Source organism: Microbispora catharanthi, assembly GCF_006334915.2.
Classification (GTDB): Bacteria; Actinomycetota; Actinomycetes; order Streptosporangiales; family Streptosporangiaceae; genus Microbispora; species Microbispora catharanthi.
Window position 1 is genome coordinate 228449 of the sequence record NZ_VDMA02000010.1, and the last position, 52438, is coordinate 280886.

General features: G+C 71.9%; 41 protein-coding genes (1 of these 41 only partly in view). 18 read left to right on the forward strand and 23 right to left on the reverse strand.

Annotated features, from left to right (window positions below; translation table 11 throughout):
• From FH610_RS20695 to aceB, 13 genes are all read right to left on the reverse strand, one after another.
• Positions 1-247, reverse strand: the 5' end (the start) of a protein-coding gene (locus tag FH610_RS20695; protein ID WP_139576171.1) for a hypothetical protein. Its footprint begins 1226 nt before the window's first position; the window shows 247 of its 1473 coding nt (coding positions 1-247); it begins with the start codon at positions 245-247; its stop codon lies beyond the left edge, outside the window.
• Between the two features lie 64 nt (positions 248-311).
• On the reverse strand, positions 312-3380 hold the full coding sequence (locus FH610_RS20700) for a DUF6493 family protein (protein WP_139576172.1): 3069 nt from the start codon (positions 3378-3380) through the stop codon (positions 312-314).
• Positions 3377-4750: an SWIM zinc finger family protein gene (locus FH610_RS20705; RefSeq protein ID WP_139576173.1), complete on the reverse strand. Its 1374-nt coding sequence runs from the start codon at positions 4748-4750 to the stop codon at positions 3377-3379. Before FH610_RS20705 ends, FH610_RS20700 begins: the two co-directional genes overlap by 4 nt.
• A 54-nt stretch (positions 4751-4804) precedes the next feature.
• Entirely contained in the window at positions 4805-5833 is a 1029-nt protein-coding gene (locus tag FH610_RS20710) for a CU044_5270 family protein (RefSeq protein ID WP_139576174.1), read from the reverse strand.
• A complete protein-coding gene (locus FH610_RS20715) occupies positions 5833-6555 on the reverse strand; it encodes an RNA polymerase sigma factor (protein ID WP_240809083.1) in 723 nt (240 codons plus the stop codon). The genes FH610_RS20710 and FH610_RS20715 overlap by 1 nt, the downstream gene beginning before the upstream one ends.
• Before the next feature lie 105 nt (positions 6556-6660).
• Positions 6661-8622: an FHA domain-containing protein gene (locus FH610_RS20720; protein ID WP_139576175.1), complete on the reverse strand. Its 1962-nt coding sequence runs from the start codon at positions 8620-8622 to the stop codon at positions 6661-6663.
• A 243-nt stretch (positions 8623-8865) separates the two neighbouring features.
• Positions 8866-9534, reverse strand: a complete 669-nt coding sequence (locus FH610_RS20725) for a hypothetical protein (protein ID WP_139576176.1) — start codon at positions 9532-9534, stop codon at positions 8866-8868.
• 74 nt (positions 9535-9608) lie between these two features.
• Positions 9609-9827 (reverse strand): DUF2277 domain-containing protein, encoded by a 219-nt coding sequence (locus FH610_RS20730; protein WP_139576177.1) that lies wholly within the window; start codon positions 9825-9827, stop codon positions 9609-9611.
• A 29-nt stretch (positions 9828-9856) separates the two neighbouring features.
• Positions 9857-10591 carry an IclR family transcriptional regulator gene (locus FH610_RS20735; RefSeq protein ID WP_240809084.1) on the reverse strand — a complete coding sequence of 245 codons (735 nt, stop codon included), beginning with the start codon at positions 10589-10591 and terminating at the stop codon, positions 9857-9859.
• Positions 10592-10619: 28 nt separating this feature from the next.
• Entirely contained in the window at positions 10620-11870 is a 1251-nt protein-coding gene (locus FH610_RS20740; protein WP_139576178.1) for a (Fe-S)-binding protein, read from the reverse strand.
• The gene (locus FH610_RS20745; protein ID WP_139576179.1) at positions 11870-13225 is read right to left on the reverse strand and encodes an FAD-binding oxidoreductase; all 1356 of its coding nucleotides are present in this window, start codon (positions 13223-13225) and stop codon (positions 11870-11872) included. The genes FH610_RS20740 and FH610_RS20745 overlap by 1 nt, the downstream gene beginning before the upstream one ends.
• A complete protein-coding gene (locus FH610_RS20750) occupies positions 13225-14676 on the reverse strand; it encodes an FAD-linked oxidase C-terminal domain-containing protein (RefSeq protein ID WP_139576180.1) in 1452 nt (483 codons plus the stop codon). The genes FH610_RS20745 and FH610_RS20750 overlap by 1 nt, the downstream gene beginning before the upstream one ends.
• 24 nt (positions 14677-14700) lie before the next feature.
• Positions 14701-16290, reverse strand: coding sequence for a malate synthase A (aceB, locus tag FH610_RS20755; RefSeq protein WP_139576181.1), 1590 nt, complete (start codon positions 16288-16290; stop codon positions 14701-14703).
• Between the two features lie 147 nt (positions 16291-16437).
• Here aceB and FH610_RS20760 point away from each other — a divergent pair, with 147 nt between their 5' ends.
• Complete coding sequence (locus FH610_RS20760; RefSeq protein WP_139576182.1) at positions 16438-17118, forward strand: DUF4097 family beta strand repeat-containing protein; 681 nt, start codon at positions 16438-16440, stop codon at positions 17116-17118.
• Positions 17119-17124: 6 nt separating this feature from the next.
• Here FH610_RS20760 and FH610_RS20765 read toward each other — a convergent pair whose 3' ends face one another.
• Complete coding sequence (locus FH610_RS20765; protein WP_240809085.1) at positions 17125-18477, reverse strand: FAD-binding oxidoreductase; 1353 nt, start codon at positions 18475-18477, stop codon at positions 17125-17127.
• Positions 18478-18629: 152 nt separating this feature from the next.
• Between FH610_RS20765 and FH610_RS20770 the strand changes: the two genes are divergently transcribed.
• The gene (locus FH610_RS20770) at positions 18630-21935 is read left to right on the forward strand and encodes an ATP-binding protein (protein WP_139576183.1); all 3306 of its coding nucleotides are present in this window, start codon (positions 18630-18632) and stop codon (positions 21933-21935) included.
• Positions 21936-21942: 7 nt separating this feature from the next.
• Here the strand turns inward: FH610_RS20770 and FH610_RS20775 are convergent, their stop codons facing one another.
• Positions 21943-23307, reverse strand: a complete 1365-nt coding sequence (locus FH610_RS20775; protein WP_139576184.1) for an FAD-binding oxidoreductase — start codon at positions 23305-23307, stop codon at positions 21943-21945.
• Between the two features lie 171 nt (positions 23308-23478).
• Here FH610_RS20775 and FH610_RS20780 point away from each other — a divergent pair, with 171 nt between their 5' ends.
• The 6 genes from FH610_RS20780 to FH610_RS20805 all read left to right on the forward strand — a co-directional run bounded on the left by FH610_RS20780 (position 23479) and on the right by FH610_RS20805 (position 35106).
• Positions 23479-26820: an ATP-binding protein gene (locus tag FH610_RS20780; RefSeq protein WP_161628040.1), complete on the forward strand. Its 3342-nt coding sequence runs from the start codon at positions 23479-23481 to the stop codon at positions 26818-26820.
• 105 nt (positions 26821-26925) lie between these two features.
• A complete protein-coding gene (hflX, locus tag FH610_RS20785; protein WP_240809086.1) occupies positions 26926-28329 on the forward strand; it encodes a GTPase HflX in 1404 nt (467 codons plus the stop codon).
• Positions 28330-28781: 452 nt separating this feature from the next.
• Positions 28782-29990: an imidazolonepropionase gene (gene hutI, locus FH610_RS20790; protein ID WP_139576187.1), complete on the forward strand. Its 1209-nt coding sequence runs from the start codon at positions 28782-28784 to the stop codon at positions 29988-29990.
• A gap of 63 nt (positions 29991-30053) precedes the next feature.
• The gene (locus FH610_RS20795) at positions 30054-30908 is read left to right on the forward strand and encodes a DegV family protein (RefSeq protein ID WP_139576188.1); all 855 of its coding nucleotides are present in this window, start codon (positions 30054-30056) and stop codon (positions 30906-30908) included.
• A gap of 353 nt (positions 30909-31261) precedes the next feature.
• Complete coding sequence (locus FH610_RS44550) at positions 31262-32362, forward strand: ComEA family DNA-binding protein (protein ID WP_240809087.1); 1101 nt, start codon at positions 31262-31264, stop codon at positions 32360-32362.
• Between the two features lie 230 nt (positions 32363-32592).
• Positions 32593-35106: a ComEC/Rec2 family competence protein gene (locus tag FH610_RS20805; RefSeq protein WP_240809088.1), complete on the forward strand. Its 2514-nt coding sequence runs from the start codon at positions 32593-32595 to the stop codon at positions 35104-35106.
• 145 nt (positions 35107-35251) lie between these two features.
• Here the strand turns inward: FH610_RS20805 and FH610_RS20810 are convergent, their stop codons facing one another.
• Positions 35252-36100, reverse strand: coding sequence for a helix-turn-helix domain-containing protein (locus tag FH610_RS20810; protein ID WP_139576189.1), 849 nt, complete (start codon positions 36098-36100; stop codon positions 35252-35254).
• Positions 36101-36246: 146 nt separating this feature from the next.
• Here FH610_RS20810 and FH610_RS20815 point away from each other — a divergent pair, with 146 nt between their 5' ends.
• The 4 genes from FH610_RS20815 to holA all read left to right on the forward strand — a co-directional run bounded on the left by FH610_RS20815 (position 36247) and on the right by holA (position 39550).
• Positions 36247-36513 carry an Atu4866 domain-containing protein gene (locus tag FH610_RS20815; protein WP_139576190.1) on the forward strand — a complete coding sequence of 89 codons (267 nt, stop codon included), beginning with the start codon at positions 36247-36249 and terminating at the stop codon, positions 36511-36513.
• A gap of 98 nt (positions 36514-36611) precedes the next feature.
• Positions 36612-37370, forward strand: coding sequence for an SDR family NAD(P)-dependent oxidoreductase (locus FH610_RS20820; RefSeq protein WP_139576191.1), 759 nt, complete (start codon positions 36612-36614; stop codon positions 37368-37370).
• Positions 37371-37478: 108 nt separating this feature from the next.
• The gene (locus FH610_RS20825; RefSeq protein WP_139576192.1) at positions 37479-38246 is read left to right on the forward strand and encodes an SDR family NAD(P)-dependent oxidoreductase; all 768 of its coding nucleotides are present in this window, start codon (positions 37479-37481) and stop codon (positions 38244-38246) included.
• A gap of 338 nt (positions 38247-38584) precedes the next feature.
• Complete coding sequence (gene holA / locus FH610_RS20830) at positions 38585-39550, forward strand: DNA polymerase III subunit delta (protein WP_205825922.1); 966 nt, start codon at positions 38585-38587, stop codon at positions 39548-39550.
• 106 nt (positions 39551-39656) lie between these two features.
• Here the strand turns inward: holA and FH610_RS20835 are convergent, their stop codons facing one another.
• Entirely contained in the window at positions 39657-40154 is a 498-nt protein-coding gene (locus tag FH610_RS20835) for a MarR family winged helix-turn-helix transcriptional regulator (protein WP_205825923.1), read from the reverse strand.
• A gap of 66 nt (positions 40155-40220) precedes the next feature.
• On the opposite strand from FH610_RS20835, the gene FH610_RS20840 reads away from it, so the two are divergent.
• A complete protein-coding gene (locus FH610_RS20840) occupies positions 40221-41429 on the forward strand; it encodes an MFS transporter (RefSeq protein WP_139576194.1) in 1209 nt (402 codons plus the stop codon).
• Positions 41430-41499: 70 nt separating this feature from the next.
• Here the strand turns inward: FH610_RS20840 and rpsT are convergent, their stop codons facing one another.
• Both rpsT and FH610_RS20850 read right to left on the reverse strand, forming a co-directional pair.
• The gene (gene rpsT, locus FH610_RS20845; protein ID WP_139576195.1) at positions 41500-41772 is read right to left on the reverse strand and encodes a 30S ribosomal protein S20; all 273 of its coding nucleotides are present in this window, start codon (positions 41770-41772) and stop codon (positions 41500-41502) included.
• A gap of 138 nt (positions 41773-41910) precedes the next feature.
• A complete protein-coding gene (locus tag FH610_RS20850; RefSeq protein WP_240809089.1) occupies positions 41911-42987 on the reverse strand; it encodes a glycoside hydrolase family 18 protein in 1077 nt (358 codons plus the stop codon).
• Between the two features lie 119 nt (positions 42988-43106).
• Here FH610_RS20850 and lepA point away from each other — a divergent pair, with 119 nt between their 5' ends.
• The 3 genes from lepA to FH610_RS20865 all read left to right on the forward strand — a co-directional run bounded on the left by lepA (position 43107) and on the right by FH610_RS20865 (position 46395).
• Positions 43107-44930 carry a translation elongation factor 4 gene (lepA, locus tag FH610_RS20855; protein WP_240809090.1) on the forward strand — a complete coding sequence of 608 codons (1824 nt, stop codon included), beginning with the start codon at positions 43107-43109 and terminating at the stop codon, positions 44928-44930.
• A 68-nt stretch (positions 44931-44998) separates the two neighbouring features.
• A complete protein-coding gene (locus FH610_RS20860; RefSeq protein WP_139576197.1) occupies positions 44999-45646 on the forward strand; it encodes an MOSC domain-containing protein in 648 nt (215 codons plus the stop codon).
• A 227-nt stretch (positions 45647-45873) separates the two neighbouring features.
• Positions 45874-46395, forward strand: a complete 522-nt coding sequence (locus tag FH610_RS20865; RefSeq protein ID WP_139576198.1) for a hypothetical protein — start codon at positions 45874-45876, stop codon at positions 46393-46395.
• On the opposite strand, the gene FH610_RS20870 is transcribed toward FH610_RS20865, so the two are convergent.
• Both FH610_RS20870 and FH610_RS20875 read right to left on the reverse strand, forming a co-directional pair.
• Positions 46376-47059, reverse strand: a complete 684-nt coding sequence (locus tag FH610_RS20870) for a DUF4097 family beta strand repeat-containing protein (RefSeq protein ID WP_240809097.1) — start codon at positions 47057-47059, stop codon at positions 46376-46378. The two genes, FH610_RS20865 and FH610_RS20870, sit on opposite strands and share 20 nt — an antisense overlap.
• A 148-nt stretch (positions 47060-47207) precedes the next feature.
• Positions 47208-48320, reverse strand: a complete 1113-nt coding sequence (locus tag FH610_RS20875) for a glycoside hydrolase family 18 protein (RefSeq protein ID WP_240809091.1) — start codon at positions 48318-48320, stop codon at positions 47208-47210.
• A 462-nt stretch (positions 48321-48782) separates the two neighbouring features.
• Here FH610_RS20875 and FH610_RS20880 point away from each other — a divergent pair, with 462 nt between their 5' ends.
• The gene (locus tag FH610_RS20880) at positions 48783-51044 is read left to right on the forward strand and encodes an NACHT domain-containing protein (RefSeq protein ID WP_139576200.1); all 2262 of its coding nucleotides are present in this window, start codon (positions 48783-48785) and stop codon (positions 51042-51044) included.
• A gap of 266 nt (positions 51045-51310) precedes the next feature.
• On the opposite strand, the gene FH610_RS20885 is transcribed toward FH610_RS20880, so the two are convergent.
• Together FH610_RS20885 and FH610_RS20890 are read right to left on the reverse strand one after the other, a co-directional pair.
• The gene (locus FH610_RS20885; protein ID WP_139576201.1) at positions 51311-51610 is read right to left on the reverse strand and encodes a hypothetical protein; all 300 of its coding nucleotides are present in this window, start codon (positions 51608-51610) and stop codon (positions 51311-51313) included.
• A gap of 13 nt (positions 51611-51623) precedes the next feature.
• Positions 51624-51965 (reverse strand): hypothetical protein, encoded by a 342-nt coding sequence (locus FH610_RS20890; protein ID WP_139576202.1) that lies wholly within the window; start codon positions 51963-51965, stop codon positions 51624-51626.
• A gap of 131 nt (positions 51966-52096) precedes the next feature.
• On the opposite strand from FH610_RS20890, the gene FH610_RS20895 reads away from it, so the two are divergent.
• On the forward strand, positions 52097-52366 hold the full coding sequence (locus tag FH610_RS20895) for a GntR family transcriptional regulator (RefSeq protein ID WP_139576203.1): 270 nt from the start codon (positions 52097-52099) through the stop codon (positions 52364-52366).
• Positions 52367-52438: the final 72 nt, after the last annotated feature.

The following is a 52438-nucleotide window of genomic DNA, read 5'->3' on the forward strand; positions in this document are numbered from 1 at the left end:
GCCGCGGCGCACGCGGGGGGAAGGTGAAGACCTGGCGGAGCATCCAGGTCTTGAGCGCGAGGATCGTGAAGAGACCCACCGCGGCCGCCGCGGCGAGGCCGTCCGAGGAGTAGTCGTCGAGCGGATACCACAGGACGGCCGCCCAGAGGGCGTCGAGACGCCCGGTGACGGCCGTGCCCACGGCGCCGACGGCCGAGATCGCCAGGTAGGCCCCGGCCGCGATCCACCCCGCACGCTGTCGTAACACTCGGCGCCCCTCCCGGGACAAAGAAGGACGATCTTAGGGGAGATCGCTTCCGGCGGCGCCTGCGTCATCCGGCGAGCAGGTCGCGCAGGCGCGCGCACTCCCGGGCGAAGCGGCTTCCCCGGCTCGCCCGGCCAGTGGCGGCGTGCGCCGACACGACCGGGATCTCGCCGCGGGCGCCCACCCAGACGGCCAGGTCGGCGGCGAGCGTCACCGCCTCGGTATGAGTGACGTTCGGCCGCTCTCCGGCAGCGGGCAGCAGATCCGGCAGCAGGGCCCTCAAGATCTCCCACACCTGCTCGTGCGCCCCCTGATGCGCGGCCTCCCGCAGCGATGCCAGCACCGGACGGGACTCGAACCAGGTGCGGCGGATCAGTAGCGCGAGCTGACGGCCGACCGCCTCGGTGGGCAGGACTCCCCGGCTCGCCATTCGCAGCAGCAAAGGGACCGGGTCCTGGCGACGCTCGGCCAGGAAGTAGGCCACGATGAGCGCGGTCGCGTCCCCGAGCGGGCCGTCGGCGTCCGCCACGGCCTCCAGGTATGGCGGGTAGACCCCCGGGTGGTTCCACTGGTAGAGCAGGTGGGGCAGATAGTGGACGGAGACGGCCTCACGGTGCGACGGGAGCATCGACGGCCACCAGCCCATGACGTAACCGTGATCGTCCCAGCGCCACTTCGACGGCTCGCGCAGCAGCTCGTCGATGAGAGGGTGCCCGGTCGGCTCCGCGCGCAGCACCGGCACCAGCCGCACCTGCTCGACGTGCCCGGGGGCACGCTCCTCGAACAGGTGCTCGTGCGCGCCCTCGGTGTAGCCCCACTTCAGCCCCGCCTCCGGGTCGGGCAGGCCGCCACCGGCGAGCCAGGCGGCGACGGCCGAGGCCGCCCGTGATCCCACGCGTCCGGCGCGTTCGGCGACGAGGGGGTGAGCCCCCCGCGGCAGCCGCAGCAGCGCCTGCTGCAGGTCGGCGGGCAGCGGTTCCGCGCCCGCGGCGGCGCACAGCTCCAGCCGGTCCACCAGCACGCCGGGGTCGAGGTGCCCGCTCAGCACCGTCGGCGTCGCCAGCAGGACGGCTGGCAGCGTCCCTTCTCGAAGCGCCCGGTAGATCTCGCTGAGCCGGTACAGCAGGAACATGTGCGGCGGAGAGACGTGCGCGGGTTCCGGCAGCCGGTTGCGGCGGCGGAACTCCACCGCGGGGTCCGGCTCCTCCGGTGTGCCGAACAGCGGCCGGAAGCCCGAGTACATGATCTGCACGCGGAACTCAGGCTCGCCGGGATCGCGCGCAGGCGTGGGCAGCCCGTCGCGCATCGCCGCCACCCGCTCGGCGGAGATCCCGATCTCGAGGATCTGGCGGAAGATCTCCTCCCGGACGTGCTCCGGCAGGTCGCCGAAGGCCGGCTCGAGCGCGGCCTCGTCTTCAGCGCCGTCTTCGTCTTCAGCGCCGTCTTCGTCTTCAGATCCTTCTTCGTCTTCCGGCCCGCCCTGGTCTTCCTGCCCGGCCTCGTGGCCGTCCATTTCCTCTGGCGGCACGGCGCTGACGTGCACGGAGAAGCTCGACCCCGCCCAGGGATCGACGGGCTCCGGATCGGGCACGCCGGGATCGGTGCCGGGAGCGATCACCTCCTTCGCCAGGGCGGCGATCCAGGCGTCCGGATCGAGCCAGCGCTCCATGTCGTAGAGGTAGGGAAAGGAGCCCAGGAAGACGGGGGCGAGCGTCTCGCGCAGGGCCGCTCGGTTCCCGCCCACCAACGCGACGAAGCCGGCGAGCCACTGCTCGCACGCCACCCACCCGTGAAGTTCCCCTGTGGTCCGGTCCACCGTCGGTGCGGGGAACGGGCCGGGCTCGGGGAAGACGGGCAGCGGCGCGGGGGAGAACGGCTCCGGTGTCTGTTCGGCGGCGACCTCGCCGCCGAACACCGCGGCGAGCTCCCGGCCGAGATCGGCCGGGAGCAGCGGGACCGCGTCGGCGATGGGCTTCGCGTCGGCGGTCGGCTTCGCGTCCGCGCCGAACGCCGCGGCGTGCTTGAGCGCGATCCGGACGGCTCGCCGCCGCACGTCGTCGGAAGCGTGAGCGAACGCCGTGACGAGCGCGGGAGCCAGTTCGCCGGCGCGTGCGGGCCTGCGCCGCACCTCCTGGTCCAGCCGGGTCAGGCCGGCGCGGGCCAGCTTGGCCTCGGGCCTGAAGGTCAGCGCCTCGATCGCCTCCTGGACGTCGGCGTCGTCGTGAGGGCCGGTGCGGTTGATCTGGGTCAGGGCCAGCTCGGCGACCGGGCCGGGGGCGGCGGGGAGCAGGCGCAGGTAGTCCCGGGCCCGTTCGGCCGCCTCCTGCGGCGCCGGGTCGATCAGCTCGTGCAGGCGCACGAAGAAGCGCAGGTCCGCGGCGTCGCCCCCGCGCAGGAACCGGCTCACGCAGCCGTCCAGGAGCTCCGCCCGCGACACCCGTCCGGCACGCAGGAGCCGCCGGATCAGGGAGAGCCACGGGGTGGGCGACGGCGTGAGCCGTTCCTCACGCAGGGCGGGCCCCGCGCCCTCGGCCTCGAAGATCCGCGGCAGCAGCGGGCCGAGCAGCGGATCGTCGTCCGCCGCCTCGCCGGTCAGCCACGCGACCACGAGCGGGTCGTGCGGGGGCGGTGTCACGCCGGAGGCCCGCAGCAGCGCGAGCACCAGCGGGGCGACCCGGTCGTCGTCGGCCCTGCGAATCTTCCCGGCGAGCCGGCCCGTCACGTCGGCCTGCCACTCGGCCGGGCGCGTGACCAGCACCCGGACCACCTCGGCCGGGTCCGGGGCCGGCGCCCACTCCGGGTAGAGCTCGCGGCGGGTCAGCCAGGCCGCCGCGGCGGCGGGCCCGGAGATCGTCCCCGCACCCGCGATCCGCAGGGACGCGCCGAACTCGGCGAGGGCGCCCCGCACGGTCCGGCGACGCTCCCAGGCGAACCACGGGTCCTCGTCGTCGAGGTCGTGGGTCCCTCGGCTCTCGCGGGCCATCTGTGCGGCGGTGTCGCGCATCTCCGTGAGGAAGCCCGGCAGCCGTCTCGCCACCTCGGCGCGCTCGGCCTCGGTGAGCGCGATCACGCGGTCGGCCAGCGTCTTCGTCTCACGTGCGGTGACGAGGTCGCGCACTTCCTGCCAAGCGCTCATCGGGCCGTCTCCGAGCTCATCTCCACACCGGTCCCCACACCGGTCTCCGTGGTGGACCGCGCGGCGCTCCTGGCCGCGAGCACGTGCTTGCACGGCCCGCGTGAGCCGCGGTGGTCCCACCACCAGGGGCAGGTGCACGACCCGTCGGTCAGGCCGGCCTCCCGCACCCCGCCGTCGGTCCGTACGCGCGCCGTGTCGCCCGTGATCTCCACGGCGCCGGCCTCGACCAGCGCCCGCGCGGCCGTCAGCCGCGGGTTGAGGTGCTGCACGTGCTCCCTGTCGTAGGGCAGCTCGCGGTGGAAGTACGCCGCCTCGGACAGGTCGTAGCCGACCCGCCCGGCCGTGCCGAGCTGGGTGAGGGCGGCCCGCACGCGCGTGGAGGACAGCCCGGCGCGGTCGGCCAGCACGCCGATCTCCACCTCGGGCTCGAAGTTGAGCAGCATCCCCACCACGTCGGCGTCGGCCTCGGCCTCGTCGGTGGCGAGGTCGGCCAGCACCGCGCCCTCGCCGGAGAAGCCGCGCCAGCGCTCCGGCGACAGGACCAGCGTGTAGCGCATTCCGGGCAGTTCCAGCTCCCACGCGCTCGACACCGGGCCGCCGGGAGCGGCCGGGCCGTACACCTTGAGGCTCCTGGCGAAGCGGAGCAGCGGCAGCAGCGTCGCCAGGCGGCCCACGCCGGACAGGCACACCGCTCCGGGGCCGGGCCGGTCGGCGACGCGCAGGTCGCGGCCCGCGGGGGCGACCCACAGGTCGGCCGTCGCCCGCTTGGGCAGGGACCGCAGGAACCGCACCGCGCTCATCCCGTGCAGCTCGGCCCGCAGGTCCATACGCGCCGCGATCACCTGGACCTCGGCGAACCCCCGCAGCCACCGCTCGGGCAGCGGCACCTTCTTCTCCACCACCGCGCCGTCGAGCGTGGTCACCGTGAGCTCGTCCGCGCCGACCCCGAGGTGCAGCGGGTCGCGCGCGCCCACCCGGGCCAGCGCCTCCCGCAGCGGGCCGTTGACGTCGACGTTGGTCGTCCCCCGGTCGAACACCTCGCCGTCCAGGGCGTTCTCGAGCAGGTCGAGCCGGGCGTACACGCCCCCGCAGGCGGAGAACGACTCGAACCGCAGCCGGTCGCCGCCGCATGTGACGACCGGATCGCGCGTCCACCCCGGACGCGGCTGGTGATAGCGGGTGAGGGCCACGTCGGCCACGCCCAGCAGGGCCGCCGCCGCGGGCGCCGCCTGGGTCACCACCCCGCTGAAGAACCTCGGCGCCACGGCGGGGCCGCTCAGGGCCCTGCCGCCGGACGTCGAGAGCCCGAGGCGTCCGTCCACCAGCATCGAAGGCGCGGCGTAGCTGTACGCCTGCGTCGCGTTTGTCATGTGCCGGAGGCTAGAGATCACCACCGACAAATCGCCGCCCGTACGGGCGGGGGGTCAGAGGCAGCCGGAGCGGGGGTCGTTCACCTCGGGCGCGGTGTCGTCGACCGTGACCTCCAGTTGGGCGGTCGAGGCCACCAGGCTGCCGTTGGGCGCCTTCGCCTCCTTCTCGTCCACCACGACGCCGCGCTCCCCGAGCAGCTCGTAGGTGGACGGGTCGAAGATGATCTCCTCACGCACCCCGCCGGAGACCCGGCCGACGCCGATGCCGGTCCGTCCGGCGGCGTCCTCGGTGTTCTCGGTCACCGTAACCCCGGGAATCGTGGCGGCGGCCTTGAACAGCGCCGCGCGCTGGGGCGCCGGCACGTACGTCTCCCGCAGCAGGTCGCCGACGGCCGTCCACGCCCCCGTGTCGGGCGGATTGTCGCCGTGCGGCCGGTCGTACAGGTAGGCGCGCATCTTCTCCGGGTCGTCGGGCAGCTTCTTGAGATTCGTGTAGGCGGTGTCCCGCACGCTGTTGCAGGCGGGCAGCCGCATCCACTCGGTGCCCTTCTCCTTGTACGCCTCCGGCGGGATCGGCCACCCGGGGTAGGCGTGGGGCTCCAGATATTCGATCTTCAGTGCGCCGTCCCTCGTGCCGTCGGCGGACAGCCAGATCGTCCGCTTCGTCCGGTAGAGGTAGCGCGACTCCTTCTCGCCCTCATCGACCACGTCGGCCTCGTACATCGTCTGCGAGCTGACCTTGACGAACTGGTCGTCGCGCGGCGACAGGTCGGTCACCGCGCGGGCCGCCCTGCCCAGCACCTCCTCGGCCGACATGGCCGACACCTTCGGCAGCGTCACGACTCCCGGGCTCACCTTCGCCGGCCGGGCCTCCGGTTCCGTCAGCACGGTGGTGACGGCGACGACGCCCGCCGCGGCGAGCAGCGCCGTCCCGCCCGCCAGAAGCAGGTACGGACGCGGGCGCGGGCGGGCGGGACGGCCCGAGGGGTCGGCCAGCCGCCGCCGTACGGCCGCCTTGGCCGCGAGGGAGTAGGGCGCGACGTCGGGCCGCTCACGCGCCACCAGGTCGATCTCGTCGGTCATCACACGTTCTCCTCGGGAAGGTCGAGATGGCGGCGCAGCTTCCCGCGCACCCGGTGCAGGCGCGAGCGGACCGTGCCGATGGGGATCTTCAGCGCCTCGGCCGCCTCCTCGTAGGAGAGGTCGGCCCAGGCCACCAGCAGGAGCAGGTCGCGCTCGGCGGCCGACAGCCCGGCCAGCGCGGCGGCGAGGGCGGGCCGCAGGGCGGCGGCGCTCGCCCGCTCCGCTCCGCGCTCCTCCTCGTGGGCGCCGCGCTCGCCGGCGTCGCGCGGCGCGCGGGCGAGCGCCCGCAGCCGGCGGACCTCCGACCGGCGGTGCCCGGAGATGAGGTTGCCGGCGATGCCGTACAGCCAGGGCCGGGCGTCCGGCCGGGAGGTGTCGTAGCGGTGCCGCTTGCGGAACGCCACGAGGAACGTCTCGGCCGTCACGTCGTCGGCGTGCTCGGGGCCGAGACGGCGACCGGCGTAGGCGTGGATCTCGTCCGCGTGCCGGTCGAAGACGCCCGCGAACCGCTCGGGCACCGTCAGCGACGCCTCGATCAGCCCGGCGTCGCTCGGTTCGGCGTCGCTCGACCCGGTGCCGTACGGCCGGGTGCCGACGGCCCGGGCGCCGCGTGCCCCGCTGCGGGTCCCGGAGCCTGGGGCCGTGCCGTCGCGGGAGCCGCCGGGCTCGCGACCCGGGGCGACCGTGGGGAAGCGCGTGTCACCGGAGACCGTCCTCACCACCCGATTTGTCCGTTCATAGGGGATCCCTTCCGTGGGCGCCGTCGCGCCCTTCACCCCTACTCCGCCGGACGGCCCGGGCCGGTTCCGTGGTTCGCCGGAGCGACGTCAGCCGGAGGGCGTCCCGCCGGGCCGCCCGGTCTGTCCGTCCGCCTGCCGCGCGACGAGCGCCCCCTCGGCAGGGGACGCCGCGGGGGACGCCACGGGGGACGCCGCGGAGACCGGCTGGTCGAAGATGTCGATGTCGACCTCCTCGCCGCCGACCGTCAGCGTCTCCCAGGCTCCGCTCACCAGCAGGGTACGCAGCGTCTCGCTCCGCAGTTCGCGCAGGTGCCGGATGAGGGTCGCGTCGTCGGGCATGCCGGGAACACGTGGTGACAGGCGGTCGCGGATCTGCCGCAGGCGCTCCATCAGGGCGTCGATGTCCGCTTCCCTGTCCGAGGCGGCGCGGCCCTCCTCGATGCCCTGGACGATCGTGTCCTTGATCGCCCGGGTGACTCCCTGCTCGTCGGTGGTCACCATCGCGTTCCACGCGCGGCTCTTGTGCCGATACTGCAGCATCGACATCGCCGCCTCGTGCCGTACGAAGTCGGCGTCCCGCAACGGCCTGCCGCGCCAGTTGCGGTTGAGCGACCGGGCCAGCGAGATGGCCGACGCCAGCCCGCTGTTGAGGCCCCGCCCCGGCCAGAAGTGGATCGCGTTGGCCGCGTCCCCCAGGAGGAACCCGTACGTCCCCGGGGTGGTCGAGGTGGGGGAGTACAACCGGGCGGTGAACCGCGGCCGCTGCACCATGTCCAGCCGGAAGGCGGTGACCGCGCTCACGTCGCCGTCGGCGACGCCGAAGAGCGCGAGCCCTTCCTTCGCCCGCCTCCACAGTGCCGAACCCCTGATCAGGGCGGGCAGGAACAGCGTGTGGTGGGTTGAGCAGTGGAAGTCCCCGTCCTCGGTGCGCTCCATCAGGCAGGGACTGGAGGCGACGCACTCCTCGAACACGTGCCGGACGGGGTCGATGCCGACGACCTCCGCGGCCTCGTCGTCCGTGAGCCGCATGTTCAGGAAGCCCTCGCCGCGCAGGGAGTTCAGGAGGAACCGGTTCTGCGCCACGGTCAGCAGCACGATCGCCGGGTCGGGCAGGCTGGACTTCACCCGCAGCCCCAGCACCACGTCCTGCAGGTGCCGGCCGTCGAGCGAGAAGATCGAGTCGTCGGCCCGGCCGAATCTGTCGGTGAAGTGCTCGCGGGTCCGCGAGCGCCCTCCCTCGCAGATGGCGAGCACGTGCTCCTTGGCCACGGCGTCCTGGCGCTCCGCGGGGTCGAACAGCTCGGGCACCAGGCGGATGCGGCCGGACCTCTCGTTCGCCATCTCCAGCAGGGTGTCCTCGATGTAGGCGATCCGGATGTTCCGCGGGCGGTGGTCGCGGATCGAGTCCGGACCCGCCGGCCACATCTCGCTGTAGGACCCCTCGGTGAACAGCCGCGACTGGACGTCCTCCGGGAGGTTCAGATACTGGCGGCTCTGCACCGTCACGACCTGCTGCCGCCGGTTGTTGCCCTGCGTGGCGTTCTTCCACACGATCCGCGGCCCGTCCTCGGTCCAGCGGCCGTCGTAGATCGTGATGGCGACCCGGTGCCCCATGAGGTGTTCGAGGAGCAGGGCGAAGGCCAGCCCGACGGGCCCGCCGCCGGAGATGGTGACGTGCAGGACCTGCTCCGGTTCGACGTCAGGGAACGACCGGCGGAACCGTTGCATCAGGGAGGTGTCCATGACCGTCTCGGTGTCGTCGAACACCTCGAAGCGGAACGTCTCCCCTCCGATGGCGATCGTGTCGCCGGGCCGGAGCACATGCGTGGTGACACGCCTGCCGTTGACCAGCGTCCCGTTGCTGCTGCCCCGGTCGAGCAGCACGTAGCCCTCGGCCTCGCGGCGCACCTCCGCGTGGAAGCGCGAGGCCCTCTCGCTCGTTATCACCACACTGTTGTCGCCTCTGCGACCGAAGGTGATCGGCTTGTCGTCGATCGGGAAACGCTGACCGGCAAGTGGACCTTCATACCCGACGATCGCAGGTGGCACCGGTCCGCCCCCTTTCCCTCGGAACCGCCGATGCGATCATTAATCGTGACACGCTTCCCGTCTGCTGCAAAGCGCCGCAGTCAGGACAGGCAATCACCCTGCGCGAACGAGGCGGGGGCCGGCGTCCCACGGACCCGCGGAGACGCGAGAAGTCCGGGCGTGGTCACCGACGCCCCGATCGGCCCGGCGTCGCTCGGTTCGGCGCCCTCCGCCCCTACTCCGCCGGGGTTCCATCCGATGTGCTCACCCGGTGACGAGGAAGCCGTTGTGGTCGCGGGCGACCCCGCCCGTGCGCTCGGCGATCGCGAGGGCGGCCCGCCGGGCGGCGGCCGGAACGTCCGTGCCGTAACCGCCGTCCGCGGACAGCTCGTACGTCACGTCGTCGGCGTCCCATTCGGTGACGAAGACCTCGATCGGGCTCTCGGCGCTGGTGAGCAGCGTCGTGCCGGCGTCGGTCACCGTCGTGACGGCCAGGCCGGGCACGTCGTCCGCGAGCAGGCCGATCACCTCGTCCACCGCGATGAGCCGCCCGCCGGTGACCTCGGCCAGGTCCTCCGGCGGCTCCTGGCACTCCGGGTGCTCCCGGCCGCCGAGCCGCTCGGCGAGGCCCCGCACGAGCAGGCTCGGGCGCGCGAAGTCGCCGCCCGCCTCGCTGTCGATGTTGCGCGCGAAGAACGCGGCCGCCCAGCCTGCCGGCAGGCCCGCCCTGGCCGCCAGCTCAGGGCTCAGCTCGATCGGCCCGCGCAGCTCCACGTTCTCGCCGATCTTGAAGCCCCGCCCGTACGGCCCGGCCTGCGGGTCGTGCAGCCGCACCGTCTCCAGCAGGGTCGCGGGATCGGGCGCGTACGGCAGCAGCAGCGTGGGCCCCTTGCGCAGTCGCCGGGCCGTGAGGAAGTCGGAGATCATACCCATGCGGCCACTGTCCCGCCCGGCACTTGCGGCCGGCTTGGACTCCCCTGCTCGGACCCCCTGCGTGGACTCCGGTGCTATCGGGCGGCCGAGCCGCGGACCTGGAGGGAGGCCAGCAGCGCGGTGCTGGCCTGCGTGATCTCCTCGACCGCACGGTCGAACGCCTCGGCGTTGTGCGCGGCGGGCGCGCGGAAGCCGGAGATCTTGCGGACATACTGCAGGGCCGCCGCCCGGATGTCCTCCTCGGTCACCTCGTCGGTGAACGGCGGGCGCAGGGTCTTGATGCTTCGGCACATGACCCCATACTGGCCGATCCGTGGCGCGGTCAGGAATGGAAGACGGCGGCGCCGAAGTCCTCGGCCACCTTGCGCAGCATCGCGGCGAGCTCCTCGCGGTCGACCGCGTCGATGCGCTCGGCCGGTCCGGACACCGACATCGCCGCGAAGGTCCGCCCGCCGTCGTGGACCGGCACGGCCATGCAGTGGACGCCGCTCTCCTCCTCGCCCAGGTCGAGCGCGTACCCCCGGGCGCGCACCCGGCCGAGCTCCTCCAGCAGCTCGCCGACCGCCGTGATCGTCCGGTCCGTACGGCGGGGCAGCCCGGTGCGCAGGAACACCGCCTCCGCGTCGTCCCGCCCGGCCAGCAGGGCCTTGCCGACGGCCGTGCTGTGCGGCAGCACCCGGCGGCCGACCTCGGCGAACATCCGCAGCCTGCGCGGCGAGGGCACCTGGGCCACGTAGACGACGTAGTCGCCCTCCAGCACGGCGAGGTTGGCGGTCTCGCCGGACAGCTCGACCAGCCTCGCGAGGTAGGGCTCGGCCCAGACCGCGAGCATCCGCTCGGCCACGCCGCCGATCCGCACGAGCGCGCCGCCGAGGGCGTAGCGCCGGTCGGACTCCTGCCGGACGTACCCGCGGGCCAGCAGCGTCTGTAACAGCCGGTGGATCGTCCCGTACGGCAGGCCCGTCGTGGCGGCTATCTCCGACAGACCGGCCTGGCCGCCGTGCTCGGACAGTGCCTCGAGCACGTCCAGCGCCCGGTCGACGCTCTGCACGCTCACCGCGTCCTCCTCTTCGGCGGTGTCATCCTCAATGCGGGGACCGTCCCAGCATGCCGGGTTCGAGGCCGCGCAGCGAGGCGTCGAGCACCTCGGCCGTGTGCGCGACCCGGATCTCCCCCTTGCCCGCCCTGCGGACCGAGGCCGCGATCTGCATCGTGCATCCCGGGTTGGCCGACACCAGCAGGTCGGCGCCGGCGGCGAGCACGCGCTCGGCCTTGCGGTCGCCCAGCTGCCGGGCCGCCTCGGGCTGGAAGAGGTTGTAGGTGCCCGCCGATCCGCAGCAGATGGCGGACTCCTCGACCTCCCGCAGCTCCAGCTCCGGGATCGCGCGCAGCAGCTCGCGTGGCTGGGCGCGCACGCCCTGGGCGTGGGCCAGGTGGCAGGCGTCGTGGTAGGCGACCGTGACCGGCAGCGGGTGGCGCTCGGCGACAGGTCCCAGCTCGACCAGGAACTCCGCCAGGTCGCGGGTCCGCAGCGCCTCGGCACGGGCCGCCCAGGCGGGCTCGCCGGCCAGCACCTCGGCGTAGTCCTTCATGCTCGACCCGCAGCCCGCCGCGTTCACCACCACGGCGTCCACGCCGGCCCGCTCGAAGGTGGCGATCGTGCGGCGGGCGAACCTGCGCGCCTCGGCCTCGCGGCCCGAGTGCAGCGACAGCGCCCCGCAGCAGCCCTGCCGGGGCGGGATCACCACGTCGCAGCCCTCCAGGGCGAGCACCCGGGCCGTCGCCGCGTTGACCCGCGGGAAGAACTCGCCCTGCACGCAGCCCGTGAGCAGCCCGACCCGCGCCCTGCGGCGTCGCCTCGCCCGCACCAGCGGCGGCAGCCGTACGGGCCGGGGGACGCCGGGCGCCAGTTCGGCCATCGCGCCGAGGGAGGGGTGCACCTGTTCCAGGAACGGTTGCAGGCGCCTGCTCAGCCGCATGGGCAGCCGCATCGCCCGCAGCCTGCGCCGGTAGGGGAACAGCGCGAACACCAGCGCGCGGATCGCGCGCTCGTCCGGGCGGCGCACGTGCTCGCGTTCGACGACCGCGCGGGTCTGCTCGATCAGGCGGTCGTACCGCACGCCCGACGGGCACGCGGTGACGCATGCCATGCAGCCCAGGCAGGCGTCGAAGTGGCCGGCCATCGCATCGGTGAGCGGCGTGCCCTCGACGTGCTGCCCCATGAGGTGGATGCGCCCGCGCGGGGAGTCCATCTCCTCGCCCCACAGCACGTACGTCGGGCAGGTGGGCAGGCAGAACCCGCAGTGGACGCAGTCCCTGATCAGCTCGGGGTCCATCAGATGCCTCCCAGGAAGCGGCCGGGGGAGAGCCGGCGATCGGGATCGAACCGCTCCTTGACCCGGCGCATCAGCGGCAGCGCGCCGACGCGTCCCCACCGGTCGAGGCGGCGCGCGGCCTCCGGGGGCGCGGCGAGCACGACGACCCGGCCCTCGCCGTCCGCCTCCATGTGGGCCCGCAGCTCGCCTGTGAAGGCGGCGACCCGGCCGGGCTCGGTGTCCGGCGGCAGGGCGACGTGGAAGACGTGCGAGGCCAAGGAGCCGCGCACCGCCGCGCGCACGCCCGCCTCACGGGCCGCCATGAAGGGACCGACGAAGCTGCCGGCCAGCCGGTAGGGGATGTTCCTGACCTCCAGCAGGATCTCCCCGCCGCCCGCGCCCCCGGTGCCGGGCGGCCCGTCCGGTACCGGCGGCTCGGGCAGGCGCCCCCACCACGGCGGCGGCTCCTCGGCCACCTGCGCGTCGCTCAGCCCACCGCCCATCAGGGCGCACAGCGCCTTGGCGCGCTCGGCCGCGGCGGCGCCCTCGACCAGGACCGCAACCGTGCAGGGACTCTCCACGTCGGGCCAGTCCACCTCCACCGCGCTCGGCTCCAACGGCGACTCTGTGACCGCCGGGATCACCGCGCGCAGGGACGCCGCGACGTCCGTGGAGGTGGTGTCCAGCGTCTTGCCCTCGTACACGTAGGGTTCGACGGTCTCCGTGACCGGGCGTTCCACCGTCGCCGTCACCCAGGCGCGGGCGGCGGGCAGGGGATGGAGGCGGAACGTCGCGTCCGCGATGATCCCGAGAGTGCCGTACGAGCCGGTGAACAGCTTGCCGAGGTCATATCCGGCGACGTTCTTGACGACCTTCCCGCCCGACTTGGCGATCGTGCCGTCGGCGAGCACGACCGTGACGCCGATGAGCAGGTCGCGGGCCGTGCCGTGGCGGAACCTGCGCGGCCCGGCGATGCCGGTGGCCAGCAGCCCGCCGACCGTGGTGCCCGGCACGGGCACGTCGAGCGCGAGCTCCTGGCCGCCCTCGGCGAGAGTCCGCGCCAGCGCCTCCACGGTCACCCCGGCCTGCGCCCGGACGACCAGGTCGCCCGCCGTGTGTTCCGGCACCCGGTTCATGCAGCACAGGTCGACGAGCACGTCGCAACGGGAGGGCGGCGCGCCCCAGTGCAGCTTGGTGCCGCCGCCCGTCGCGACGGCGGCCAGGTCGTGCGCGGCGCACACCCGCATCACGGCCGCGATCTCCTCGGCGGACTCGGGCAGCGCCACCCAGCGCGGCCGCGCGCCCGCGACCTCGTCTCCGTCGCCGGCCGCGCGCACGGCCACGCCGGTCGCCTCCAGTGCGTCCCGCGCGTCCATCAGAACTGCTCCGCCAGACCGGCCTCGACCAGGGGATGGGCGCCCCTGCGCACTCCCGGCACCTCGCCGCACAGGCGGGGGGTGGGGAAGACCTTGCCCGGGTTGGCCAGCCCCCGGGGATCGAACGCGCACCGCACGAGTTGCATGGTGTCGAGGTCGTCCTCGGTGAACATCCGGGGCATGTAGCGGGCCTTGTCCACGCCGACGCCGTGCTCCCCGGTGATCGACCCGCCGTGCTCGACGCACAGGTCGAGGATGCGCCCGCTGACGGCCTCGGCGCGCTCGGCCTCGCCGGGCACGGCGTCGTCGAACAGCACGAGGGGGTGGAGGTTGCCGTCGCCCGCGTGGAAGACGTTGGCCACGCGGATGCCGTACTCCTCCTGCAGCCGGTCGATCCCCGCGAGCACGCGCGGCAGCGCGGTCCGCGGCACCACCCCGTCCTGCACGATGTACGCCGGGCTGATCCGGCCCACGGCGGCGAACGCCGACTTGCGGCCCCTCCAGATGGCCGCCCGCTCCTCGGCGGAGGCGGCCACCCGGATCTCGAAGGCGCCGCTGTCACGGCAGATGCGCTCCACGGCCGCGAACTGGTGCTCCACCTCGGCATGCGGGCCGTCCAGCTCCATCACCAGCACGGCTCCCGCCCCGGCGGGGTAGCGGCAGTGGACGGCGGCCTCGGCCGCCTCGATCGCCAGCGCGTCCATCATCTCGATGGCGGCGGGCACGACGCCCGCAGCGATGATCGCCGACACCGCCCGCCCGCCGGCCTCGATGCCGGTGAAGGCGGCGAGCAGGGTCGTGACCGCCTCGGGTGCCCGCGACAGCCGTACGGTGATCTTGGTGGCGATGCCGAGCGTGCCCTCCGAGCCGATGAACGCGCCGAGCAGGTCGTAACCGGGGTCCATCGCCGACAGTTCGACGATGTCCCCGTCCGGCGTGACGATCTCGGCGGCGAGCACGTGGTTGACCGTGAAGCCGTACTTGAGGCAGTGCGCGCCGCCCGAATTCTCCGCCACGTTGCCGCCGATCGAGCAGACCTGCTGGCTGGAGGGGTCGGGGGCGTAGTAGTACCCCCGGTCGCGGACCGCCTCCGTGATCGCCAGGTTCGTCACCCCGGGCTCTACAACGGCCCGGCGGTTCGGGATGTCGATCTCCAGGATCCGCCGCATGCGGGAGGTGACGATCAGCACCCCGTCCGTGCGCGGGAGGGCGCCGCCCGACAGGCCGGTGCCCGACCCGCGGGCGACGAACGGCACGTCGTGCTCGCCGCACAGCCGCACGACCGCGGCGACCTGCTCGGCCGCCTCCGGCAGCACGACCACCCCGGGGGTCGCCCGGTGGTGGGTCAGCCCGTCGCACTCGTAGGTGCGCAGCCGCACGGGGTCGGTGACGACGGCGTCCGGCGGGAGCACGGCCGCCAGCCGCGCCGTCAGCCGTTCGAGCTCGGACATCGGCTCCCGCTTCCCCTCACATCGTCACGGCATCCGCTCGTACGCAGGAAGCGTAAGGAACTCCGCGAAGTCGTCGTCAAGGGCGACCTCCTTGAACAGCGCCGTGGCCTGCGCGTAGAGCTTCTCGTCGTAGCCCGGCTCGGCGGCGATCCCGGCCAGCTCCTCCTCGATGATCCGCTCGGCGAGCTCCCGTGTCACCACCGCGCCGGTGTCGGCGAGCGTGATGTCGTTGTGGATCCACTGCCAGACCTGCGAGCGGGAGATCTCGGCCGTCGCCGCGTCCTCCATCAGGTTGTGGATCGCCGCGGCGCCGTTGCCGCCCATCCAGGCCGCCAGGTAGCGCAGGCCGACGTCCACGTTGCCGCGCAGCCCGGTCTCGGTGATCTCGCCGGGGGTCTTGGACACCGACAGCAGGTCCTCGGCCGTGACGTGGACGTCCTCGCGCCGCCGGTCGAGCTGGTTGGGCCGGTCGCCGAGCACGCCGTCGAACACCTCGCGGCAGATCGGCACGAGGTCGGGGTGGGCCACCCAGGAGCCGTCGAAGCCGTCGCCCGACTCGCGGGTCTTGTCGGCCCGCACCTTCTCCAGCGCGACCTTGTTGACCTCGGGGTCGCGGCGGGAGGGGATGAAGGCCGCCATGCCGCCGATCGCGTGCGCGCCGCGCTTGTGGCAGGTGCGCACCAGCAGTTCGGTGTAGGCCCGCATGAACGGCGCGGTCATCGTCACCGCGTTGCGCTCGGGCAGCAGGAACTCCCGCCCCCGGGTGCGGAACTTCTTGATGACGCTGAACAGGTAGTCCCAGCGGCCGGCGTTGAGGCCCGCGGAGTGCTCGCGCAGCTCGTAGAGGATCTCCTCCATTTCGAACGCGGCCGGGTAGGTCTCGATGAGCACGGTCGCCCGGATCGTCCCCCGGGGGATGCCGAGCAGTTCCTGGGCCCGGACGAACACGTCGTTCCAGAGGCGCGCCTCCAGGTGCGACTCCATCTTCGGCAGGTAGAAGTACGGCCCGCGCCCCTTGCCGATCTGCCGCTGCGCGCAGTGGAAGAAGTAGAGGCCGAAGTCGAGCAGCGACCCGGACATCCGCGCGCCGTCCACCAGGATGTGCTTTTCCGGCAGGTGCCAGCCGCGCGGGCGGACCACGATCGTGGCCAGCTCCTCGTCCGGGCGCAGCGCGTACGTCTTGCCGCCGGACTCGAAGTCGATCGTACGGTCGAGGGCGTCGCGCAGGTTGAGCTGCCCGTTGACCGTGTTCTCCCAGGTCGGGGAGTTGGCGTCCTCGAAGTCGGCCAGCCAGACCTTGGCGCCGGAGTTGAGCGCGTTGATCGTCATCTTGCGGTCGACAGGACCGGTGATCTCGACCCGGCGGTCCTCCAGTCCCGGAGCGGGCGGGGCGACCCGCCACTCGGACTCGCGGACGTGGGCGGTCCCGGGAAGGAAATCGAGCATGCCGCCCGCGGACAGCTCCTCCTGCCGCGCCTGGCGCGCGGCGAGCAGTTCCCTGCGCCTGAGGTCGAACTCGCGCTGCAAGGTGGCCACGAAGCCGAGGGCCTCGGGAGTGAGGATCTCGTCGAACCGGTCCAGCAGGGGGCCTTTGATCTCGACGCCTTCCGTCATTTTCCACCTTCCGGAAAAATAGTTCTGAATCGTGGAATCGACGCTACTTCAGGGGAAGGCCGGGGGTCAACGCCAGGGCATTCCTCAGGGGGCGCTCGGGGGATTCCCTGATGGGAGACGCCGCACGCATGGCCGAAGATCGAGGACATGAGACACAAGACGATGGCCGTCGCGGGGGCCGTCCTGGGAATGAGCCTCGTCGTGACGGCATGCGACGTGCGGATCGGCTTCGGCGGGCAGCAGGCCGTGGAGTCCTACGACGTGACGGACAAGGTGACCGTCCTCGACGCCCGCACCGATTCCGGCGACGTCGTGGTGAACGAGAGCGACAGGTCCGGCGTCCACGTCACCGAGACCCTGCACTGGCGCGGAGACAAACCCGCGAACGGCCATTCCGTCGACGGGGACACGCTCACGCTGGCGTACAAGTGCGGCAGCTGCTCGGTGGACTACAAGGTGGAGGTGCCGCGCGGTCTCACCGTCAAGATCCACACCGGATCGGGAGACGTCACGCTGCGCGATCTGACCGGCCAGGTGAACGCCTCCACCGGCTCGGGCGACGTCGACGCGCGGGGGCTCGCCGCCAAGCAGGTCAACACCCGCACGGGCTCGGGGGACATCGCCCTCAGGTTCTCGGCCGTTCCCACGGACGTGCAGGCCGTGACCGGGTCGGGCGACGGCCGGGTCTGGGTGCCGGACGGCGCCTACAACGTCAACGCGTCGACAGGGAGCGGCGACCGCAAGGTCGAGGTGGCGCACGACGCCTCGGCGCCGCACACGATCACGATCAGGACCGGATCGGGCGACGCCGAGGTGCACAAGCTGTGATCGCCGTCAGGCGAGCACCGGCTGGTTGGCGCGGAAGACGCCGTCGGGGTCGCGGCGGCGCTTGATCTCACGCAGCCGGGCCAGCGTGTCCGCGTCGAACGCGGAGGCGGCCTTCTCGGCGCCGTTCAGGTAGGTGAACGGCTTGCGGCCGGTCGTGTGCGGCGCCATCGCCCGCGCGATCTCCGCCTGCCGAGCGGTGACCGCCTGCCCGCCCTCGGGCGACATGACCGGCCCGATCATGTTCAGCAGGTACGGCTCGGCGATGTGCCCGCACGCCCCGCCGCCGTCGGCGGGCCCGCTCAGCGCGCCGCCCAGGTGGCGCACCTGCACCGTGGCCAGGGGGGCGACGTCGCCCACGGCCGCGAGCAGATCGTCCGCCACGGCGTCGCCGAGCCCGGTCAGCAGTTCGCCGCGGCCCGCGCCGGGCACCGGCTGCGTCGGCTCGGCGCAGATGCCGCCCAGGGCGTCCAGGGGCATCGCCGCACGGCTGTCGCTCAGCACGCCGGGGATGTCCTCGAACCGCCGGAGCAGGTCGCGCCCCTCCTCCTCGCCGCCCAGGAACGTCGAGTCCACGGCGACCGCGGCGAGTCCGCGCAGCGGCTCGGGCACCTGGGGCACCGGCGGGAACTTCACCATCGCGAACCAGACGGTCAGCTCCGCGGGCGCCGCCGCGGTCACCTCCCGGTAGGCGGCGAGCACCTCGGGCGCCCGCTCGGCGGGCCACAGCATGCGCCCGCCGTACAGCAGCGGCGCCGGGTGCAGGTCCAGCTCCATCGCCGTCACCAGCGCGAAGTCGCCTCCGCCGCCGCGCAGCGCCCAGAACAGGTCGGGGTCGGAATCGGCCGTGACGCGGGCCTGCGTGCCGTCGGCGCCGACCACCTCGAACGCACGTACGGCATCGGCCGCCCAGCCGTGCCTGCGGGCGAACCACCCGAGTCCGCCACCGAGGGTGTAGCCGGTGACGCTGACGACGGGAGAGCTGCCGGGCAGGCCGGTCAGCCCGTGCTTGCCGGTCGCGGTCAGCAACTCGCCCCACTGCACGCCGGCCTCGACGCGGGCGGTCCGCCGCTCCGGCAGGACCTCCATGCCGCGCAACCGTCCGGTGCGCAGCAGGATCGTCCCGTCGAGGCGGGTGGTGGCGCCGTGCCCGCTCGGCTGCACCGCGACGGCGAGGCCGGCCAGCCTCGCGCAGCGGACCACGGCGGCGGCGTCGGCCGCGTCCTCGACCTCCACGACCGCGGCCACCCGCTGGTCGACCGCCCGGTTCCACGGCAGCCGCGCGGCCTCGAATCCGTCGTCGCCGGGGACGAGGACCTGCCCGCGTACCATACGGCGAAGGTCGGTTCCCAGGGTTGTCACGCTCTCCTCCTGCTGCGTCCGGCGGCGCCTGTCGGCCCCGCTCGTGATCAACCCTGCTACATCCCGTTTGCCGATGATTAGGAATCGGCTCGGAATCGTCTGGTTCTACGGTAGGAATCCGATTTCCGGTACATGTCTCGTGATGGGGAGCGATGGACTTTCGCCTGTTCGGGCCGATCGAGGTCACCGACGCCGACGGCCGGGCCGTCGACCTCGGCACGCCCAAGCAGCGGGCCGTGCTGGCCGTGCTCGCGCTGGAGCCGGGCCGCGTGGTCTCCCTCGACCGTCTCATCGACGAGCTGTGGTCGGGCGAGGCGCCGTCGAGCGCGACCGGGACCCTGCAGGCGTACGTCTTCCAGCTCCGCCGGGCGCTCGAACCCGGCCGGCCGCCGCGCACGCCGCCGAAGGTGCTGGTCACCCGCGAGCCCGGCTACCTGCTGGCGGTGGCGCCCGGCCAGGTGGACCTGGTCCGCTTCACCGCGCTGGCCGAGGACGGCGGGCGCGCGCTCGCCCGGGGCGAGCACGCCGCCGCGGCCGAGTCGCTGCGCGGCGCGCTGGAGACGTGGCGGGGCGAGCCGCTCGCCGAGTTCACCGCGTACGAGTTCGCCCAGCCGGTCGTCGCACGGCTGACCGAGCTGCGCGCCACGGCCACCGAGAACTGGTTCGAGGCCCGGCTGGCGCTCGGCGACGCGGGATCGTGCGTGCCCGACCTCGAACGCCTGGTGGAGGACCATCCCTACCGGGAGCGGCTGTGGAGCCTGCTCGTGCTCGCCCTCTACCGGTCGGGACGGCAGGCCGACGCCCTCGCCGCGCTGCGCAGGGTCAGGGCGCTGCTCGCCGGGGAACTGGGCCTGGAGCCCGGCCCCGAGCTGCGGCGGCTCGAGCAGGCCGTCTTCGACCAGTCGCCGGACCTCGGCGGCCCCGGGCCGGTCCCGCTCGCCCCCGCCGCCGCGCCGGTGACGGCCGTCCCGCCCGGGACCGCGCCGCGACCGGTCGTCCACGACGGGCTCGTCGCCCGGCGCGAGCAGCTCGGACGCGTGGCCGCCCGCCTGGCCGAGGCCCGCCGAGGCCGGGGCGGCGTGCTGCTGGTCGCCGGGGAGGCGGGCATCGGCAAGACCCGCCTCGCGGAGGCTGCGGCCGACGAGGCGGCCGCCCTGGGGATGGCGGTCGCCTGGGGTCGCTGCGCCGAGGACACCGGCGCCCCCGCCTTCTGGCCCTGGCTGCGGGTGCTGCGCGACCTCGGCCCCGACGCGGCGGACGCGCTGGCCGCCCTGTCCGGGGGCTCGCAGGGACGGGCACCGGGCGGCGACCCGGGCGCCGCGCTGTTCGAGCTGCACGAGCGGGTGACCGCAGCCCTTCGGGCGGCGGGGCCGTCGCTCGTCGTCCTCGACGACCTGCACTGGGCAGACGCGTCGTCCCTGCGCCTGCTCGCGTTCGCGGCCGGGGAGCTGCACCGGTCGCCGGTTCTGGTGCTGGCGACGATTCGCCCTGAGCCGGGCGGCGACCCCGAGCAACTGCGCGACACGCTAGCCGCGCTCGCCCGCGAACGCGGCGCGGAGCGCCTCACGCTGCCGCCGTTCACCCGGGAGGAGGTGGCCGCCTACCTGGCCGGGCGCGACCTGCCGGACACGCGGCTCGCCGCGCTGCTGCACGAGCGCACCGGGGGCAATCCCTTCTATATGGGCGAGCTGATCCGGCTGCTGGGCAGCGAGCGCCGGCTCGACGCCGCCTCGGTCGGCGTGCCCGACGGGGTGCGCGAGGTCATCGGGCGCCGCGTCGCGCGGCTGCCGGAGGAGACCCGCGCGCTGCTGGAGGCGGCCGCCGTACTCGGCCGCGAGGTGAGCCTCGACGCGCTGGAGGCGGCCTGCGGCGTGGGCGCGGAGGAGGCGATGCTGCGGCTCGAACCGGCCGTGGCGACGGGGCTGCTCGTCGAGGCGCCCGGCTTCGACTACCGGTTCTCGCACGCCCTCGTCCGCGACGCCCTCTACGCCGGTCTCGGCCGGGTGCGCGCGGCGCGGCTGCACCTGCGCACAGGGGAGGCGCTGGAGACGCTTCCGGGGATCGAGACGTCCGTGCTCGCCCACCACTTCGTGGCGGCCGCCCGGGCGGGCGGCGCAGCCAAGGCCGTGGAGTACGCCGTCCTGGCCGCCCGGCAGGCCGCCGCCGGCTGCGCGTACGACGAGGCGGTGGAGTGGTGGGGCAGGGCACTCGCCGCCCTCGGCCCGGCGGACCCCGCCCGGCGGTGCGCGCTGCTGGTTCGCCGCGGCGAGGCGCTGCGCGCCGTCGGCGACGTCGCCGGGGCGAGGTCGGCCCTGCAGGAGGCGATCGGCCTCTCCGCCGGGATCGGCGAACGCGCGACGCTGATCGAGGCCGCCACCGTGTTCGGCGGCATGTCCGTGTGGAACTGGCCCCACTACGGCGTCGTGGACGACGAGTCGGTCGCCCTGCTGGAGGGCCTGCTGAAGGAGCCGCTCGGCGACGCGGAGCGGGCCACCCTGCTGGGCACCCTGGGCCTGGAGCTGTACTACTCGCCGCGCAGGGCCGAGGGGGAGCGGCTCGCGGCCGAGGGAGTGCGGCTGGCCCGCCGCACCGGCGACCCCCGCCTGCTGGCCCGCTCGCTCAACAACTACGCGGTGGCGGCCTGGGTCTGCGAGCGGGAGGACGAGCGCCGCCGGGCGGTCGAGGAGATGCTCGCCCTTCCCCTGGACGCGCCGGCGGAGGCCGTCGCCCGCGTCTTCCGCATGGCGCACCTGCTGAGGGCGGGCGAGCTCGCGGAGTGGGACCGCGACCTGGCGCGCTGCGCGCGGCTGGTGGACGAGATCAGGCGTCCCGAGTTGACGGGGATGTCGCGGATCGCCGAGGCCGCCGGCCGGACGATGCGCGGCGACTGGGCGGAGGCCGAACGCCTCGCCGAGGAGTTCACCGCGCTGATCGCGGGGTTCAGCATGTGGGGCCTCGACTACCCCGGCCTGATCACCCTCTACACCTGCCGCCGCGGGCAGGGCCGGGTGGACGAGATCGCCGACCGGCTCGTGTCCCGGGCGCACGACTCCGACATGGTGCCGCTGCGCCCGGTCGCCGCGCTGGCCGCCCTCGACGCGGGCGACACCGCGCTCGCCCGGCGGCTGGCCGAGCGCTGGAGCGGAGAGATCCGCGACGACTGGACCACCGAGTTCATCCTCGTCGTGTGGGGCCACGTGGCCGCCCGGCTCGGCGTGCCCGACCCCGCCGCCCTCTACCGGAGGCTCGCGCCGTACGGGGAACGGCTCGTGGTCAGCGGCATGGGCGGCGCCGGCTGGGGCTCCACCCATCTGGTCCTGGCCGAGCTGGCGGACGCCACGGGCGAGCGCGGCCTCGCCCTGCGCCACGCCCGCGGGGCCCACGAGACGCACCTGCGCCTGGGGCTGGACCACTGGGCGGGGGAGAGCAGCCGGCTCCTCGCCGAACTGGACGGATGAGCCGCAGTCACCCGAGGACGGGGTGGTTGCCGAGGATCACGTCGTGCGGGTCGCGGCGGCGCTTGACCTGGCGCAGGCGGGCCAGGATCTCGGCCGGGAAGGCGGACGCCGCCGGCTCCCCGTGGCCGAGGAAGGTGAAGGGCGTGCGGCCGCTCGCGACCCCCGCCACCGCGTCGGCGACGGCCGACTGGCGGCGCCGGATCGCCTCCGCCATGCCGGGCGCCGCGAGGACGCCGAGCGTGCTCAGCAGGTAGGGCTCCGCGATGTGGCCGCAGGCCCCGCCCTTCTCGTCCACCCGGGCCAGCGCCCCGCCGAGGTGGCGGATCTGCACGTAGGCGAGCGGCGCGATGGTGCCGGGCCCGGCGGCGGCCAGCAGCGCCGCCGCCTCGGCGTCGCCGAGTCCGGTGAGCAGCTCGGAGCGCAGCATCGCGGGCGTGGGGTCGGTCGGCTCCGCGCAGATGTCCGCGAGGTTCGCCACGGGCATCGGGCATCGGGTGTCGAAGACGGGCTCGGGAATCCGGTCGAACCGGTGCAGCAGGGCCCGCGCCTCGTCCGGGTCGCCGAGGTAGGTGATGTCGATCGTCACGGCCGACAGGCCGCGCAGCGGCTCGGGCAGCTCGGGCAGCGGCGGGAACTGCAGCAGGTGGAACCAGACCGTCAGCTCCTCGGGCGCCTCGGCCGTGGTGGCGCGGAAGGCGGCCAGCACCTCCGCGGCCCGCCTGGCCGGCCACAGGATCCGCCCGCCGTACAGCACCGGAGCCGGGTGCAGGTCGATCTCCATCGCGGTCACCACCGCGAAGTCGCCCCCGCCGCCGCGCAGCGCCCAGAACAGCTCGGGATCGCTGCCGGCCGTGACGGTCGCGTGCTCGCCTGCGGCGTCCACGACCTCGAACGCGCGCACGCTGTCGGCGGCGAAGCCGTACCTGCGCCCGAACCAGCTCAGGCCCCCGCCCAGGGTGAACCCGGTGGCGCTGACGACCCCCGTGCTGCCCGCCAGCGGCGTCAGCCCGTGCTCGCCCGCCGCCGTGAGCACCTCGCCCCACGAGACGCCGGCCTCCACCCGGGCCACCCGCTCAGCCGGCCGTACGGTCAGGCCGCGCAACGCCGTGGTGCGCAGCAGGATCGCGTCGTCGAAGGCGGCCGGGGCGTGCCCGTTCGGCTGGGTGGCGACGCGCAGCCCGGCGAGGCCCGCGTAGCCGACCACGGCCGCGACGTCGTGCGCGTCCCGCGCCTCGACGACCGCCGCGACCCGCTGGTCGACGGCCATGTCCCAGGGGCGTCGGCTCTCGTCGAAGCCCTCGTCGCCCCGCACCAGCACCCGGCCGCGCACCACCCGGCGGAGATCGGCGCCGAGCGCCTTCACCTGGTCCATCTCTTCTCCTCCCCATCGTGGGTTCCTCGTGCGGGACCACCGTGGAACACGGGGATCGGAGCCTGCATGGGCGTGACTTGGAAACCGTCCAAGTCACCCCCAAGTGGACCGTTCCGGTGGGGGTCGTCCCGGCTCTACGCTTGCCGCAGCTATCAGAGGGGTTTTTCGGTCATGAACTCGCTGTCCTTCCGGCTGCTCGGCCCCTTCGAGGTCACCGGCGACGACGGCCACGTCATCGACCTCGGTCCGCGCAAGCAGCGGGCGGTGCTCGCCGTCCTCGCCCTGGAGCCCGGCAGGATCGTCTCCCTCGACCGGCTGATCGACGAGCTGTGGGCGGACGAGCCGCCCTCCAGTGCCACCGCGACGCTGCAGTCGTACGTCTCGAACCTGCGCAAGGTGCTGGAGCCTGGACGGCGCCCGCGCACGCCCCCGGCCGTGCTGCTCACCCGCGAGCCCGGCTACCTGCTGTCCGTCGCGCCCGGCCAGGTCGACCTCGTGCGCTTCGTCTCCTGGGTGGAGGACGGCCGCAGGGCGCTCGCCCGGCGCGAGTACGCCGCGGTGCTCGGGCTGATCGACCGGGCGCTGGAGACGTGGCGGGGCGAGCCGCTCGCCGAGTTCGCGGCCTACGATTTCGCCCAGCCCGTCATCGCGCGCCTGTCCGAGCTGCGGGCGGTGGCGGTCGAGGACCGGTTCGAGGCCAGGCTCGCCATGGGCGACGGGCCCTCGTGCGTGGCCGACCTGGAGCGGCTGGTCGAGGCGTACCCCTACCGCGAGCGGCTGTGGAGCCTGCTCGTCCTCGCCCTCTACCGGTCGGGCAGGCAGACCGACGCGCTCGGCGCGCTGCGCCGGGTGCGGGCCCTGCTCGCCGGGGAGATGGGCCTGCAGCCCGGCCCCGAGCTGCGGCGGCTGGAGCAGGCCGTGCTGGAGCAGTCGCCGGCTCTGGACGCGCCCGCGCCCCTGGAAGAGCCCGCCGTCGCGCGGCCGGCCGCCCCGGAGGAGAGATCCCTCTCGGCGGCCGAGCCGCCGTCGGCCGCGGCCCTCGTCGCACGCGAGCGCGAACTCGCCCGCCTCACCGAACGGCTCGGCGCCGTACGGCGGGGCCGCGGCGGCGTGCTGCTGGTGACCGGCGAGCCGGGAATCGGCAAGACCAGGCTGGCCCAGCTCGCCGCTGAGGAGGCCGAGGCCCGTGGCGTCACGGTCGTCTGGGGCCGCTGCGTGGAGGCCGAGGCGGCCCCGCCGTTCTGGCCCTGGCTGCAGGCGCTGCGCGAGCTGGGGGAGCGGGGCCGGGCCGCCGCGCGGCTTCTCGCGGGCGAGGGCGACGCCGCCGCCGATCCCGAGGCCGCGCTCTTCGAGCTGTACGAGGGCGTGCTGGCCGCGCTCGCCCGATCCGGCACGCCGACGCTGGTGGTGCTGGACGACCTCCACGCGGCGGACGCCGCCTCGCTGCGGCTGCTCGCCTTCCTCGCTGCCGAGCTGCCCCGCAGGCCCGTGCTGGTGCTGGCCACCGTACGGCCGGAGCCGGGCAGGGAGCCCGAGCGGCTGCGCGACACCCTCGCCGCCCTCACCCGCGAGCCCGGCACCGAGCGGCTCACCCTCGCGCCGTTCACCAAGGAGGAGGTCGGCGCGTTCCTGCGGCGGCACGACCTGACCGACCCCGCGCTCGCCGAGGTGCTCTACCGCCGCACCGGCGGCAACCCCTTCTACCTCGGCGAGCTGCTGCGGCTGCTCGGCAGCGAGCACCGGCTCGACGCCGCGTCGCTGGGCGTGCCCCAAGGCGTCATGGAGGTCATCGAGCGGAGGGCCGCGCGGCTGCCCGACCCCACCAGGGAACTGCTGCGCCGCGCCGCCGTCCTGGGCCGCGACGTCAGCCTCGACGTGCTGGAGGCGCTCACGGAAACCCCAGCGGAGGAGGTGATGTCGTTGCTGGAGCCCGCCGTCGCCGTCGGCCTCCTCGCCGAGGCGCCGGGAGGCTTCGACTACCGCTTCTCGCACGCCCTGGTGCGTGACGCGCTCTACGCCGGGCTCAGCCGCCTGGAGAAGGCCAGGCTCCACCTGGGCGTGGCGGAGGCCCTGGAGTCCCTGCCGACGGCGCCGCCCGGCGGCGACAAGGCGGCGCGCCTGCCCGTCCTCGCCCACCACTTCGCCATGGCGGCGCGGGTCGGGGGAGCGGACAAGGCCGTCGGCTACGCCGCCAGGGCGGCCAGGCAGGCGACCGCGCAGCGCGCGTACGACGAGGCGGTCGAGCTGTGGGACAAGGCGCTGCTCGCCCTCGGCACGCGCGACCCGGCCAGGCGGTGCCGCCTGCTGATCGAGCTGGGCCGGTCGCTGCGCGTGGTCGGGGACGCCGTGCGGGCTCGGGCGGCACTCGAGGAGGCCATCGAGCTGGCGGAGGACACGGCCGACCGGGAGGCCCTGGTGGAGGCCGTGGCGGTGTTCGGCACCCTCAGCGTCTGGAACTGGCGGTCGTACGGAGTGGTCGACGACCACACGGTCGCCCTCATCGAGAACCTGCTGGCGGGCCCCCTGGACGACGCCCACCGGGCGGCGCTGCTCGGCACTCTCGGTATCGAGCTCAACTACGGGCCTCGCCGGGCCGAAGGCGAGGCGATGGTGGCGGAGGCTGTGGAGATCGCCCGCGGGATCGGCGACCCGGCCCTGCTCCTCCAGGTGCTCAACAACTACGTGATCGCGTCCTGGGTGCCGGAGCGGGAGAACGAGCGGCGCCGTGCCGCCGAGGAGATGCTCGCGGTGCCGGATCTTCCCGCCGCGGCTGAGATCGTGGCCCGGGTGCACCGGATGGCCTGCCTGTTCAGGGCGGGGGAGCTGACCAAGTGGGAGCGGGACCTGGCCCGCGCCGAGCATCTGCTGCAGGAGGTCAGGAGATCTGAGCTGACGGCGATGGTGCGCATCGCCGAGGCCGCGCGGCTGACCCTGGACGGCCGCTGGGACGAGGTCGAGCGCCTCGCCGGCGAGCTCGGCGAGGTCTTCGGCGACAGCAGCATGTGGGGCCTGGGCGTCGTGCGGCCGACCATGCTCTACGCCTGCCGCCGGGGACAGGGCAGGGTCGCCGAAATCCTCGAGGAGGTCATCGCGGCGGCGTCGCAGCCGCACAACGACCCGCTGCGTCCCATAGCCGTGCTCGCGGCGCTCGACGTGGGCGATCGCGAGCTGGCCGGGAACCTGATCGCCCGATGGGGCACGACCGTCCCCGACGACTGGTCGGGGGAGTTCGTCGCCGTCGTCTGGTCTTACGTCGCGGCCCGGCTCGGCGTCCCCGATCCCTCGGGCCTGTACGCCAGGCTGGCGCCGTACGCCGACCGGCTGGCCCTGCACGGCAGCGGCACGGTCGGCTGGGGCTCCGTCCACCAGGCGCTGGCGATGCTGTCGGTGGCCATGGGCGACCGGGAGCGGGCCCTGGACCACGCGCGCCGGGCCCACGAGATCCACACCCGCCTGGGGCTGGACTACTGGGCGGGGCGGAGCGCGCGACTCCTGGCCGAACTGCGCGTATAAGGGAGTGCGTACGTCCCGGGGGTCGTGTCACCATCGACGGAAGGCACCCGGGGTCCGGGAAGGCATCGGGGTGTCCGACTGTTCTGTCTAGTAGAGATGACATATATGCGAAACGAGCCCGAAGACCTCGCCGTAGGCGATTACGAACTGGAAGAGCGCCAGGCGCTCCGCCGCGTAGCGGGTCTGTCGACAGAGCTCGAAGACATCACCGAAGTCGAGTACCGGCAGCTCCGGCTGGAGCGCGTCGTCCTGGTCGGCGTCTGGGCGGGCGGCACGGCCCTGGAGGCGGAGAACTCGCTGCAGGAGCTGAAGCTGCTGGCCGAGACCGCCGGATCGCAGGTGCTGGAGGGTCTGATCCAGCGTCGCGACCGGCCCGACCCCGCCACCTACATCGGATCGGGCAAGGCGATCGAGCTGCGGGACATCGTGGCCGCCGGCGGCGCCGACACCGTGATCTGCGACGGCGAGCTGACCCCCGGTCAGCTCCGCCAGCTCGAGGAGATCGTGAAGGTCAAGGTCATCGACCGGACCGCGCTGATCCTCGACATCTTCGCCCAGCACGCCAAGAGCCGCGAGGGCAAGGCCCAGGTCGAACTGGCTCAGCTGCAATACCTGCTGCCGCGCCTGCGAGGCTGGGGTGGCAATCTGTCCCGCCAGGTCGGCGGTCGCGCCGCCGGCGGCGTCGGCATCGGCGGCCGCGGCCCCGGTGAGACCAAGATCGAGCTGGACCGGCGGCGGATCCGCGAGCGGATGGCCAAGCTGCGGCGGCAGATCAAGGAGATGTCGACCGCACGGCAGACCATGCGGCACCGTCGGCAGGCCCGCGAGGTGCCGGCCGTGGCGATCGCCGGATACACCAACGCCGGCAAGTCGTCGCTGCTCAACCGGCTCACCGGTGCGGGCGTGCTGGTCGAGGACGCGCTGTTCGCGACCCTCGACCCCACCGTGCGCAAGGCCCGCACGCCCGAGGGCCGCCTGTTCACGCTGGCCGACACGGTCGGTTTCGTCCGGCACCTGCCCCACCAGCTCGTCGAGGCGTTCCGCTCGACGCTGGAGGAGGTGGCGGACGCCGACCTGATCCTCCACGTGGTGGACGGGTCGCATCCCGATCCCGAGTCGCAGATCGCGGCCGTCCGCGAGGTGCTGGCCGAGATCGAGGGCGCGCGGGACATCCCGGAGATCGTGGTCGTCAACAAGGCCGACGCCGCCGATCCCGTCGTGCTGACCCGGCTGACGATGAAGGAGCGGCACAGCGTGGTCGTCTCCGCCCGCACCGGGGCCGGGATGGGCGAGCTGATGTCCGTGATCGAGCGGGAGCTGCCCCGCCTCGACCACGAGGTCAGGCTGCTGGTGCCGTACGACAGGGGCGACCTGATCGCGCGGGCGCACAGCGAGGGCGAGGTCCTGTCGCTGGAGCACACCGGCGACGGCACGATCCTGCACGCCCGGGTCTTCGCCGACCTGTACGCGGAGCTGGACCGGGTGGCCAAGCCCGTCGAGACCGTCTGACGCCTCTCACAGGCGGGCCACCTCCGGCGTGTCGGTGGCCCGCCAGCGGTTGCCCTTGCTACGATAAGGAAAGCCTAATGGGACCTTATGGCGTGGGTAACAACATGACACCAGGCAGTGCGGTCACCCTTTCCAAGGCGTTCGCGGATATCGGATCGGTCTCGTCGATCCTGATCTCGCCGCAGCGTGTGAGACGACTGATGCGCGGCGATGCGCATGAGACCGGCGTACGTTTCTGTCGCTAACCCTGTACATCAAGCCCACCTGTGAAATACCGTAACTGAACTGAATCGCCCGGGTTCGAGACCCCGGCGGTAGGGTCATCGCACAACATCGGTGCGCGATGAGGCAGGAGACCCCCCAATGACGTCCGGACGCGAAGCGGACCCGGCGGGCCAGGCGCCCGCAGGCGGGGGCCGTTCGCCGTCCCGGGGTGTTTGGCAGGTGATCGGATGACCGTTCGCCTTCTCACGAACATCGGCCGGCTCTGGACCGGGCACGATGTGTGCAGCAACGCGGCGATCCTGGTGCACAACGACCGGATCGCGTGGGTCGGCCGCGCCGCCGATCTCCCGCAGAGCGTTCCCGGCGTCGTGGACGACATCGTCGACGTCGACCACGTGGAGAACCTCGGCGGTGCGCTCGTCACGCCCGGCCTCATCGACGCGCACACCCACCCCGTCTACGCGGGCAACCGCTACGCCGAGATGGCGATGCGTTCCGGCGGGTCCAGCGCCTCGGCCATCGCGGCGGCGGGCGGCGGCATCGGCTCGACCGTCACCGTCACGCGGGGCACCGACCCCTGGACGCTGTGCAACGGGGTCCGCGAGCGGCTGCGCGAGTGGTTGCTCGGCGGCACCACGACCGTCGAGGCCAAGACCGGCTACCACCTGACCCGCGACGGCGAGCTGGCCGACGTGCGGCTGCTGCGCGAGCTCGAGAAAGAGCCGATGATGCCGCGGGTCCACGTCACGTTCATGGCCGCCCACGTGGTGCCGCCGGAATACTTCGGCCGCCAGCGCGACTACGTCGAGGCCGTGGCCTCCTGGTGCGCGGACGCCGCCGGCGCCGGGGCCGACAGCGTGGACGTCTACTGCGACGACGGTCACTTCACCGCCGAGGAGGCCCGCTGGGTGCTGGCCTCCGGCCGCAACGTCGGGCTGCTGCCGCGCATCCACGCGGGCGCCTACAACCGGCGCGGCGCCGTCCAGCTCGCGGCCGAGATGGGCTGCGCCTCCGCCGACCTGCTCCACCACGCCTCGGACGAGGACGTCGCCATGATGGCGAGATACGGCGTGCCCGCCGTCGTCTGCCCGGGCGCGGCCCTGCAGGTGGGCCACCTCCCGCCGGTGCGCCGGATGCTGGCCCAGGGCGTGCCGGTGGCGCTCGGCAGCGACCACAACCCCGGCCACTGCGGCATCACCTCGATGTCCCTGGTCATCAGCCTCGCCGTGGCGGCGTTCGGGATGAGCGTCGGAGACGCCTTGCGGGCCGCCACGCTGGGCGGCGCCCAGGTCCTCGGCGCTCCCGACCGCGGCATCCTCGCTCCCGGCCGCCTCGCCGACATCGTCCAGTGGGACGCCGACCACGAGGGCGCGTTCGCCTGGTCGTTCGGCCTCAAGCCGCGTCGCGTCTGGCGGGGCGGCGTACCGGTCCAGTGACCGGTGTGGCCTGAACGTTCACGAAGAGGTTGCCGGGCGATCACCCTTGGGTAATCTCGCGATATGTCACCACCTGTCGCTGTCGTCACCGATTCCACGGCGTACCTGGGCGCCGAGGCGACCGGCAGATGGAACATCACCGTCGTACCGGTTCAGGTGATCCTGGGCGATCGCGAGATCGACGACGTGACCCCGTTCGACGCCGGTCTTCTCGCGCACGCCCTCAAGGGCCGCTCGCCGATCGTCACCTCGCGCCCGGCCCCCGAGCGCTTCGCCGACGCCTACCGGCGGGCCGCCGCGAACGGCGCCGCCGCGATCGTCTCCGTCCACCTGTCCGGCGCGCTGTCCGGCACCGCGGACTCCGCGCGACTCGCCGCGCGTGAGGCCCCCGTGCCGGTCGAGATCGTCGACAGCGGGTCGATCGCCATGGGACTCGGCTTCGCGGTCCTGGCCGCCGCGGGGGCGGCCGGGGCGGGAGCCGCCGCCGCCGAGGTGGCCGACGTGGCCCGTCGGCGGGCCGCTGCCGCGAGCACGTTCTTCTACGTCGAGACGCTCGACTACCTGCGGCACGGCGGCCGCATCGGACGGGTGACCAACCTCCTGGGATCGGCGCTGTCGATCAAACCGCTGCTGCGCATGGCCGACGGCGAGATCGGCGTTCTGGAGAAGGTCCGCACCGGGAGCCGCGCCCTCGCCCGCTTGGAGGACCTGGCCGTCGAGGCGGCCGGGGACCGGCCGGTCGACGTGGCCGTGCAGCACCTGATGGCGGCCGAGCGGGCCGAGGCGCTCACCAAGGGCCTGACGGCACGGCTGCCCAGGCTCGTACGGATGTGGGTGGCCGAGGTCGGGCCTGTCCTCGGCGCTCACGTCGGCCCCGGCATGCTCGGCGTCACCGTCGCCCCCGCCGCCGTGGACTGAGCGTCCGGGCAAGGCCGCACCATCCCCGCCGCGCTGCTGGTTGTGCTGCCCGGCCGTGCGACCGTGTTGCGCCGCCTGGCCGTGCCGCCGCGCCGTGCGGTGCCGCGCCGCTGTGCCGGGCCGCGCAGGCGTCGTCCCGTCGTGCCGTCGTGCCGTCGTGCCGTCGTGCCGTCGTGCCGTCGTGCCGTCGTGCCGTCGTGCCGTCGTGCCGTCGTGCCGTCGTGCCGTCGTGCCGCAGTGTCGCGCCGTGCCCTCGCGCCCCTCGCCTGGCGGGCTCTCCAGGGTTCGCGGGTTGTCCACAGAATCACGTTCGGCAGCGAGCGGGGACCTGGCATGTCCCTACCGTCCATGGCGTGCGAAGCAAGGAGTCTCGCGGGGCCGTCCGCGGCGTCGTCGGCGAGTCCCGCCTGCGCGGGCTGCTGCGTCCGCTCGACCCGGTTCCCCCGTCCGCGCGCCTGCGGTCGACGCCGTCCCCGCCTGGGCCGCCGCCGTCGTTCGGCGCCCCCCACCTCGTCCGTACGGAGACGTACGTGCCGGAGCATCCGGCGGAGACCGAGGACGGCCCTTACCGGGAGGAGACCTCCGGCATGTCCGGCACGCCCGAAGAGGTCGCCGATCGGCGGGAGGGACGAGCGGACGGGCCCGGAACGTCCGTGCGGGACCTGCGGACGCTCGGACGGGGGGCTCTCGGTCGCGCTCTGCCACGGCTCGACCCGGGCATGTCCGGGCTGCGGGTGCTGGTGGCCGCCGGGCTGCTCGCGGCGGTCGTCACCGGGATCCTGGCCTGGCGGTCGAGGCCGGTGGCTGAGCCCGTCGCCCCGCCGCTCCCGGCCGCCGCGGGTCGCGACCTCGGCCCTGCCGCCGACCGCGTCGCAGGCTCCGCCGCCGGCCCAACCGGGGCACCGGGTTCGGCCTCGCCCGCGACGTCGGGTCCTGCGGCCGATAGCGGGCCGGGCGCGACGGCCTACGTCCCGGGCGCCGCTGGTCCCATGGCCACGACCCCCGGTTCATCGGCGCGAGTCGTGGTTCACGTGACGGGCAAGGTCCGCAACCCCGGGGTGTTCGTCCTCGCGTCCGGCTCGCGGGTCGCCGACGCGATCGAGGCCGCGGGAGGTCTGCGGAAGGGCGCGAAGCCGGGTGGGATCAACCTGGCTCGGCGTCTGGTGGACGGTGAGCAGATCGTCGCCGGAAGCCCGGCGACGGCCGGCGCGGGCCCCGCTGCCGGCTCTGAATCGGGCATGGCGCCGGGGGCGCAGGGAGCCGGGGTGGTGAACCTCAACACCGCCACAGCCGAGCAACTCGACGCGCTGCCCGGGATCGGCGGCGTGATCGCGCAACGGATCGTCGACTACCGGGACGCGCACGGAGGCTTCCAGAGTGTCGACCAGTTGAAGGACGTCCCAGGCATCGGAGACAGGAAGTTCGCCGAGATGCGCGACAAGGTCTCCGTGTGACCACCGCCGGCTTTCCCCACGACCTCCCCGAGGGCCGCGACGAGCCAACGCAGGATGAGCCGCGGCGTGACGAGCCAGGCCGCGACGAGCCAACGCAGGGTGAGCCGCGGCGTGACGAGCCAGGCCGTGACGAGCCAGGGCAGGGTGAGCCGCGGCGTGACGAATCGGGCCGCGAGGAGCCGGGGCGCGGCGGGGCGGTCTCCGGGCCGGCTGCTCTGGCCGCTCCTGCGGTGGCCTCCTGGCTCACGGCACTCGTGCTGCTCGGCTGCCCCGCCGCCGCCGGAGCCGCCGTGGCGCTGGCCGCGGCTGTCGCGGGCGCCGTCACATGGGCCGCGGCGCGGCGCCGCAACCAGGTGGCGGACTCCGACCAGGCTCCGGCAGGAGAGCACTCCGCCGCCGCGGGCGGGAAATGGGCAGCTGAGGCACCCCGACACCGCTTGGGAGAGCAGCAGCGGCGGACGGGCGGGGCCGCCGCGAGGATCGCACTGGCGGTGCTCGCGTCCGTGGCCGTTACGGCCGCGGTGACGGCGTTCACGGTCCACGGGGTGACGACCGGGCCGGTGCCGGACCTGGCCCGCCGGGACGTCACGGTGACCGCGGAGGCTGAGATCACCGACGATCCGCGCATCCGGCCGCACCAGGGCGGGGTGTCCCGGCGCGAGACGGCGGTCGTCCGGGCCCGGATGCTGCTGGTGTCGGCCGTTCGGGAGCGGTACGCCGTGGACGTGCCCGTCGTGCTGCTCGGTCCCGCGGGCGGCTGGCGTCCGCTGCTGCCGAGCCAGCGGGTCAGGGTGCGCGGGCGGTTGCGCCCGGCCGAGCCGGGTGAGCCCGTCGCGGCCGTGATGCTCGTCCGGGGGCCGCCCGAGGCGATCGGCGCGCCCTCGTCCGTGCAGCGTGCGGCCGGAGCGCTGCGCGGGGGGCTGCGCGAGGCGAGCGATGTGCTGCCGGACGATCAGCGCGGGCTGCTGCCCGGCCTGGTCGTCGGCGACGTGTCGCGGCTGGACGAGGAGGTCCGGCTCGACCTGGCGACGGCGGGGCTCGGCCACCTCACCGCCGTATCCGGCACCAACCTCGCGATCACGGCGGGCGCCGTGCTGGTGCTCGGGCGCTTCGCCGGCCTGCCACTGGCCCTCCGGGCCGTCGTCGCGGTCGTCGCGATGATCGCGTTCTCGGTCGTGGCGAGGCCGTCGCCGAGCGTGCTGCGAGCCCTCGTCATGGGAACCGTCGCCGCCGTGGCCCTCGGCACCGGCCGCGGCCGGGACGGCGTGGCCGCCCTGTCGGCGACCGTGCTGGGACTGGTCGTGTTCGATCCCGGGCTGGCCCGGCAGTGGGGCTTCGCGCTGTCGGTGTTCGCGACCGGCGGCATCCTGATCCTCGCGCCCCGGTGGCGTGACCGTCTGACGGCGCGCCGGGTGCCCCGCCTGCTCGCGGAGGCCCTGGCCGTGACCGCCGCGGCACAGGCGGCGGTAACGCCCCTGCTGGTGCTGATGTCCGGGCGCATCGACCTGGCCGCGATCCCGGCCAACCTGCTCGCGGAGCCCGCGGTGGCGCCCGCGACGGTGCTGGGGTTCGGGGCCGCCGTGATCGCCCCGGTGAGCATGGACCTGGCCCGGCTGCTGGTACGCCCTGCCGGGTGGGCCGTGGGCTGGATCATTTCGGTGGCGCAGTGGGCGGCGGACCTTCCGTTCGCCTCTGCGGAATGGCCGGGGGGCGCGGTGGGTGTCGCCGCGTTCGGGGCGGCGGCCGTCGCGGGATGGCTCGTCCTGCGGGGCCGTGCGCGAAGACGGCTGGTGGCGGCGCTCGCTGCGGGGGCACTGCTCGCCGCACTCGTCGCCATGCCGGTGGTGTCGCCCTGGCCGCCACCGGGATGGCTGCTGGTCGTCTGCGACGTCGGCCAGGGGGACGCCCTGGCGCTGGCGGCCGGTCCCGGCCGGGCCGTGGTGGTCGACGCCGGACCGCAGCCGGGCCCCGCCGATCGGTGCCTGCGCGCTCTCGGAGTGCGGCAGGTGCCGCTCGTGGTCCTCACCCACCCCCACCTCGACCACGTCGGGGGGCTGCCGGGCGTGTTGCGCCGCCGCGCGGTGGGGGCGGTGGTCGTGAGCCCGAGCCGCGTGCCGGAGGGAGAGGCCGGTCGCGTCTCCGCGCAGCTCAGGACGGCGCGGATTCCGGAATGGCAGGCGGTCCCCGGGATGCGGTGGCGGTTCGGGCCGAGCGAGATCACCGTGCTCGCCCCCGAGGCCGGTGTGGCGCCGCAGGGACCCGGCGAGGGGGCGACGGCCAACAACGCCAGCGTCGTGCTGCTGGTTCGCTGGTCCGGGCCGCCCACGGCAGCGGGCGACCCGCCCGCAGCACCCGGCGCAGCCGCAACGCCGGCATCGCCCGCAGCGCCGGCAGGGCCCGGAGGACGACCGGCGTCGGGGACGATTCTGGGGGCGGCCCTGCTCGCAGGCGACCTGGAAACGGAGGCGCAGGAATCCCTCCTGCGGCGCGGCCTGCCACGGGTCGACGTGCTGAAAGTGCCCCATCATGGATCGTCCCGGCAGGCGCCGGCCTTCCTCGCCGCCACGGGCGCGCGGGCCGCCCTCATCAGCGTCGGCGCGGTCAACGACTACGGGCATCCTGCCCCGCTGACGCTGCGGCGCCTGCGCTGGCTCGGCATGCGCCCCTACCGTACCGACCTGTCGGGGGACATCGCCGTCGTCGCCACCCCCAACGGCCTCGCCGTCGTCGTACGGGGCAAGTGAGCGGGTGGAGCCGTGCGCGAAGCTCAAGAGCGGAACGGTGCTTCCGCACCCAGCGCGGGCACGTGCGCTTCGCTCGGCAGCGGCCTGTTCGCAAGGAATACCGGGGTGGCGGACTCTGGCCGTGGAAGCGCTCCTGACCTGCCAATCAACGGTGCGGACGTGGTTCGGCCTGGCGCTGGGTGGCGTGGATGGAGCCGAGGAGATCCAGCGCCTGGGCGCTGGCGCTGCCTGGCTCGGCATGGTAGATCACAAGCTGCTGGCCGGGGGCGTCGCGTACGTCGAAAGCCTGGTAGGTGAGCGTGAGGGGTCCAACGTCGGGGTGGAGGAAGTGCTTGGCGTCCTGGGTCTTGCCGCGCACGGTGTGAGCCTTCCAGAGGCGGGCGAAGTCCACACTGTGCTCGGTGAGGGTGCGGACGAGTTCGCGTAGCCGCGGGTTGTCCGGATCGAAGCCTGCTGCCTGGCGCAGATTGGCGACGGTGGCCTGGGCCGCCCGGTCCCAGTCTGTGTAGAAGCCTCGGCCCGCAGGGTCGAGGAAGGTCATGCGGGCCAGGTTGTCCGCCGGCTCGAACGGGGCGTAGAGGGCGTCGGCCAGGGAGTTGGTGGCGAGGATGTCCAGGGTTCGGCTCATGACGAATGCCGGAGTGCTGGGGTAGCCGTCCATCAACTGGCGCAGCGCCGGGCTGACCCGGTCGGCGACGTGGGCGGAGGGCCGGTCGCCCGGCGCTGTCCCGGCCAGCAGGTACAGGTGCGCTCGGGCATCTGCGTCGAGGCGCAGCGCGCGGCTGAGGGCGTCGAGCACCTGGGGTGAGGGGTTGCGCTCGCGCCCTTGTTCCAGGCGCGTGTAGTAGTCGGCGTTCACTCCGGCCAGGACGGCGACCTCCTCACGGCGCAGCCCGGCGACTCTGCGGGCCCCGTAGCTCGCCATGCCGACGTCCTCCGGCTGCAGCCCGGCGCGGCGGGCGCGCAGGAAGTCCCCCAGATGGTTGCTGTCCATGTGCTCAGGCTATGCGGCAGCTTCGCCGTGCTGCCTGGGTGCGCCGCACCCAGGCAGCGCACGTCCTGGTTGATGCCTCCTGACCTGCGCAGACTCGGTGGAGCAAGCCAGGACCGCGTGGAGTGAGCAAAGGAAAGGAGCCCGCCATGGCCCAGATCGCTGATGACGGCAACGTCGACGTGATCGGAATGTGGGTGACAGCGGACGGTTACATCCGCCAGGAGTTGCTGCCGGACGGCCGCTACGACGAGGCCCGCGGCGAGCGGCGCAGCTCGTACACCGGCCGGTACACGGTGACCGGCAGCCACCTCGACTACGTCGACGACACCGGGTTCACCGCGACGGGTGACATCCGGGATGGGGTCCTCTATCACGAGCACCTCGTGCTGTACCGGGAGGAGAGGCCGTCATGACCGAGGTCGCCGGCGGCTTCACCGGCATCTGACCGGCGCCCGCAACGCCACAAGACCCGACCCAGCGATCGGCACAACGAGACACAGGGGGATTTCCCATGACAGGGCAACGACTCGCCGGCAAGGTCGCGCTGATCACCGGCGCGACCGGCGGCATCGGCACGGCGACCGCCGAACTCTTCGCCGACGAAGGCGCCCGGCTGGTGATCACCGATGTCGCCGAAGGGCCCCTGCGCGACCTGGCCCACCGGATCGAGGCGCGTGGCGCGGAGGTCGTTGCCGCCCGCCTCGACGTCTCCTCCGCGCGGGAGTGGGACGACGTGATCGGCGTCGTGCGCGACCGGTTCGGCATGCTGAACGTGCTGGTGAACCTCGCCGGCATCGTGGACTGGCCGGGCATCGAGGACACGCGGGAGGACGCCTGGGACCGCGTCATCGACGTGAACCAGAAAGGCACCTGGCTCGGTATGAAGGCGGCGATGGCGCTCCTGCGCGCGAGTGGCAACGCGTCTGTGATCAACACGTCATCGGTGCTCGGGCTCGTGGGAAGCGGCGCCGCCGCGGCCTACCAGGCGTCCAAGGGCGCGGTGCGCCTGTTGAGCAAGACCGCCGCGGTCGAGTACGCGCGGCAGGGAGTGCGGGTCAACTCCGTGCATCCCGGGGTCATCGCGACGCCGATGATCCAGGATCTCCTGGACGAGCAGGGCGATCAACAACCGGACATCCAGCGCACCCCGATGCGCCGGGCCGGCCGTGCCGACGAGATCGCACCGGCTTTCCTCTTTCTCGCCTGCGACGACTCCTCGTTCGTCACCGGCTCGGAGCTCGTGGTCGACGGCGGGCTCACCGCTTACTGAGCAGCGGACTCGCAGGACGGCGCGCAGAGAAGTCTGCCGCCGCGTCATCGCGAGGCGATTCAGGCGCCTCGCAACCGGCGTCTGACCTCACCACCCAAGGAATGGACAATGACACCCGCGAATCCGTCCGTCGAGACCGCCGAGTTCGCTGGAAAGGTCGCCCTCGTCACCGGGGCCGCGCGCGGCGTGGGCAAGGAGACCGTCCGGCTGCTGCACCACCGCGGCGCACAGATCGTCGCCGTCGATCAACGCCCCGGGGTGAAGGAACTGCCCGCCGAGTTTCCGGGCGTGCACCCCCTTGTCGGCGATGTCACCGATGAGGCGACCGCCACCCTCGCGGTGCGGGAGGCCGTCGATGTCTTCGGCGGTCTCGACATCCTGGTCAACAACGCCGGGCGCACCATCAACAAGCCGATCACAGAGACGACGGCGCAGGACTGGGACGCCGTGATGGCGGTCAACGCCCGGGGTTCTTTCTTCTTTGCCCGTGAGGCGTTCCGTGCGATGCGGAACCTTGGTGGTGGAGCCATCGTGAGCACGGGCTCCTACGTCTGCACGATCGCGCTGCCCGAGGGCGCCGCCTATAGCGCGTCCAAGGGGGCACTGGCCCAGTTGACCAAGGTCCTCGCCGTAGAGGGCGGGCCCTTGGGCATCCGGGCGAACATCGTGGCCGCGGGCGTCATCGAGACCGACTTCCTCGACACCTTCCGCTCCGACAGCCGCGCGTACCTGGCGTCCTTCGCCGGCGCCCAGCCGCTCGGCCGGGTGGCCAAGCCGGAGGAGATCGCCGAGGTGCTCTGCTTCCTCGCATCGCCGCGTTCGAGCTTCATCACGGGCGCCGTGGTCGCGGCGGACGGCGGGTTCACCGCGATTTGAGCGGCAGACCCGTACCCCCGCAACACGGCAGGCGGCAGCGGCAGGCGGACGGCGGGCGTCTGCGCGGCGGCAGCGGCGCAAGAGCTGTGCACGGTCGGCGCGAGACGGACGACCGAGGCCCTGACTCCGCGCTGGGTCAGCGCGACCGCCGCCTCCTCCGGCCGGCACCCGGCCCGCTGCGGGATCACGTCGTCCGCCTCCGACGCGGCCTCCCGCAGCATGTCCCGGCCTGACGAGGTCGGCGTCGTCGGTCGAACTCGGCTGTGCGCGCTGGGATCCGTCGCGGAGACGGAAGGCGGATGTGCCCCCGACAGCGTGGGCGTGGCATGCTGCGTCACATGGCGAACCCAGCACCTGTGACCCTGGTCGTCGGCGACGAGGAGTTCCTGGCCGATCGCGCCGTCGGCTCCATCGTGGCGGCGGTACGCGCCGAGGATTCGGGGGCGGAGCTGCACGACCTTCAGGGGAGCAAGGTGGAGCCGGGGGAGCTCACCGGGCTCGCTTCCCCCTCGTTGTTCGGCGACCGGTCGATCATCGTGATCCGCGGGGCACAGGACCTCTCGAAGGACGTCATCGCCGAGATCCTTAAATACACCGCCCATCCGGCCGACGACACGGTGCTGGTGCTGGCCCACCCCGGCGGGGTCAAGGGAAAGGCGCTGGTGGACGGCGTGAAGAAGGCGGGCGCCGACGTCGTGACCGTGGCCAAGGTGACCAAGGCGGGAGAGCGGCTCGACTTCATCAAGGCCGAGGTGCGCAGGGAGGGCCGCTCGATCTCGGCCGCCGCCGCCCAGGCGCTGCTCGACGCCGTGGGCAGCGACCTGCGCGAGCTGGCGGCCGCCTGCAATCAGCTCGCCTTCGACACCGAGGGCAAGAACATCGACGAGGCGGCGGTCGCGAAGTACTACCGGGGACGCGCCGAGGTCAGCGGCTTCACCATCGCCGACCTGGCGATCGAGGGCCGCTTGGGTGAGGCGCTGGAACAGGTCCGGTGGGCCATCGCCACGGGTGTGGCTCCGGTGCTGATCGTCAGCGCGCTGGCGGGAGGCCTGCGCTCGCTCGCCAAGGTGGGCGGGGCGCCCCGCAACCTGCGCGGCGGCCAGCTCGCGAGCCATGTGGGCATGCCGCCTTGGAAGATCGACCGGGTGAAGCGCCAGCTGGCCGGCTGGGGGCCTGAGGGGATCTCCGTCGCCCTGCAGGCCGTGGCGACGGCCGACGAGCAGGTCAAGGGCGGCGGCACCGACCCGGCGTACGCGCTGGAGAAGGCCGTCCACACGATCGTGGCCAGCCGAAGCACGCGCTGAGCCGTTTCCGCCGTCGGCTCAGGCGTGGCCCGGGGTTGCCGAGGCGCCCCTCCGGGGCCGGTCGAACACGCCTGGTCCCGGGGCTCGCTGTTTCCCGTCTGTCGGCTCAAGCCTGGCCGGGGTTCTCCACACGAAGCAGCATGCGCTTGAGCAGCGCCGCGAGGACGTCCTGGTCGTCAGGCCCCAGGACGCCCACCATCGCGTCCTCGACCTCGCCGCGCAGGTCCATCGCCTTGAGCCAGATCGCGCGGCCCTCGCTCGTCAGCTCCACGTCCACCCGGCGGCGGTCCTCCGTGCTGCGGACGCGCCGGACGAGCCCCGCCTTCTCCAGGGTGTCCAGGCGGCCCGTCATGCCGGCGGGAGAGACCCTCAACTCGGCGGCGAGCTCCGACGGGGTGGCGCGGCCGCCTTCTCCCCGGGCGCCGAGCCAGTGAAGGGTCTCGTACTCGAAATCCTGCAGGCCCACCGCGGCCAGCGCGCTGTCCTTCGCCTGGGCCAGGTGCTTCACCAGGAACTGCATGCGCGTGACGATCGCCTCCACGCGTTCGTCGAAGGGCGCCTTCCCGCGCCACCGCGCGATGTGCCGGTCCACCGAGTCGTCCACGGGACAATCCTACGCCAGATAAAAATACGTTGACGAAAGCTTCGCTGGCGAAATACCTTTCCTCGCATGATTGCACGTCTGGTCGCCGGGCGGACGGTCGCGGCGCTCGCCACCGCCCTCATCCCCACCGGGCTCACCCTCGCCGTCATCAGAGTGACCGGCTCCGCCCTCGATCTCGGCGTCGTCCTCGCCGCCGAGATGCTGCCCATGCTCCTGCTGCTCCCGGTCGGCGGAGTGATCGCGGACCGCTTCCCGCCGAGGCGGGTGATCCTCGTGGCCGACCTGGTCCGCTGCGCCGCCCAGGTGACGCTGGGGTCGCTGCTCCTCCTTGGGCGCCCCGGTATCGCCGTCATGGCGGGACTCGCGGCGCTCACCGGAGCCGCGGTGGCCTTCGGCGTCCCGGCGGTGTCACCGCTGGTCATCGGAGTGGTGCCGGCACAGCGCCGGCTGCGGGTGAACGCCCACATCGGAGTGGCCGGCGGCCTCGCTCAGATCGCCGGCCCCGCGCTCGCCGGAGGAATGACGCTGTGGCTCGGCCCGGGCTGGTCCTTCCTGCTGACCGGGGCCCTGTTCGCGGGGTCCGCGGTCACGCTGGGCGGCCTGGTCACGGCTCCCCGGCCGGCGACCGAACGCGATCACTTCCTCGGCGACCTGCGGGAAGGGTGGCGCGAGGCACGGCGGCACCGCTGGTTCCTCGTCAGCGTGGCCGGGCACGGCGTCTGGCACCTCGGGGCGGGCGTCCTGCTGACCCTCGGCCCGGTCATCGCCGTACGCAGCCTGGGCGGGGAGCCGGTCTGGGTGATCGTCGCGCAGGCGGGAACGGCGGCGGCGGTGCTCGGCGTCTTCGTCGCCCCCAGACTGCCGATCCGGCGGCCCCTCGCCGTGGCGGCGGTCGGGGCGGCGGTCTACGCGTGCCCGCTCGTCGCCTTCGCGTTCCCCACGGCGTTTGCCGCGCCGGCCGTGGTCGTCACCGCCGCGTACGTCGTCGCGATGCTGGGCGTGGGGATGCTGACGCCGCTGTGGGAGACGGTCGTGCAGCAGCGTGTGGAGCCTCAGGCCCTCGGCCGGGTGGACTCGTTCGACGCGCTCATCTCCTACGCGGCGCGCCCCCTCGGACTCGCCGCGGCGGCGCCGATCGCCGCTTGGGCGGGCGCCGCGCTTCCGCTGCTCACGGCCGCGGCGCTGGTGGCCGCGGTCAACTTGGCCGTGCTCGCCCTGCCCGAGGTCCGGCGGCGTACGACGGAGGAGGCGGGGCAGTCGCCCGTGCCCGCCTGACGTCCTTCAGTGGGCACGCGAAAACGCCGCATCCCCCGCGAGGGGAGATGCGGCGTGCGCTGTGTGTGAACTACTTGGCGGCCTGCAGGGCGGCGGCGCGCTGGGCGATCGCCGACTTCCGGTTGGCGGCCTGGTTCTTGTGAATGACGCCCTTGCTGACGGCCTTGTCGAGCTGCCGGGACGCGGCCTTGAGCGCGACGAGGGCGTCGTCCACGTTGCCCTGGTCGGCGGCCTCGCGGAACTTGCGGACCGCGGTCTTCAGGGACGACTTGACGGCCTTGTTGCGCAGCCGACGCTTCTCGTTCTGTCGGTTGCGCTTGATCTGGGACTTGATGTTCGCCACGAAGAAAGCCTCAGTGTTAAGTCTCGGTCGGATGGGGCGCGCGGGCTCGTGAGAGGGCGCGCCACACGCAGTTGGACAGGATACCAACAGCCCGGGCCGCCGCTCAAATTCACGACGACAGGGCCGCCCCCGCTCATGCTATCGCGGCGCGGCCACCGCGGTCCGCACATCGGCCCGCCCGCCCGACGACTCCACGCTCCCTCCGGCGCCGCCGCGCACCCAGGCCCGCTCGTACTCCCTCCAGTCCTCCTCCGTGGCCGCGAAGTCGACGTACAGGGCCAGGCCGAACTCGGTGCGCGGGCCGTGCTCGCTGAGCGCGAGCCGCGCGCCCTCGGCCGCGGCCTCGACGCTCTCCGCGTAGTCGAGGTACGCCACCCCGTGGTCGTGGTAGGCCGGAGCCCCGATGAGGAGGGTCTTGTCCTCGGGCACGAGGTCCAGGGCGAGCGAGGTCTGCCGCGCGACGTAGCCGCCGTACAGGGACGGCAGGGGAGTCCCCGAGTCGTACGTCATGATCGCGACCTGGTCGGTCAGGCCGACGACCCGGCGGAAGTAGTCCGGCGTCCAGTACTTGTCATGGCCGATCACCAGGGCGGTGGGGGCGCGCAGGCCGGTCAGCGGCTCGATCTGCTGGGTGGCGACCGACAACGGCCGGGCGCCGATGGCCTGCCGGGTCTCGCGCAGGACGCTGAGGAACGGCTCGTCCCCGTCGGAGACCGGTTCGAAGTCGTAGTGGATCCCGTCGAAGCCGAGGGCGACCAGGTCACCGGCCCCCGCCACGACGCGGGCCCGCGTCGCCGTGTCGGCCAGGCTCAGGTGCTGCTTGCCGTTGTCGTTGACCGTCTGGCCGAGCCAGGCCGACACGCGGACGCCGGGCAGGTTCTTCCGCCACCATTTCAGGAAATTTCTGGCATTGGCGTAGCGGTCGGGGGGCAGGGTCCCGTCGTACTTGAACGGCCCGCTGTGGACGTACACGTCCTTGATCCCGCTCGCGCGCAGCCGTACGGCGAGGGCCCGCACGTCGGCCTCGGTGCGGCGGCCGTCCACCCACGCGTGGCCCATCCACAGGGCGTCGTGGCCGGTGGTCCTGGCCCATCCGGCGGGCGTGCCGGCGAACTGCAGGCGCAGCGCGGCGGCGCCGGCCAGGGCGAGCGCGAGCGGCACGGCCACGACGACGGCGGCTATTCGCAGGACACGTCTGGTGGTCAAGGCAAGCATCCGGACATGCCACCATGGAGGGTGGCTGGTCCGCCAGCCTCGGGAGGGCCCGCCGAGCGCGAGGCGAGGCGGACGGCCCGCCCGATCAGCAGTCAATCATCTTGTCGAAACGGACCTCGGTGCGCACTCAGCCTGGCCAGACCGACCCCGCGTTGATCCGCAACTTCTGCATCATCGCGCATATCGACCATGGCAAGTCGACACTCGCCGACCGGATGCTGCAGCTGACCGGTGTGGTGGACGACAGGTCGATGCGCGCACAGTACCTCGACCGCATGGACATCGAGCGGGAGCGGGGCATCACCATCAAGTCGCAGGCCGTGCGGCTCCCGTGGAACGGCCACGTCCTCAACATGATCGACACACCCGGCCACGTGGACTTCACCTACGAGGTGTCCCGGTCGCTGGAAGCGTGCGAGGGCGCGATCCTGCTGGTCGACGCGGCGCAGGGCATCGAGGCCCAGACGCTGGCCAACCTCTACCTCGCCATGAACGCCGACCTCCACATCATCCCGGTGCTCAACAAGATCGACCTGCCCGCCGCGCAGCCGGACAAGTACGCCGAGGAGCTCGCGGGCCTCATCGGCTGCGACCCGGGCGACGTGCTGCGCGTGTCCGGCAAGACCGGCGAGGGGGTCAAGGAGCTGCTCGACCACGCCGTGGAGCACATCCCGGCGCCCGTCGGGAACACCGACGTCCCCGCCCGGGCGCTGATCTTCGACTCGGTGTACGACACCTATCGGGGCGTCGTGACGTACGTCAGGGTGGTCGACGGGCATCTGTCCAAGCGCGAGCGCGTGCTGATGATGTCCACCGGCGCACAGCACGAGCTGCTGGAGATCGGCGTCATCTCGCCCGAGCCCATGCCGTCCGACCGGGGGCTCGGCGTCGGCGAGGTGGGCTACCTGATCACCGGTGTGAAGGACGTGCGCCAGTCCCGCGTCGGAGACACGGTCACCAACGCGGTCAAGCCCGCCGCGGAGGCCCTGGGCGGCTACGAGCACCCCAAGCCGATGGTCTACTCCGGGCTCTATCCGATCGACGGCGACGACTACCCCGAGCTGCGCGAGGCCCTCGACAAGCTGCGGCTGAACGACGCCGCGCTCGTGTACGAGCCGGAGACGTCGGCGGCGCTCGGCTTCGGCTTCCGCTGCGGCTTCCTCGGCCTGCTGCACATGGAGATCGTCCGGGAGCGGCTGGAGCGCGAGTTCAACCTGTCGCTGATCTCGACCTCGCCCAACGTCATCTACCGGGTGATCATGGAGGACGGCAAGGAGCACGTCGTCACCAACCCGTCGGAGTTCCCGGCCGGGAAGATCGACCAGATCTTCGAGCCGGTGGTGAAGGCCACGGTGCTCGCGCCGGCCGAGTTCATCGGCGCGATCATGGAGCTGTGCCAGGGCCGCCGCGGGCAGCTCCAGGGCATGGACTACTTGTCGGAGGACCGGGTCGAGATCCGCTACACGCTCCCGCTCGGCGAGATCATCTTCGACTTCTTCGACCAGCTGAAGTCGAAGACCCGCGGGTACGCCTCGCTCGACTACGAGCCGTCCGGGGAGCAGGAGGCCGACCTGGTCAAGGTGGACATCCTGCTGCAGGGCGAGACCGTGGACGCGTTCAGCGCGATCGTCCACCGCGAGAAGGCGTACGCCTATGGCGTGGAGATGGCCAAGAAGCTCAAGGAGCTCATCCCGCGGCAGCAGTTCGAGGTGCCCATCCAGGCCGCGATCGGCGCACGCGTCATCGCCCGGGAGAACATCCGCGCCATCCGCAAGGACGTCCTCGCCAAGTGCTACGGCGGTGACATCAGCCGTAAGCGCAAGCTGCTGGAGAAGCAGAAGGAAGGCAAGAAGCGGATGAAGATGGTCGGCCGGGTGGAGGTTCCCCAGGAGGCCTTCGTCGCCGCCCTCTCGTCCGAGGCCCCGGACAAGAACAAGAAGTAGGCGTCCCTGGTTTGACCAGAACTTAATTGCCATCGCGGAGAAACATGACCCTCGGTTAACGTTTGGTCATGCGCATCCTCTCTGTGAACGTGGGCCGGGCCGTGGACGCCGAATGGGCCGGCAACCTGCGGCGCACCGCCATCGACAAGCGGAAGATCGAGGGCCGGGTCGCCGTACGCGAGAACGGCCTGGCGGGCGACGAGCGCGCCGACGTCGCCAACCACGGCCACCCGGACCAGGCGGTCTACGCCTACGCGCGGGAGGACTACGACTGGTGGGAGCCCCGTATGGGCCGCGACCTGCGCGACGGTCAGTTCGGGGAGAATCTCACGACCTCCGGGGCCGACGTGACCGGCGCGGTCCTCGGGGAGCGGTGGCGGGTCGGCACGGCCGTCCTGGAGGTCACCGCCCCCCGCATCCCCTGCGTGGTGTTCCGCAACTGGCTGGACGAGCGCGGCTGGGTCAAGCGCTTCACCGAGGCGGGCCGCACCGGGGCGTACTTCCGGGTGCTCGAGCAGGGCGAGCTCGGCGCCGGAGACGAGATCGAGGTGCTCGACCGGCCCTCTGACAGCGTGACGATCGCCGAGTCGTTCCGGGCCTATCACGGCGACCGGGACCTGATGCTGCGGATCCTCAGCGTCCCCGGCCACAGCGACAAATGGGACCGGGTCGCCGAGCGCGTGCTCGGAGACCGCAGCGGCGTTGTCGCGTCCTGATCGCGAACTGCCCGCGCTCGCTGCCGGTCTCCTCCAGCAGGGCGGTCGCCGCTGCGGACGCCGACCGGGAGGCGTGGCGTCGCGAAGGAGCGCTCGGCCGCACGGTGCGCATCTCGCTCGGCGCGCTGTCCGGGCCGATGGCCGCGGTGATCACCTCACCGAGATCGTCGGTCGTACCGGATTTGCGTAGAATGACGGGCCGCTCCCCAGTCGCTTAAGGCGCCCTCATGTCCTTGACCGCACGACTGATCGCCGCAGCCGCCCTCGTGTCGTGCGCGGCGGGCTGTACGGCCGCGCCGGGTGAAGCCGGACCTCCACCGGCCGAATTCACGCGAAACATGGCCGAGTCGACGCTCGCCAGGATCGTGACCGGCGTGGTGGAGAACGGGGTCACCGGTTTCTGCTCACGACATGTGCGCGGCGCCGAGAGCTGCGCGATGCTTCTCGATGACGCGCTCCGTTCGTGCCTGCTGCCCGGTGGCAAGCCCGAGGTGACACGAGCGGTGCGCATCCCGCAGAAAGACCACTCGGAAGGCGGGTGGCTGCTGGAACTGCACGGCCGGACGATGGACGGCCAGCGCTACGTCTCGGAGTTCTTCGCGGTCCGCACTGGAAGCGAGCCGCCCCAGGCGGCCTTCGGCGTCTACTGGACGGGCCTCGGACTCGACGGGTCTCCGTTCGGGCCGGACAACCCGAAGGTCCCGCGGAACGCGTGCCCAGGCAAGGAAGCTACGCGGGCAGGAGGCTGATGTCGCCGGAACCCGCGCGGGCCACGACCTTGTGCGGTGAGTTCTGATCGGTCGTCACCGAGACCGTCACGTCTCCCGACTTCGCCTCGGCGTCCACGTCGTACGGCCCGCCGGGAAGCGTGATCTTCGCGGTTCCCGAGCCGGTCACCAGGTCGATGCTGTCGGGAGCGGTGGCGTACTTCAGCACGGTGTCGCCCGAGCCCGCCTCGACCGTGAGATCCGTGGCCGTCAGCCCGGCTCCCTCCAGGTCCCCGGAGCCCACCTTGGCCTTGATCGGATTGCTCAGGGCTCTGAGGTGGATGTCGCCGGATCCGGTCTCCAGCTCTGTCCGCATGCCCTTGGGCACGTGGACCTTGTAGTCCACCGAGCAGTTGTCCATGGCGTGCGGGCAGTCGTACGTCACCACGAGAGCATCGCCATCCACGTGGTGCTCGGTGGTCGGCTTACCCGAGGACCAGTGGAGGGTCTCGCTCACCGTGACGACGTCGCCGGCCGCTTCGCTGATCACGATGTCACCCGCACCGCCCACCACGACCAGCCTGGCCACCTTCTCCTTCACCTCGTAATCGAGGGTCGCCTGGTTGGCTGCCTGCGTGATGTCCCGCAACCCGCATCCGGTCAACAACGCCGCAGTGGCCAGCAGGCCGCCCGCCATCACCATCATCCTCACGGAGAGGATCATGCCGTCCCGAAAGGGGCTGCCGCAGTAGGGCCTACCCCCGTATGTCCGCTAAGGAATTCCCGACCCCTTGACTCCGATGCGAGTGCCAGGTGGTGCGGTGGGGGCCGCCCGGCCCCCACCGCACGGCCGGTCAGCGCAGGACGGAGTAGAGGGCGGTGGTGAGGGAGGCCGTGGCGTCGTCCTGGTCGATGGACCACAGCATGGAGCCGCCGAGGCCCTTGAGGCGGATGTAGGCGGCTTTCTGCAGCATGACGGCGGGGTCGTCGTAGGACCAGAACTCGTTGCCGTCGTAGAGCCACAGGGTGCCGGTGAGCAGGTCGCGGTAGCGTTTGCCGGGCTTGTTGACGAGGTTCTTGTAGTCGTCGCTGCCGGCGGCCCAGGTGCCGGGGGCGGGGCCAGTGGCCGGGGCGTACCGGCCGTCGCCGCCGGCGGTCACGCCGGTCCAGCCCTGGCCGTAGGCGGGGACGCCGATGACAATCTTCTGCTTGGGTGCGCCGCGTCCGATGTAGTCGCGTACCGTCTGGTCGACGCTGAACTTCACGTCGCTGGGGTCGCGCCGGTCGGTGAGCAGGTTGGCCTGGTGGCCGGTGCGGTTCTCCCACGGCCCGTGCAGGTCGTAGCCCTGGACGGTGGCGAAGTCGAGCTGGTCGAAGACCTTCCGCACCTCGAAGCCGGCGTCGATCTTGGCGGCTGCGGCGGGGAGGAAGGCGGTCAGTTCGTCGCGCCGGTCGTGGGCCTTCACCTGGCGGCGCAGTTCGGCCAGGAACAGGGTGAAGTTCTGCTTGTCCTCGGGGCGGATGACGTTGCCGTCGTTCCCTGCGGATCCGGGCCATTCCCAGTCGAGGTCGATGCCGTCGAACACGCCGGCGGCGGCGCCGGGGGGCAGGCCGGGCAGGTCGCCCTTGAGCCACAGGCCGACGCAGGAGGCGGCGAGCCTGGCCCGGGACTCGGGGGTGAGGACGGCGTCGGAGAAGTATTTGGAGCCGGTCCAGCCGCCGAGGGAGATCAGGATCTTGAGGCCGGGGTGACGGGCCTTGAGCTTCTTGAGCTGGCCGAGGTTGCCCTTGAGCGGCTGGTCGTCGCTGTCGGCGACGCCGTCGACGCTCTGCTCGGCGGGCACGGGTCGCTGCCAGTCGGCCCAGGGGTCGGCGGAGTGGCAGGTGCCCTCGGGGCCGACGAACCCGAAGGCGTAGTTGAGGTGGGTCAGCTTTCCGGCGGCGCCGCTGGCGTCCACGTCCTTCACGTGGAAGTTCCGTCCCTAGTACCGCCCTTAGCGCAACATGTCATCGTTGGAATGTTGCCCCAGTGCTTGGCGACCACCACCCAGCGCTACTTCCCGCCTGACATGCTCCGATGCCGTCATGCCGCGGTATCTCGCGCCGTCAGCGCTTACCGGGAAGCCCGAAGAACCTGGCGAACGATCACCTATCCGCGAGGACTTTCTCTACAAGGTCAAGGCGAGCCGCCTGCGGCGGCTCGCAGCGCGCCGGGCGGCCAGCGGGCCGGGCATGCGGCTCTCCGGCCGGTCCCGGCCCGCGCCGCCCGCGCGTTGGCCATGTAAGGGGGCACCCCCGTAGAGGGATCTAACACCGCGCTCGCCTGTGCCCGGCAAGCACAGAAGGCCAGATTGAGGATTCACGCTCAGGCGCAGGCGGGACGCATACATGATGGGTACATGCACAGACTGCGTCGGTACAGCAGGGCGATGCGCAGCAAGAAGCTGTGGTGGGGCGCTTTTCTAGGTGGCCTTTTCATGGCGAGTCTGGGCTGGATATATGAGGCACTTTCCAGCACAGACGATACGGCGCTCGACACTGCCGCCGATCAAGGGCAACTATTTGGTGTCGCTCTTGCGATATTAAGCCTACTTGCCCAGCCTTTCACGACAGCAACCGAACCGGATCTAAACTCCAAGAAAATTGCCCTGGCTAAACGTGTCCGGGGTAGTGAATCCCGGATACGTGCAGCCCTATTGTTCAATGGCCTTGCGCCGGCACTGGTCAGTTTCGGGGAGGGAGAGATCGGCTCCTCGCGGCATGCTAGTAGCCGTGAAGAGGGTGATGCAATTAGTCAGATTAGGAATATTGTATCGCGACTATTCCTGCGGCAAGATTCTCGGACTCGCGGCGACGCCACCCCTGTTGCCGGAGGGACGATCTCGGAGATTGTAGACTTCTATTTAGAGTCGCACTCAAAGAGATTAATCATCACGGGAGAAAAAGGGGCAGGAAAGACGGTTCTGGCGATTGAGTTATCGATTGACATGGCGACCAGGTTGATCGAGAACCCTAATGCAAATCTTCCTGTTCCTGTAAGGATCAATGCGGCCACATGGAGTTCGGGGCTGGCATTTGAAGCATGGTTGCGTGATCAAATCGTATTGACATACGGCGTGTCCTACAGGGATGCGGGGGAGTTGATTGCCGACTATGCCGTTATCCCAGTTCTCGACGGTGTGGACGAGTTGGATCCCGAGGAAGTGGAAGTTGACACCGAGTCTCAGGCTCCACTACGGGCCGCCGAATTGATTGCCGACCTCAATTCCTACTACTCGGGTAAGATGTATGCACCTGTAGTTCTGACGGTACGCACAAATAGGCTGGAGCAGCTTGAGAGAGAAGATGTATCGCTAAACCGCGCCCATATAGTCGGCATTTGGCCGCTCTCCTCAGATGCAATTATCGCTTACTTGGAAGATAGGTGTAAGGATCGGTCTCGGGTCATCCATCAGGCTTGGCAGCCAGTAATCGCAACCTTAAGGACCCATCCACGCTCGAACACTGCGGTATTCCTATCAACTCCATGGCGGCTTATGATGGCGGTTGCTGCGGTCGAAGACGATCCACGTGCAGCACGAGAGCTACTACCGTTGCCATCGGAGACCCTCCGAGATACGTTTCTTCGGTTGGAAGAATTGTTTGTTGGGAAATTTGTGCTGGCTTCAGCTAAGTCCTCTGGTGTATCAGGACGGGCATCGTATAAGCCGCATAAAGTAGAGCGATGGCTGCGGAGCCTGGCGCGTCACTTGGACTGGCAGCACCAGCAGGCCAATACAGCCGAGCCGGAACCGGGGATGTCTGGCGTTCACATCCTTCGTCATTTGCTCTGGCCTATAGGTGGCGCAAGGGCTCCTCGTGCAATGCACTCCCTTATTTCTGTCTCATTGTACATAATATCTTTTCTCGGTATATCCGCTCCATCGATGATGGGAGTAGTAAGTCGACCTAGCGCAACTCAATCCTGGGAAGAGTTGAGCGTGAAGGATCAATTGATTATCGGATTGATGACGGCGGCGTCAATTGTCGCGGTAACGTCATGGTTCGTCATTAAACCGTATCGAGTTATGTGGCCTGTTCCTTGGGTGCCGGATCCAGTAGGGGGAGCGAAGAGGCTCCGGGTGAAATTCGATGAAATAGCGCAACATTTAGCTAGCGAATCATTACTCAAAAGGTTGCGAACAGGGTTGGCCATTGTATTATTTCCCAGTATTGTCGCCATGGTGTTCCAGCTCTTTAAGCAGGCGCTGGTTATCGATGGTAGCTATGTCATCCTGTACTTCATAGGCATGGCCGCTCTCATGCAAGCTATGCGAAGATGGGATAAAAGGGAAGCATTCATGCTTCAGCGTCCAACCTTCGCTGGGGATGTTTCTCTGTCTTGCGGAATTATTATTCTCTACTTTGGTTTGATGGCCTTCGCTTATCGGGACTTTTATTCTGCGCTCGTAATAGGGGCGCCGATGGGGGCTGCTGTTTCTGTTGTCATGGCGGGCAGCTGGATAAGGTATGGACTGGGTATACTCTTTAGCGCTGCCAGAGGTCGCCTTCCCTGGCGATTCAAGCGGTTCTGTCGATGGGCATGTGATGCCGGATTATTGCGACCTAGTGGTGCCGCGTACCAGTTTCGGCATCATGAGATCCAGGCTTGGCTCCTGACTGATCCCAAAAGTGGGGATTCCAAAGCATAGCTGTGCGATAGCAGTGGGTTTCAGTCCTTTCCCCGCCCCCGCTGCTCGATTGTTCGTGGCCCTTGGTCGGCGTCAACGCCGTCTGTGCGGGTTGGGTGCGGAGTTGCGGTGTACGTCGTTGGTGGACGGACACGCGAAGACGGCATTGACACCTCGGTCGGGCCACTGATGTCGGCAGCTATCGGGGGCGGGGGAGGAGTGGCGCGGGTCGTAGATACAGGTGCGGCCCCGCCCGTGTGAGCGGGGCCGCGTGAGCGCTGGACCGTCTATCGCATCTTGCCGAGCAGCAGGGCACGCCACACCCTGCGCGCCTCCTCGATGGGCCAGCGGTGTGTTTCTCTGACCTTCGGCGACGGTTCGGCCTGCGTGGTCTTGCGGATGAACGCCTGCCCGCCGGCCTGGAGCAGCTCGTAGACGACGGCCCGGCAGTCGCAGGTCCAGGCGAGAGCCCGCACGCGCCCGACCCCCTCGAACGGCTTATGCCAGACGAGTTCTACGTGATCCCTTTGGCGCATCTCCCAGTGCGGGCTCAGGCATTCGTCCGGGTCCAGGAAGGTGACCGCCATCAGAGCCGCCGCCTTACTGTGACCCGCCGTTGGCCCAGCCGACGATCCACCGCACGGCAGACTGCGGTTGGTCGACCGAGGGCAGCGGAACCACGGTCCCGGACTTCGGCAGCTTAATCAGAAAGCGGCGCGGCTTGTTCTCCTGATCGATGGTGACCGTCGCGACCTGTCCGCCGAAGCCGTAGACGTCCAGCTCCGAGCCCGCCTTCTCCTGCATCGGGAACCCGGTCATTCGCAGGGTGATGTGGCTGATGAAGCGCGTCCGGACCCCTTGGGATCGGAGCAGGTCGCCGAGGGCGGCCAGGATGCCCGCCTGCTGGTTGACGCTTCCGGCGCTGATCGTGATCTGACGCATGGCTCTCCCATCTGTCTCGCTGACGGGTTGAGCGTACGCCAACCTTCCTACTCCTACCTAGTCCTTCTTATAGGTACCTCTAGGTACCTGTGGTAACGACATGGAACGCTTTCGTTCCTACTCTTGAGCCCGTGATCGAGTTCCGGCCTGACCAGCTCAAATGGGAAGCCGTCCTCGAAGAGATACGACGGCGTATCCGGACGGGCGAATACCAGGTGGGTCACCCCATCCCTGGTGAACCCCGCATGGCCGAGGAGTTCGGCATCGCCAAGGGCACCGCACGCCGCGTCATCAACGAACTGCTCAAAGCCGGAGACGTCTACACCGTGCTCGGCAAGGGAACCTGCGTCGCCGACCCCGAGACCGGCGGCCCGCCCCGGAGAGACACCGAAGACGAGTGAAGGCCCCCGAACGAACCCGGGGGCCTTCAGCCTTCTATCGGTTGTCAGCGAGACGACGGAAGGCGCACCAAG

Excerpts from the sequence above, each read along its gene's own strand:
- FH610_RS20700 (WP_139576172.1), bottom strand. The coding sequence starts at position 3,380 with ATGAGCGCTTGGCAGGAAGTGCGCGACCTCGTCACCGCACGTGAGACG.
- FH610_RS20705 (WP_139576173.1), bottom strand. The coding sequence starts at position 4,750 with ATGACAAACGCGACGCAGGCGTACAGCTACGCCGCGCCTTCGATGCTG.
- FH610_RS20710 (WP_139576174.1), bottom strand. The coding sequence starts at position 5,833 with ATGACCGACGAGATCGACCTGGTGGCGCGTGAGCGGCCCGACGTCGCG.
- FH610_RS20725 (WP_139576176.1), bottom strand. The coding sequence starts at position 9,534 with ATGGGTATGATCTCCGACTTCCTCACGGCCCGGCGACTGCGCAAGGGG.
- FH610_RS20730 (WP_139576177.1), bottom strand. The coding sequence starts at position 9,827 with ATGTGCCGAAGCATCAAGACCCTGCGCCCGCCGTTCACCGACGAGGTG.
- FH610_RS20740 (WP_139576178.1), bottom strand. The coding sequence starts at position 11,870 with ATGGACCCCGAGCTGATCAGGGACTGCGTCCACTGCGGGTTCTGCCTG.
- FH610_RS20745 (WP_139576179.1), bottom strand. The coding sequence starts at position 13,225 with ATGGACGCGCGGGACGCACTGGAGGCGACCGGCGTGGCCGTGCGCGCG.
- FH610_RS20750 (WP_139576180.1), bottom strand. The coding sequence starts at position 14,676 with ATGTCCGAGCTCGAACGGCTGACGGCGCGGCTGGCGGCCGTGCTCCCG.
- aceB (WP_139576181.1), bottom strand. The coding sequence starts at position 16,290 with ATGACGGAAGGCGTCGAGATCAAAGGCCCCCTGCTGGACCGGTTCGAC.
- FH610_RS20760 (WP_139576182.1), top strand. The coding sequence starts at position 16,438 with ATGAGACACAAGACGATGGCCGTCGCGGGGGCCGTCCTGGGAATGAGC.
- FH610_RS20770 (WP_139576183.1), top strand. The coding sequence starts at position 18,630 with ATGGACTTTCGCCTGTTCGGGCCGATCGAGGTCACCGACGCCGACGGC.
- FH610_RS20775 (WP_139576184.1), bottom strand. The coding sequence starts at position 23,307 with ATGGACCAGGTGAAGGCGCTCGGCGCCGATCTCCGCCGGGTGGTGCGC.
- FH610_RS20780 (WP_161628040.1), top strand. The coding sequence starts at position 23,479 with ATGAACTCGCTGTCCTTCCGGCTGCTCGGCCCCTTCGAGGTCACCGGC.
- hflX (WP_240809086.1), top strand. The coding sequence starts at position 26,926 with ATGCGAAACGAGCCCGAAGACCTCGCCGTAGGCGATTACGAACTGGAA.
- hutI (WP_139576187.1), top strand. The coding sequence starts at position 28,782 with ATGACCGTTCGCCTTCTCACGAACATCGGCCGGCTCTGGACCGGGCAC.
- FH610_RS20795 (WP_139576188.1), top strand. The coding sequence starts at position 30,054 with ATGTCACCACCTGTCGCTGTCGTCACCGATTCCACGGCGTACCTGGGC.
- FH610_RS20810 (WP_139576189.1), bottom strand. The coding sequence starts at position 36,100 with ATGGACAGCAACCATCTGGGGGACTTCCTGCGCGCCCGCCGCGCCGGG.
- FH610_RS20815 (WP_139576190.1), top strand. The coding sequence starts at position 36,247 with ATGGCCCAGATCGCTGATGACGGCAACGTCGACGTGATCGGAATGTGG.
- FH610_RS20820 (WP_139576191.1), top strand. The coding sequence starts at position 36,612 with ATGACAGGGCAACGACTCGCCGGCAAGGTCGCGCTGATCACCGGCGCG.
- FH610_RS20825 (WP_139576192.1), top strand. The coding sequence starts at position 37,479 with ATGACACCCGCGAATCCGTCCGTCGAGACCGCCGAGTTCGCTGGAAAG.
- holA (WP_205825922.1), top strand. The coding sequence starts at position 38,585 with ATGGCGAACCCAGCACCTGTGACCCTGGTCGTCGGCGACGAGGAGTTC.
- FH610_RS20840 (WP_139576194.1), top strand. The coding sequence starts at position 40,221 with ATGATTGCACGTCTGGTCGCCGGGCGGACGGTCGCGGCGCTCGCCACC.
- FH610_RS20850 (WP_240809089.1), bottom strand. The coding sequence starts at position 42,987 with ATGCTTGCCTTGACCACCAGACGTGTCCTGCGAATAGCCGCCGTCGTC.
- FH610_RS20860 (WP_139576197.1), top strand. The coding sequence starts at position 44,999 with ATGCGCATCCTCTCTGTGAACGTGGGCCGGGCCGTGGACGCCGAATGG.
- FH610_RS20865 (WP_139576198.1), top strand. The coding sequence starts at position 45,874 with ATGTCCTTGACCGCACGACTGATCGCCGCAGCCGCCCTCGTGTCGTGC.
- FH610_RS20870 (WP_240809097.1), bottom strand. The coding sequence starts at position 47,059 with ATGATGGTGATGGCGGGCGGCCTGCTGGCCACTGCGGCGTTGTTGACC.
- FH610_RS20880 (WP_139576200.1), top strand. The coding sequence starts at position 48,783 with ATGCGCAGCAAGAAGCTGTGGTGGGGCGCTTTTCTAGGTGGCCTTTTC.
- FH610_RS20885 (WP_139576201.1), bottom strand. The coding sequence starts at position 51,610 with ATGGCGGTCACCTTCCTGGACCCGGACGAATGCCTGAGCCCGCACTGG.
- FH610_RS20890 (WP_139576202.1), bottom strand. The coding sequence starts at position 51,965 with ATGCGTCAGATCACGATCAGCGCCGGAAGCGTCAACCAGCAGGCGGGC.